Genomic DNA, 55,054 nt, shown 5'->3' with positions numbered 1-55,054 from the left:
CACGAACAGCCCGCGGTGCCGCTCGCTGCGGAGGAGACCTTCCGAGACCAGGTGCTGCATTGCTTCCCGGAGTGGCCCCCGTGACACCTGGAACCGCGCGGCCAGCTCGGTCTCGCCGAGCTGGGTCCCGGGCGGGAGGGCGCCGGTCATGATCGCGTCGCGCAGCTGGCGCGCGATGACCGCGGCCGTCGACTCGCGGCTGACCGGTTCGATCTCGGGCAGCATGCCCGGTGGCAGGGCCATGTCAGACAGCTCCGTCGGGCAGGTGCCGGAAGAGTGCACCGAGCGAGCGGACGAGCCGGTGCTGCCCGGTCAGCCGCAGCCCCTCCCAGACGGTGACCTGGTTGGCGGTCAGCACGGGTTTCCGGAGGGCGGCCTCGACGGCGTTGATCTCGCCGAGGGTGCGCATGGCGGTGTCCGGCACGAGCACCGCTTCCGCGTCCGGGTGGTCGTGGCTCACGGCGAGCTCGACGACGGCTTCCGGGCTCATCGCGCCGACTTCGGCGGCGGTGACGATGTCGGCACTGGCCATCGAGACGACCTCGATGCCGCCGGCGTTGAGGAACGCCACGAACAGCCGCGCGATGTCGTCGGGGTAGCTGGCGGCCACCGCGACCCGCTTGACGCCCAAGGCACGCGCAGCGTGCACGAACGCGAAGGAGGTGCTGGAGGCCGGGACGCCGGCAACGGCGGCGAGGCGGTCGGCCTGGTCGCGCGCGCCGTCCCAGCCGTAGACGAAGCTGCCGCTGGTGCACGCCCAGATGACCGCGGCGGGCTCGTGCTTGCCGAGGAGGGCGGCGCCGTCGGCGAGGCGGGCCTCGCTGCCGAGGTCCAGCAGCTCGGCGACCGCGTGCTTGTCGGTGCCGTAGATGTGCTCGACCGCCAGCCGGATGTCGCCCTCGTCGACGGCCGCGCCGCCGAGCAGCTGCTCGGCCAGCGGGTAGTCGTCTTCGGCCGCGTGGTCGGGGTAGATGAAACCGATGGTGGTCACGGAACCTCCGGAGGGGACGCAAATTGTCGACAATCCTAGAGGGGTGGTCAAGGAAAACCTTCACGACACGTCACGAAGCCACCTTCCGGGTCCGACGATGGGCAGGTTCATCCGGCGCAGGCACGCCCACATGGTCAGCTGGTTGGCGGTGAGCACCGGCTTGCCGAGGGCGGCTTCCAGCGGCTCGATCAGGTCGTAGGTCGGGAGGTTGGTGCAGCTGACGAAGATCGCTTCGGCATCGCCGTGGTCGGCGGCGAGGATGCGCTCGGCGATGGTCCGGTAGCTGACCTTCCAGATGCCGCCGCCCAGGCCGAGGTGGTCGCTGGACACGGTCTCGACGTCCAGTTCCGCGAGGAAGGCGTGCAGGGCCTGGGTGAGATCGGCGTCGTACGGCGTCAGCACCGAGACGCGGTGGAGGTCGAGCTGCTGCAGCACTTCGGCCAACGCGCCCGAGGTGGTGACGGCGTCCGGCGCGCCGGCGTCGCAGATCGCCTTGGTCAGCGAGCGCTCGTAGTCGACGCCGTTGACGAAGCTGCCCGACGTGCAGAGGTAGGCGACGACCTCCGGCTCCACGTGCAGCACGTCGCGCGTGGCGCCGGCCAGGTGGTGGCTGTCGCTGACGAGGCGGGCCATCTCCATGCTGACCGGCACCGGCTCGTACGGCGTGCGGGCGAGGTGGAGGGACACCTCCATCGGGACCCAGCGCCAGAGCTCGCGCTCCAGCGCGAGGTCGAAGGGGGCGATGACCCCGATGCCGCGTTGCGCCAGCGGGCCGTCGAACGCCAGGAAGTCGAAATCCAAGGCTCAGCCTCCGGAATACGTCTGTGCATGACAGTCCGGTGCTCCGGGGGTCGTTCCTCGGATTGTTGACAATCATACGAGTGACTTTTACCGTGTCAACGTGATCGCCTCGGAACACCGGGAAGCTCCCGTCCTGGCAGTGCTCTGCGGCGAGTCCCGCCCACCGGACATGCGTGCTGTCGAATCCGGGGCGGTCCTGCGTTACACGGACGCGGCGGGTCTTGCCGACGCGCTGTCCGGAGCGGATGCCCTCTTCGTCTACGACTTCCTCTCCACCGCGGTCCCGGGCGCGTGGCACGCGGCCGACCGGCTGCAGTGGCTGCACATCGCGAGCGCGGGTGTCGACCCCGTGCTGTTCCCCGGGCTGCGCGAGAGCGACGTCGTCCTCACCAACTCGCGGGGTGTTTTCGACGACGCCATCGCGGAGTACGTGCTGGGCGTCGTGCTCGCTTTCGCGAAGGACTTCGCGCGCTCGCACGACCTGCAGCGCGAGGGGCGCTGGCTGCACCGCGAGAGCGAGCGGATCGCCGGCCGAGAGGTGGTCGTCGTCGGCACCGGGCCGATCGGCCGGGCCATCGCGCGGCTGCTGCGCGCGGCCGGGATGCGGGTGACCGGCGCCGGGCGCCGGGCGCGCACCGGGGATCCGGACTTCGGCGTCGTGCACGAGTCCGCGCGGCTCGCCGAGTTCCTGCCGCACGCCGACTACGTCGTCGCGGTCGCGCCGCTGACCGAGCACACCAAGGGCATGTTCGACGCGCGCGCGTTCGCCGCGATGAAGCCGTCGGCGCGGTTCGTCAACGTCGGCCGGGGGGAGCTCGTGGTGACGTCCGACCTCGTCGCGGCCCTCGAGAACCGGACCGTCGCCGGTGCCGCGCTCGACGTGTTCGACACCGAGCCGCTCCCGCCGGAAAGCCCGCTGTGGACCATGCCGGACGTGCTGGTCTCGCCGCACATGTCCGGTGACTTCGTCGGCTGGCGGACCACGCTGGTCGAGGTGTTCACCGAAAACTTCCGCCGCTGGCGCGCTGGGGAGCCGCTGCGCAATGTCGTCGACAAGACGCTCGGCTACGTGCCGTCGGGGAACCAGGGAGCCGGATGAACGACAGGATGCTGACCGCCAGCGAGCTCGTGGCCGCCTACGCCACCGGTGAGCTGTCGCCGATCGAGGCGACGCAGAATGCGCTGCAGGCCATCGAAGCCCGCGACGGCGAGTGCAACGCGTACTGCCTCGTCGACGCCGACCGGGCGCTGGAGCAGGCGAAAGCGTCCGAGAGCCGCTGGCGTGACGGCAACCCGATCGGCTGGCTCGACGGGGTGCCCGCGTCGATCAAGGACATGTTCCTCACGCAAGGCTGGCCGACCGTCCGGGGCTCGAAGAGCATCGACCCGGACCAGCCGTGGGCCGTCGACAGCCCGGTCGCCGCGCGGATGCGCGAGGCCGGTCTGGTGCTGCTGGGCAAGACGACCACGCCGGAGATTGCGTGGAAGGGCGTCACCGACAGCCCGCTGCAGGGCATCACGCGCAACCCGGCCGATCCGTCGAAGACCGCCGGTGGGTCGAGCGGCGGAAGTGCCGCGGCCGTCGCGGCCGGGATGGGGGAGCTGTCGGTCGGTACCGACGGCGGTGGCTCGGTGCGGATTCCGGCTTCGTTCTGCGGGATCGTCGGGCTGAAGCCGACCCACGGCCGGATCCCGCTGTACCCGGCGAGCCCGTTCGGGCCGCTCTCGCACGCCGGCCCGATGGCGCGGTCGGTGGACGACACCGCGCTGCTGCTGGACGTGCTGTCCCTGCCCGACCACCGCGACCCGGCCGCGCTGGCGCCGCCCGTGGCGTCGTTCCGCGAGGCCGTCCGGCGGGACGTGCGCGGCCTCATCGCCGCGTTCTCGCCGACGCTCGGCTACGTCGACGTCGACCCGGAGGTGGCCGCGATCGTCGCGGACGCGGTCCGCGCGCTGGGCGACGCGGGGCTGCACGTCGAGGAGACCGATCCCGGGTTCGGCGATCCGAAACCGGCGTTCGACATCCTGTGGTCGTCGGGGGCGGCGAAGCTGCTGGACACGTTCCCGCCGGGGTCCGAGGAGCGCACCGACCCCGGCCTGCGCAAGGTCTGGGAGCTCGGCCGGAAGTGGTCGGCGAGCGACTACCTCGACGCGACCGCCGAGCGCGCCGCGCTGGGCATCCGGATGGGCGAGTTCCACACGCGCTACGACGTGCTGATCACGCCGACCGTCCCGATCGCGGCGTTCGAGGCCGGGCACGACGTGCCGCCGGGCAGCGGGCTGAGCGAATGGCCGGAGTGGACGCCGTTCACGTACCCGTTCAACATGACCCAGCAGCCGGCGATCAGCGTGCCGGCCGGGCGCACGTCGGCGGGGCTGCCGGTGGGCCTGCAGATCGTCGGTCCGCGGCATTCGGACGACCTCGTGCTGGCCGTGGCGAAGCTGCTGGAGGAAGTGCGGCCCTGGGCACCCGCCTGACCACACTTGAGGGTGAAACCCGGACCGGAGCGCGGCGGGCTGTGCCACTGTCGGCCGGGTGAACGCTCAAGGCTGGCAGTACGAACGAGCCATCCCGACGGTCGACGTCACCGGTGAGCCGATGCGCGTGATCGTCGGCCTGGTCGAGCAGGGCGACCGGCTGGCCGCCGCACTGCGGGTGGACGACGGCAGGGCGGCGCTGGTCCCGCTCGAGACCGGCGGCGAGCTGCTGAAGGCGCTGCGCGAGACGCTGGAGAGCTGGTGGCGCCTCGACGGCCATCTCGACCGGGCGCCGGAACCCCACTTGGGGCGGTGACGCAGTCAGCCGAGGCCGAGCGCACCGAGCTGCTGCCGCCCGGTGCCGGTGATGCGCAGGGCTCGGCCACGCGGCTGCCGGCGTACCCAGCCGGCGGCGAGGAGAGCCGTCAAGAGCGCGGCTCCCAGTGCGCCCGCGAGGTGGACGGTTCCGTGCGACCAGTCCAGGCACGCGCGCACCGCCGGCCCCGTGCCCGGCAGTTCGTCGATCCCCAGCGCTGCCAGGAGCGGGTGGTCGAAGGTGTGTACCACGCCGGTCTCTCCCGGTGACAGGGCGCCGACGACTCCGTCCTCGCGCAACACGACGGCCAAGTCGATGCCCAGTTGCCCGGCCACGTGGCCGTAGCACGCGCGGGCGCGCAGCAGCGGCCCCGCGGGCGGGTCGGGCTGGAACCGTTCCGGCAGGCGGGGCGGAGCGAGCGCTGCCAACGCCTCCACGAGCTGGGCCACCTCCGGGCCGGCGAGCCGGTGCAACCGGCGTCGGCCCGCGTCGGTCACCTCGATGAGGCCCGCGTCGCGCAAGCGGTGCAGGTGGGAACTCGCGGTGGACGGCGCGATGCCGGCGACCGCCGCCAAGGCCCGTGCGGTGTGCGCGTCGCCGTCCATCAGCTGCAGCAGCATCGCCGCTCGCGCCGGCTCGCCGATGGCCTGGGCGACCGTCGCGATGTCGGGCTCGCCGGGCACGGTGCGAGCCTATCCGTGGAAAGGTTCGCTCCGGATCGAACTGTTCTTGTGGCACCCTGCGGCCGTGACTGATCGCTACTTCGAGGACTACGTCCCGGGTGCCACCCACGACTGCGGGAGCGTCTCGGTCTCCGAGGCCGAAATCCTGGACTTCGCCCGGCGCTACGACCCGCAGGAGTTCCACCTCGACGCGGCCGCGGACGGTCCGTTCGGCGGGCTGATCGCCAGCGGCTGGCACACCGCGAGCCTCATGATGCGGCTCTACGCGGAGCACTACCTGTCGGCGGTGTCCAGCCTCGGCAGCCCGGGCGTCGACGAGCTGCGCTGGCCGCGCCCGGTGCGGCCGGGCGCGGTGCTGCGGCTGCGGGCCACCGTGCTCGAGGCTCGCCCCTCCCGCTCGAAGCCCGATCGGGGGCTGGTGCGCACGCGCGTCGAGTTCGCCGACGGCGACGACGTCGTGTTCAGCGCGAGCGTGCTGAACCTCATGCGGGTGCGCCCTGCCGCACCAGTCCGCGGATCTGCGGGTTGACCAGCACGATCGCCGTCGCACCGACGATCAGGGCCGCGCCACCGAGGAGCGTCGCCGACCGGCCGGCGTGCTCGGCCAGCGGACCGGCGGCGACCTGGCCGAGCGGCATCGCGAGGAACGAGCCGAGCATGTCGTAGGAGTAGACGCGGGCGAGCTTGTCCGGCGGGATGTTCTCCTGCAGCGACACGTCCCAGGCGACGGCGAACTGCTCGATCGCGACACCCGAGAGGAACATCGCGAACAGCAGCGGCAGCAGGTACGGCGTCTCGCCGAGAGCCAGCATCGGCAGGGCGTCGACCAGGATGAACGCGACGCCGATCGCGAGCATCCGCCGCGGCCGCCAGCGCGCGGCGACGATCCCGCCGAGCAACGCCCCCGCGGTCTGCGCGGCCAGCGCGAGTCCCCAGCCGGTGCGGCCGAACGTGTAGTCGGCGACCAGCGGGCCGACCACCAGCAGCGCTCCGGCGTTCACTGCGTTGACGATCGTGAACTGCAGTACCACTTGCCATACCCAGGACCGGGCGCGGAACTCTCGCCAGCCTTCGGCGAGTTCGCCGAACGGGCGGCGGCGGCCTGGCAGCCGTTCGCCGCGTGGCAGCCGGATCCGGCGGTACGCCAGCGCCGCGGCGAGGAACAGCAGCGCGTTCCCGCCGAGCGCCCAGCCGGAGCCGGCGAAGGCGACGAGGACGCCGGCGAGCCCGGCCCCGGCGATGCGGCCGACGTTCGACAGCAGCCGGACCAGCGCGTTCGCCGGGGCGAGCAGTGCTGCGGGCACGGTCAACGGCGTGAGCGAGGCGGCCGCGGGGAGGGAAATGGCCGAGACGGCGCCGTTGACCAGGCTGAGCCCGGCCAGCAGCGGAACGGACGCGAATCCCCCGAGGACGCTCGCGGCGATGGCGGCCTGCGTGAGGGCGGCGGCGGTTTCGGTGCCCTGCAGGATGACCGACCGCGGCAGCCGGTCGGCCAGCATCCCGCCGAACAGCACGAGCAGCACGTTGGCCAGGGAGCGGGCCCCGACGACGAGCCCGAGGTCCACGGCCGACCCGGTGAGATCGACGACGGCGAAGGCGAGCGCGAAGGGAGCGACGGCGTTGCCGAAGTCGGCCAAGGTCCGGCCGGTGACCAGGGAGCGGAACGGGGTTTCCCGCAGCGGGGCGAGCAGTGGCGTGGTCATGGGAGTGGCTCCGGTGGTCGGGTTTGGTGTTGCGCGGTGGCGGGAGTACGGCCGGGTGGGTGCGGCGCTCGGGAGGTGAGCGGGCGCGGCAACGTGCGGTACCGGGTAGCCCGCACGACGGAACGGTCCCGTCCCGTCGCGCCGCGGGCGCGCTCGCGGGCCCCCAGCGGCGAGCTCACCGGCGGTCCTCGGCTGTCAGCTCGAACAGCGCCACGCTCGCGCTGACCCGTATCGTCCCCGGCGTTCTCGGCGGCTGCGCTGCTGCGTGCAATTCCTCGCTCAGCGTCGTCGCCTGCTTCAGCGTTCGCGCCCAGAGCTCCGGGGCCACCCACAACTCCGCGTCCGTCAGGGAGGCCGGGCGGTCCCTGGCCCGCTCCGCTGCCCGGCGGAGGAGTTCGGTCGCGATCGCCTTCGTCAGCAGCTGCTCTTCGCCCGGCTTGCGGCTGGTCAAGCGCCGGCCGGAGTCCGGGTGGTGGCGGTAGCGCTTGGCGCGGCCGCCGCGGATCTGGATCTCCTCCGCTACCTGCAGCAGGCCCGCGTCGTGCAAGCGGCGGATGTGGTAGCTCGTGTTCGCCTGCGTTTCGCCGAGTTCGCGTGCTGCCTCGGCTGCGCTCATCGCCGTGCCCGTCAGCAGGGACAGGATGCGCAGGCGGAGCGGGTGGGCCAGGACCCGGAGGTGGTCGTGGGGCATACGCCGGAGTCTGCCACTACCGTCAAAGAGTTATTTGAGGGTTTCGTTGGGCGGGAAGATCGCTGCATTGGTCTGATGTCTGTGCTGTGCTGGACGCATGCGTATGACGATCTTGGGCCGCAGCGGCCTGGAAGTGTCGAAGATCGCTTTCGGGACCTGGCAGCTCGGCGGCGACTGGGGCACCTTCGACGAAGACACCGCCATCGCGGCCATCCGCCACGCGCGCGACCTCGGGGTGAACTTCTTCGACACCGCGCAGGCCTACGGCCGCGGCCGCTCCGAGGTGCTGCTCGGGCGCGCCCTGCGCCGCGAATCCGACGTCGTCATCGCCACCAAGGGTGGCATCAACCCGCGTGCCGCGCGGCCGCGCGACTCCCGCCGCGCGTGGCTGACGGAGGGGCTCGACTCCAGCCTGCGCAACCTGGGTGTCGAGCACGTCGACCTCTACCAGGTGCACTGGCCCGATCCGGACACGCCGTCCGCCGAGGTCGCCGGGCTCATGCAGGAGTTCGTCGATGCCGGCAAGGTCCGGCACGTCGGCGTCTCGAACTACGACGCCGCGCAGCTCGAAGCCTTCGACGCGACGCGCCCGGTCGAGACGCTGCAGCCGCCGTACCACCTGTTCCGGCGCGGCATCGAGACCGGCCCGCTGCCCTACGCCCGCGCGCACGACATCGGCGTCTTCGTCTACAGCCCGCTCGGCAGCGGGCTGCTCACCGGTGCCCTCACCCCGGACGCGACCTTCGAACCCACCGACTGGCGCTCGAAGTCGAGCGCCTTCCAGGGCGACAACCTGCGTCGCAACCTCGAGGTCGTCGACCGGCTCAAGGAGTTCGCCGCGCGCCGCGGTACCACCGTCGGCCAGCTGGCCATCGCCTGGGCGCTCGCGCGGCCAGGGGTGCACGCCGCCATCGTCGGGGCGCGGCGGGCCGAGCACATCGAGGCGAGTGTTGCCGCCGCCGACATCACACTGACGTCGGATGACTTGGCCGAAATCGACCGGATCACCGCCGACGCCGTCCAGGTGGCCGGTGCCGCGCCGGAGGGCATTGCCTAGAGCACGTACGTCGTGCCGTCCGGGGGCAGCAGCGCGCCCGCGGCCAGTACGGCAGCGTGCTCAGCCGATGTCGGGTCGAGGACCGGGTTGGTGTTGTTAACGTGGGTTAACGCCCAGTGCGGTCCCGGGCGCGCGGTGATGCGGGGCAGGCTCGCGGTGATCGGCAGGTGCCCCATCGCGAGCTGGTCCGGGCCGCCGACGCCGGCCATCTCGTCCGCGGCGTAGAACGTTCCGTCCAGGAGAACGAGGTCCGCGCCGGAAACCAGCGTGTCGAACCCGGGCGGCCAGCTCTGCAGGCAGGGCGCGTACACCAGCACGCCGCCGGTGGCCGGGTCCTCGATCCGGTAGGCGACCACCCAAGGGCCTTCCGGGCCGGCCGGAGCGTACTTCGGCCGCTTGTTGCTCACCGGCAGCACGTCGACGCGCAGCCCGGGGATGTTAACGGCGGATAACCACGTCCAGCCGCCGTAGCCGTCGACGATGCTGCGGAACGGAGACAGCGCGGACAGCGCCGCTTCCGGCGCCCACACCGGGAGCCCGCCTGCCTCGCGCAGCATCAGCAGGCCCAGTGCGTGATCGAGCTCGGCGTCGGTGAGCAGCACTCCGCGCAGCGGGATCTCGCGCGGTCCTGGCCCGGCGCGCAACGCCGGCGTCGCGAGGATCTGAGCGCGGATGTCCGGCGAGCAGTTGAGCAGGTACCAGCCGGCCCCGTCCGCGCTGATCGCGACGCAGTCCTGCGAGCGTGGCACCAGCCCGGACGTGCAGAGGCGGCACGCGCAGTTCCACTGCGGACACCCGCCGCCCGCCGCGGTGCCGAGCAGGATCACCTTCACCGGCGCATGACCAGGTCGGTGACCGGCGGCTGGGCCAGCACCAGGTCGACGACCCCGCGTTGCGGCGACCGCGAGCACACCGGGTCGGTGGCCGCGGCGTCGCCGGTCAGCAGGAACGCCTGGCAGCGGCAGCCGCCGAAGTCGAGGCCGCGGCGGTCGCACGTGCGGCACGGCTCGGACATCCACTCCTCGCCGCGGTAGGTGGTGAACGACGAGGACCGGTACCAGATCTCGGCGAGCGGGGTGTCGCGCACGTTGGAAAGGGAAAGCGTCGAGATCGCCGACGCCGCCGGGCACGGCAGCACGGTGCCGTCCGGCGCCACGGTCAGCTGCCGCGCACCCCAGCCGTACATGCACGGCTTCGGGTACGGCTCGTAGTAGTCGGCGACGACGTAGACGATCTCCATCGTGCCGCGCAGCCGCGCGACAGCCGCGCGCACCACCGGCTCGGCCGCGTCGAGTTGCGCGCGTGTGGGCATCAGCGCCGCGCGGTTGCGCAACGCCCAGCCGTAGTACTGGGTGTTCGCCAGCTCCAGCCGGTCCGCGCCCATCCGCTCGGCCAGCTCGATGATCCCGGCCAGCTGGTCGTGGTTGCGCCGGTGCAGCACCACGTTCAGCGAGAGCGGCAATCCCGACGCCTTCACCAGTTCAGCGGCTGAAATCTTTCGGTCATGCGCCTTTGCGCCGGCCAGCAGGTCGGCCCGCTCGCGGGTCGCGCCCTGCGCGGACAGCTGAACGTGGGCCAGGCCGCGCTCGACGAGGTCGTCCAGCCGGTCCGCCGTCAGGCCGAGCCCGGAGGTGACCAGGTTGACGTAGCAGCCGAGCGAGCTCGCGTGCGCGACCAGCTCGGGCAGGTCCGGCCGCAGCAACGGCTCGCCGCCCGACAGGTGCACCTGCAGTACACCCAGCTCGCGGGCCTGGGACAGCACCGACAGCCAGTCCGCAGTGGACAGTTCGGCGGCCCGGGCGGTCAGCTCGACCGGGTTGGAGCAATAAGGACAGTGCAGCGGGCAGCGGTGGGTCAGCTCGGCGAGCAGGCCGAGCGGCGGTGTCACGTCCATGCGACGACCCGCCGTTCGCCCAGCCGGGAGAGCACGGTGAGCACGTCCTGCGCGAGGACGCCGGAGTAGCGCTGCGAAAGCGCCGTCGTGATGTCGGTGACGGACCGGGCGCCGTCGCACAGTTCGAGCACCGCGGCCGCGGTCGCGTTCGGCACCAGGACACCTTCGGGGAACAGCAGCACGTGCGTCTCCCGGACGTGGTCGAAGGACAGCCGCACGCCGCGGCGCAGCTGCGGAACCGAATCGGCGGTGATCACGCGGCCGCCCGCTCGATCGCGTCGAGCATCGACCACAGCACGTCGCACTTGAAGGACAACGCGGCGATCGCGCGGTCCTGCTGTTCGCGCGTGACGCAGTGGCGGACCACGATGTCGAGGGTGTCCTTGCCTTCGCCGGCGACCTTGTCGATCCGGTTCGTGAAGTAGGCCAGGTCCTCGGGCGCGATCCAGGAGTAGTGCGCGAGCATGTCCGCGACGCGCCGCTGCATCAGGTGCCCGGCGAACATCTCGGTCAGTCCCGATGCGACGGCTTCCCACCACGGCTTGGTCCGCGCGAACGTCACGTAGGCGTCCACGGCGAACCGGACGCCGGGGACGACGTGCCGCTCGTCGAGGACTTCCGCCCGGTCCAGGCCGACGGCGGTGCAGAGCCGGAGCCAGCGTTCGATCCCGCCGGTTCCGGCGCCGGTGCCGTCGTGGTAGACGATGCGGTCGAGCCACTGGCGGCGGATCTCCGGCAGCGGGCAGTTGCTGATGATCGCCGCGTCCTTCTGCGGCAGCACGCACTGGTAGCACCAGCGGTTGGCCGCCCAGATCCGCAGCCCGCGTTCGTCGAGTTCGCCCGCGTGCAGCCGGCGGTGGAACGGGTGCGTTCCCCAGTACCGGCCGGAAAGACCGCGCAGCTCGGCGATGAATGCGCTTTCCGAGAGTGGCTCGACCGGCATCCTTCAGTCCGCCATGCGGGCCGCGTAGGCGGTGACCTCCATGGGAGTTTCGTATTCGACGAACTCGGGCGTCGTCCACTCTTCGGTCATGTCCTGCTCCTCTCGCCGGGTGATCGTCGCCACCCTAGGAGCGCGCGGAGCGGACTGACCAGCGAGTTCGGAAAGATTCCTTCCGATGGGGGAGCCGACGTGTCGGTGAGCGGGCTACTTTACCGCAGCTTCGAGTTCCACCAAGGCTGTGTCGAGGTGTGTCAGGATCCGCTGCAGGTGCGGAACGCTGCGGCGGCAGCCCGTCACGCCGAAGTCGAGGTTGTCGCCGTTGCTCGTCAGCGTGATGTTCACGGCCTGGCCGTCGAGCAGCACCGACGCGGGGTAGATGCCGTCGAGCTGGGCGCCGTTCCAGTACATCTGCTTGCGCGGGCCGGGCACGTTCGAGATCACCAGGTTGAACGGCGGCCGCGTGTTCTTGACGACGCCCGGGATCGGCGAAACGCCGAGCTGGGCCACGTTAACGGCCGATAACAGCAGCGTCTGCAGCGGCGTCAGCTCCGAGAACAACCGCTTGCCGTTGCGCATCGACTGGTGGATCGTGACGAGCCGCTTGCCGGCGTCCGGCAGGTCGGTGGCCAGGTTGCAGAGCAGCGCACCGATGTTGTTGCCTGCCGCTTCGCCGGGATCGTTCTGGCGGCGCAGCGACACCGGCACCATCGCGATCAGCGGTGCGTCCGGCAGCGAACGCTGCTCGATGAGGTAGTCCCGCAGCGCACCCGAGCACATCGCGAGCACGACGTCGTTGCGCGACACCCCGGCGGCCGTCGCCACCTTCCGGACCCGCTCCAGCGACCACGACTGCGCCGCGAAGCGACGTGCGCCGCCGATCGGCACGTTGAGCATCGTGCGCGGCGCTTGCCCGGGCAGCGTTAACGTGTGTTCACCGAACGCTTCGCGCGCGACCTTCATCGCCGCGGGCGCCAGGCTCGCGAGCTGGTTGGCCGTCTTGCTCGCGGTCTGCAGGAACGACCGGGGACGCTTCTCGCGGTCCGAGCCGGGCTTGCGCCGGCTGCCCCACCACGGCGGGCAGTCCAGGTCCGCGGGGTCGTCCGAGAGCGTGCCCTGCAGCTGGCGCAGCGCCGAGACGCCGTCCATCAGCGCGTGGTGGACCTTGGTGTAGACGGCGAAGCGGCCGTCGGCCAGCCCTTCGACGAGGTGCGTTTCCCAGAGCGGCCGGTGCCGGTCGAGCAGGGTGCTGTGCCAGCGGCCGGTCAGTTCCAGCAGTTCGCGGATGCGGCCCGGCTGCGGCAGCGCCGAGTGCCGGAAGTGGTAGTCGAGTTCGAGGTCGGCGTCGAGCCGCCAGGCCACGTGACCCATCGTGTTGACCGGCCGGGCCGGGCGGCGCCGGAACACCGAGCGCATGTTGTCCGATTCCAGCAGCGAAGTGCGGATGTCGCGGAGGTACTCCTCGCCGGCGCCGTCGGGCTTCTTGAACAGCTGCAGGCCGCCCACGTGCATCGGATGCTCGCGCGTTTCGACGAGGAGGAACATCGAGTCGGTCACGGGCATCATCGCCATGGGACATCACCTTCCGCGCTCGGCACGCCGACTCTACGCGCTCGGCGGCCGCGGGTGGATCACGTTCTACTCTGGCGAGTATGACCACCCGCGGCACCGGGGAAACGTCGTTGCCACCGATGGCCGAATGCGTCGTGATCGGTGGCGGCGTCATCGGCGTCAGCTGCGCGTTCCGGCTCGCCGAAGCCGGTGTCGACGTGCTGCTGCTGGAACGCGGCGGGCTGGGCGGCGGCTCGACGGCGAAGGCCGCGGGCGGCATCCGGTCGTCGTTCACCACGCGCGTCAACGTCGAGCTGGGACTGCGCGGGCTCGCCGCGTACAGCGCTTTCTCACGCGACTTCGGCGTCGAGATCGACTTTCGGCGCGATGGCTACCTGTACGTGCTGACCGACCCGGCGGACGTGCCCGCAATCGGACATTGCGCGGAGCTGCAACGCGAGTACGGCGTCCGCAGCCACCTGCTCGATCCCGGGGAAGCGCAGGCTCTGCTGCCCCTGATAGGACGGGACGGGATCGTCGCGGCGTTGTGGTCGCCGGACGACGCGAAGGCGACGCCGGACGCTGTTGTCCAGGGCTACGCGCGTGCGGCGCGAGCGTGCGGTGCGACGCTGCGCACCGGCGTCGAGGTCACCGGGATCGAGCGCGACGGCGACACGCTGACCGGTGTCGTCACGACGGCGGGGTACGTGCGGACCGGCGCGGTGGTGTGCGCAGCGGGCGCGTGGTCGGGGCGGATCGGCGAGCTCGCCGGCCTCGACCTGCCGGTGCGGCCCTACCGGCGGCAGGTCGTGTTCACCGGCCCGGTGCCCGGGCTGCCGGAAGCGGTTCCGCTGACCATCGAGCTGCCGTCGGCGTTCTACTTCCACCGCGAGGGACCGGGCCTGGCGATGTCGTTCAGCGAGGACGACGGCTTCTCCGGCTTCGACACCGGGTACGAGCCGGGCGAGTGGCTGCCCCGCCTGGCCGAGCTGGCCGGCCGCCGGATCCCAGCCGTGCTCGACGCTGGCGTCCGCACCGCCTGGGCCGGGCTGTACGAAATGACGCCGGACCGCAACCAGATCCTCGGGCAAAGCGTCCTGCTGTCGCGGTTCTTCTACGCGACCGGTTTCTCGGGCCACGGCTTCCAGATGGCCCCGGCCGCCGGGGAGCTGATCCGGGACCTTTACCTGGGGCGCGAACCGGCGGTGGACATCACCGAGCTGGACGTCCGGCGGTTCGACAGCGCCGATACCGCACCGGTGGAACACCACATCGTCTAGGGCCGATTGCCAGATCGTTCAACGATCTGGCAGTATCCGAGCCGTGGCTGTGAGTGGTGCTCGGGAGCTGGTGGACGCGCTGGAAGCGCTCGGAACGGAGATCGTCTTCGGCCTGCCGGGGGTGCACAACCTGCCACTGTGGGAGGCACTCGGTGAAACCCGCATCAAGCTCGTCGGCGTCCGCCACGAACAGACCGCCGGGTACGCCGCCGACGGCTACGCCCGCGCCACCGGCAAGCTCGGCGTCGCGCTGGTCACCACCGGCCCGGGCGCGGCGAACACGCTCGGCGCGGTCGGCGAGGCCATGGCGTCCGCGGCCCCGGTGCTGGTGATCGCCACCGACATCCCCTCGACGCTGCGGCGGCCCGGCGTCGTCCGCGGCGTGCTGCACGAGACCTCGGACCAGCAGGCGATGTTCGCGCCGGTGACCAAGGGCGGCTTCACCGTGCGGGCGCCCGACCAGATCGGCACCACCGTCCACCGCGCCGCCCGGCTTGCGCAGCTGCCGCAGAGCGGCCCGGTCTACCTCGGCGTGCCGACCGACTACCTGCGCGAGAGCGTGCCGCACCGCCGCCCGCCCGCGCCGCACCGCAAGCCCGACGTCGACGTCCCCGACCTCGCGCGCGCCGAGGCGATGCTGTCCGACGCGCAGCACCCGCTGATCTGGGCCGGCGGCGGCGCGCTGCGCTCGGGTGCGGGCGACGCGATCGGCGCGCTCGCGGAGAAGCTCGCCGCGCCGGTGATCACCACGTTCGCCGCCCGCGGGCTGCTCCCGCTCGACCACCCGTGCCTGGCGCCGAACCCGGTGCACACGCCGGAGGTCGGGGAGCTCTGGGACGAAGCCGACGTCGTGCTCGCCATCGGCACCGACTTCGACGGCCTGATGACGCAGAACTGGCGGATGCCGAAACCGCCGAAGCTCATCGCGGTCAACGTCGACGCCGACGACGCCGCCAAGAACTACCGCCCCGACCTCACGCTCGTCGGGGACGCGCGCTCGATCGTCGACCGGTTGCTGCCGAAGCAGCGTCCCGGCCTCGACGACATCACGCTCCGGCTGGCCGGCATCGGCCGCCGGGTGCGGCAGCGGATCCGGGACGAAGAGCCGCAGGCCTACGACTTCCTGTCCACTTTGGACGAGGTGCTGCCGACGGACGCGGTGCTGGTGTCCGACATGTGCGTCGCCGGGTACTGGGTCGGCGGCTTCCACCGGGTGCGGGCGCCGCGCAAGCTCGCCTACCCGATGGGCTGGGGCACCCTGGGCTACGGCTTCCCGGCGTCGCTCGGCGCGGCCGCGGCCGGCACCGGGCGCGCCATCTGCATCACCGGGGACGGCGGTTTCCTCTACGGCTGCGGCGATCTGGCGACGCTCGCGCAGGAACAGCTGCCGGTCACGGTCGTCCTGGTCGACGACGGCGGCTACGGGATGCTGCGCTACGACCAGGACCGCGAGGGCCTGCCGCACCGCGGGGTCGACTGGGACAGCCCGGACTTCGTCGGCCTGGCCCGGTCCTTCGGGGTGCACGCCGACCGCGTCTCCGGGTTCGGGCGGGCCTTCCGGCGGCTGCTCGGCGAGTTCGTCGAGTCGGACGAGCCGAACGTGCTGGTCGTCAAGGCCAAGCTCAAGCCGCCGCTGAACACCTCGCCGCGGTGGTACCGGACATGAGGATCGGCGTCGACATCGGCGGCACGTTCACCGACCTCTGCGCGGTGGACGAGGCCGGCATCGTCGCCGTCGGCAAGGTCCTGACCACGCACGACGCGCCTGCGCTGGCGGTGGTCGAGGGACTGGCCACGCTGTTGGCGGACGCCGGGATCGCGGCTTCCGACGTGACGCAGGTGGTCCACGGGACCACCCTGGTGACCAACGCGCTGATCGAGCGCACGGGCTCGCGGACGGCGCTGCTCGCCACCGCGGGCTTCCGCGACGTCCTGGAGCTGCGCCGCGAGCACCGGTACGAGCTGTACGACCTGCACCTGGAACTGCCGGCGCCGCTGGTGCCGCGGCACCTGCGGTTCGACGTCCCGGAGCGCGTCCTCGCCGACGGGTCCGTGCACACCGCGCTCGACGAGCAGTACGTGCGGAAGCTCGGCCGCGAACTGGCGGACCGCGGGATCGAAGCGGTCGCCGTCTGCTTTCTGCACGCCTTCACGAACCCCGCGCACGAGCGGCGTGTCGCGGAGCTGCTCGCCGAGGTCGCGCCTGGCCTGCGCGTTGCGTTGTCGTCCGATGTCGTCCCGGAGATCCGCGAGTACGAGCGCGCGTCGACGACGTTAGTGAACGTTTACGTACAGGACCTCACCGAGCGCTACCTGCACGATCTCGAGCGCCGGCTGCGTGAACTCGGGATCGCGCAGGCGCCGCGCATCATGCTGTCGAACGGCGGCGTGGCCACCGTCGAGACCGCGGCGCGGTACCCGATCCGCATCCTGGAGTCCGGCCCGGCGGGCGGGGCGCTGGCGGCGGCGGTGCTGGGCCCGCCCGATCTGCTGGCCTTCGACATGGGCGGCACGACGGCGAAGCTGTGCCTGATCGCGGGCGGCGCCCCGCTGGTCACGCACCAGTTCGAGGTCGACCGCAAGTACCGGCTGCTGCCCGGCTCGGGACTGCCGGTGCAGGTACCGGTCACCGACCTCATCGAGATCGGCGTCGGGGGCGGCTCCATCGCCCGCATCGACGCGCTGGGGCTGCTGACCGTCGGGCCCGACTCGGCCGGGTCCGAGCCCGGCCCGGTCTGCTACGGCCGCGGCGGCACCGAGCCCACGGTCACCGACGCCGACCTCGTGCTCGGCTACCTCGACCCGGGCTACTTCCTCGGCGGCGGCATGCGCCTGGACGCCGAAGCCGCCCGCTCGGTGCTGGCGGAAAAGATCGCGCGCCCGCTCGGGGTGAGCGTCGAAGAGGCCGCCTGGGGCATCCACACCAGCGTCAACGAGAACATGGCCAACGCCGCCCGGGTGCACGCCGTCGAGCGCGGGCACGATCCGGCGAAGCTGCCGATGTACACCTTCGGCGGCGCGGGTCCGGTGCACGGCGCCGGCGTTGCGCGGGCGCTCGGCGCGCCGTCCGTCGTCGCGCCGCCGGCCGCCGGTGTGCTCAGCGCCGCGGGCTTCCTGACTGCGCCGCTGGCGTTCGACTTCGTCCGTTCGGCGCGCGCGGCCGTGCACGACCTGGAGTGGGCGCAGGTCGACGCGCTGTTCGCCGAGATGGAGGCCGAGGGGGAGACTCTGCTGGCCAAGTCCGGGGTGGCGGAGGTGACGCACCGGCGAATCGCCGAAATGCGCTACACCGGCCAGGGCTACGAGATCCGCGTTCCGGTCCGCGGCGGCAGCTGGCCCCGGTCGCTGATCGAGGAGTTCACCCGCACCTACCGCGCGCTCTACCGGCGCACCGGGCCGGAGGTCGGCGTCGAGGTGCTGAACTGGCGGGTCGTGTCGAGCGGGCCCGCGCCGGACGTCACGCTGCGGCTGACCGCGGAGGCGTCCGGCGGTGACGCGCGGAAGGGCACCCGCAAGGCCTACTTCCCGTCGACTGGTGGATTTGTCGACACGGACGTGTTCGACCGGTACCGGCTCGCGCCGGGGACCCGGGTCGGCGGACCGGCCATCGTGGAGGAACGCGAGTCCACCGTCGTGGTCCCGCCCGGTGCGCACTGTGCGGTCCGGGACGACGGGGCGTTGGAGGTGACCGGGTGAGTGCCGACCCCATCCTCGCCGGCCTGTTCGGCAACCGGCTGCACTCGATCCTCGCCGAACAGCAGAACGCGCTGGTCAACACGGCCTTCTCCGCCGTCGTGCGGGAATCGCTCGACCTGGCGTGCGCGGTGTTCGACTCCCGGGGCGAGATGATCGGCCAGTCCGTCGGCGGCACGCCGGGGCACATCAACGCGATGGCCACCGGCATGCACCACTTCGTCGCGGCGTACCCGCCGGAGACGCTCGAACCCGGGGACGTGCTGCTCACCAACGATCCGTGGCAGACCGCCGGGCAGATCAACGACATCACGGTGGCGACACCGGTGTTCCGGGGCGGCCGGCTGGTCGCGTGGTTCGCGTCGTGCTGCCACGCGCCCGACATCGGTGGCCGGCTCGTCTCCGCCGAGGCCCACGAAGTCTTCGAAGAGGGGCTGCGGCTGCCTATCCTCAAGTTCCTGCGTGCCGGCGAGGTCAACGCCGATCTCGAACGGCTGATCCGGGCGAACGTCCGGACGCCGGAAGAGACCATCGGCGACCTGTACGCGCAGGTCACCGGCAACGAGGTCGGCGCGGCGAGCCTGCTGCGCCTGCTGGACGAGCTCGGCCTCGAAACGCTGGACGACGTCGCCGCCGAGATCATGGACCGCTCGGAGCAGGCGCTGCGGGACGCGCTGCGGGCTCTCCCCGATGGCACGTACACCAACGAAATCGCCACCGACGGCTTCGACGACGAAGAGATCGTGCTGCGCGTCGCGGCCACTGTGGACGGTGACGAGATCCACCTCGACTTCGCGGGCTCGTCGCCGCAGAGCCGTCGCGGGATCAACGTCGTGCTGAACTACACGCGGGCGTACGCGTCCTTCGCGGTCAAGGCGGCGATCTCGCCGGAAGTGCCGCACAACGCCGGGTCGTTCCGGCCCGTGCACGTCACCGCGCCCGAAGGTTCGGTGCTCAACTGCCTGCCGCCGGCGCCCGTCGCCTCCCGGCACCTGATCGGGCACTTCCTGCCGTCGCTGCTGATCGGCGCGTTGCCCGGGACGGCGATCGCGCCGAGCGCCGACGCGCTGTGGATGACCATCTGGCGCGGCCCCGGGTTCATGCTGAACGTCTTCCAGACCGGCGGCACGGGCGCGCGCCGGGGCAAGGACGGCCTCAGCACGACCGGGTTCCCGAGCGGCCTGCGGTCGACGCCGACCGAGGTGATCGAAACGACGGCGCCGCTGGTCCAGCACTCGCGGGAACTGCGCGTCGATTCCGGCGGCCCCGGACGGTGGCGCGGCGGCCTCGGCCAGGTGACGACGATGGCCGTCCGCGGCGATTTCCCCTGGAGTGTCAACGGGAACGTCGACCGCGTGCGCGCTGCGGCGTCCGGAGTGGACGGCGGGCACCCCGGTGCGGTCGGCCGTTTCGGCTTGCACGGCGGCGGGGACCTACCCGCGAAGAGCCGGGTGACGCCGCCCGCGGGGTCCGTTGTGGACGTCACGCTGCCGGGCGGCGGCGGTTATGGGCCGCCGTTCGAACGGCCCGTGGCGGCGGTGCTCGCCGACGTCGTCGAGGGTTACGTCTCCCGGGAAGCGGCGCGCGAGGTGTACGGCGTCGAGGTGGTGTATCTGGGGCAGCCGGACGCGCTCGTCCGGCTGCCCGAGGACTACACAGTGGACGAAGAGCAGACAGCACGACTGAGAGCGGGGAAGTGACATGGGTCGGTTGGCCGGCAAGGTGGCGGTCGTCTTCGGCGGCGCGCGGGGGATCGGCCTCGCCACGGTGAAGGAGTTCCTCGCCGAAGGGGCGACGGTCCACGCTTCCGACATCCGCGAACCGGCGGAAGTGGTCGAGGGCTACCGGCATTCCCTGGTGGACGCCACGGACGAAGACGCCGTGGCGGCGTTCGTCGACGGGGTCGTCGCCGAGGCCGGCCGCATCGACGTGCTGTTCAACAACGTCGGCATCCACCTCGGCAAGTCTCTTGTGGACACGACACTGGCGGACTTCGACCACATCTTCGCGCTGAACGTGCGGGCCGCCTTCCTCGGCACCCGCGCGGTGCTGCCGCACATGATCGAGCAGCAGGCGGGCAGCATCATCACGACGTCGTCGAACGGCGGCGTGATGGGCCGCCCCGGCGACCCGGTGTACAACGCCACGAAACACGCGCTGGTCGGGCTGACGAAGTCCATCGCCGTCGCGCACGCGCACCAGGGCATCCGGGCCAACACGGTGAACCCGGGCGCGATCGACACCGACATGCTGCGCAGCACCCTGAACTCGCCGGAGGAGTTCGAGACCAAGCAGCACCAGCTGGTCGCGAGCACGCCCGCCGCGCGCGTCGGCGAGGCGTGGGAGGTCGCGAAGGCGGTGGTGTTCCTGGCGAGCGACGAGTCGCGGTTCGTCAACGGCGTTGTGCTGCCGATCGACGGCGCGAAGGCCGCGGGTGCGATGCCGGGCAACCGCTACAGCCTCGATTTCGAACTCGGCGTCAGGTAGCGCCGTGACCGTCGATGCGTCGGGGCTGGAGAGCGCGCGGCACCTGCTCGAACGCAGTGGCACCGCCGAGCGGGTCGCGGCGATCCTGCGCCAGCACATCACCGACGGCGTCTTCGCGCCCGGCGAACGGCTGTCCGAGCCGGTGATCAGCGCGGCGCTCGGCGTCTCGCGCAACACGCTGCGCGAGTCGTTCCAGCTGCTCGCCCACGAACGGCTGGCCGTGCACGAGCTCAACCGCGGGGTGTTCGTGCGCGAACTGACCACAGAGGACATCGCGGACCTCTACGTCGTGCGTCGCGCCACCGAATGCGGTGCCCTGCGTCGCGCCGCCGAGCTGTCCACTGTGGATCTTTCCGGGGTCGAGCAGGCACTCCGGGACGGCGAGGCGGCGGCGGAGGCCGAAGACTGGCCGTCGGTCGGCACCGCCAGCATCCACTTCCACCAGGCCCTCGCGGACCTGGCCGGCAGCGAGCGCCTCTCCGCGACGATGCGCCAGGTGCTCGCCGAAACGCGGTTGTTCTTCGTGCTCAACGAAAACACGCGGGAGTTCTACGAACCGTTCCTCGGCTGCCACGACGAGATCCTGCGAGACCTGCGAGGCGGCCGGTTCGACGCCGCGGAAGCCGTTCTCGACCGCTACCTGCGTGACGCCGAAGCCCGGCTGCTCGAGCTCAGCGCCCGGGGAACGGCGCCGTGACCACGTCCGACGAGGAGCCGACGATGACCCCTGCCGCCGACGGATTCCGGCCCCTGGACGGGATCAAGGTCGTCGACCTCTCCCGCATCCTCGCCGGCCCGTACTGCACGCAGTACCTGGGCGAGATGGGGGCCGACGTGATCAAGGTGGAGCCGCCGGGGCACGGCGACGACACCCGCGGCTGGGGACCGCCGTTCGTCGGCGGCGAGGCCGTCTACTACCTGGCCGCCAACCGGAACAAGCGCGGGATCGTGCTCGACCTCAAGAGCGACCGCGGGCGGGACGCGCTGCGGCGGCTGGTCACCGGCGCCGACGTGCTCGTCGAGAACTTCCGGCCCGGGACGCTCGAGAAGTGGGGCATCGGGTACGTCGAGCTGGCGGAGCTGAACCCGCGGCTGATCCACGTGTCGATCACCGGGTTCGGGCAGACCGGCCCCTACCGCGACCGCGCCGGGTACGACCTGGTCGCGCAGGCCCTCGGCGGCGTGATGTCGCTGACCGGCGAGCCCGGCGGCGCGCCGGCGAAGGCCGGGCTGCCGGTGGCGGACCTGAACGCCGGGACGTGGGCGATCATCGGCGTGCTGATGGCGTTGCAGGCCCGGCACACGACCGGCCGCGGGCAGTACCTCGACGTGTCCCTTTTGGACAGTCAGCTGGCCTGGCACGTCTACGCCGCGGGCGCGACCTTCTACGACGCGCCGCGGCCGCGCCGGATGGGCTCGGCGCACCCGAGCATCGTCCCGTACCAGGGCTACCACGTCGCCGACGGCTGGCTGGTCATCGCGGTCGGCAGCGAAAAGCTGTGGCACGCGTTCTGCGGGGTGCTCGGCCTCGACATCGCCGCCGACCCGCGGTTCGCGTCGAACGCGCTTCGCGCCGCGCACCGCGACGAGCTCAACAGCCTGCTCGAACCGGTGCTGCTGACCCGCACGTCGGCGGAGTGGATGAAGGCGTTCGACGCGGCGGGCGTGCCGGCGGCGCCGGTGAACGAGATCGACGACGTCTACGCGGACCCGTGGGCGGCGGCGCGCGAGCAGGTGGTGCGGCTGCCGCACCCGGCGGTCGGGACGTACCTGGGCACGGGCTTCCCGGTGAAGGCGTCGGACACCCCGGCGCGGCCGACGTCGGCGCCGCCGACGCTGGGCCAGCACACCGCGGAGGTCCTCGCGGAGCTGGGCTACACGCCGGAGGAGATCGCCGGGTTCCTGGACTGACCGGCCAGTCCGGTGCGGCGAACTGTGCACGATGGAGTGTTCGCGCCCGGCGCCGCGCCCTGGTAGGGATGGGGGCAGGACTGAGGAGGACCGATGGCAGCACAGCACGCCCTGTGGCACCCGTTCGCCGACATGGGTGCGGTCGACGGCGACCGGATGGTGATCACCCGCGGCGAGGGCTCGTACGTCTGGGACGACGCGGGCCGCCGGTACTTCGACGCGACCGCGTCGCTCTGGTACGCGAACTTCGGCCACGGCCGCCCGGAGATCACCGAAGCCGTCGCCAAGCAGCTGCAGACGCTCGACTCGTACAACCTGTTCGGCTACAACGCGAACCAGCCGGCGATCGAGCTGGCGGACCGCGTCGCCGCGCTGGCGCCGGAACCGGGGTCGAAGGTGTTCTTCGGGTCGGGCGGCGGCGACGTGATCGACACGGCGGTGAAGCTCGCGCGGGCGTACTTCGCGCACACCGGGCGGCCGGAGAAGGTGCACGTGATCGGCCGCGCCCAGGGCTACCACGGCACGCACGGTTTCGGCACGGCGGTCGGCGGCATCCCGGCGAACGCGGCGAACGTCGGCCCGCAGCCGCCGGACTTCTCGCACGTCCCGTACGACGACGCGGCGGCGCTGGAGGCGGAGATCGAGCGCGTCGGGCCCGCGCGGGTCGCGGCGTTCTTCTGCGAGCCGGTGATCGGCGCCGGCGGCGTGCTGCTGCCGCCGGCGGGGTACCTCGAGGAGGTGGCGGCGACCTGCCGCCGGCACGAGGTGCTGTTCGTGGCGGACTGCGTGATCGCGGCGTGGGGCCGGCTGGGCACGTGGTTCGGCATCGACCGCTGGCCGGTGCGCCCGGACATGATCACGACGGCGAAGGGCATCACGGGCGGAACGATCCCGCTGGGCGCGCTGGTCGTGGCCCCGCGGGTGGCCGAGCCGTTCTTCACGGGAGCACCGGGAGCGCCGATCTTCCGCCACGGCGCCACGTACGCGGGCCACCCGGTGGCGTGCGCGGCCGGCTTGGCGACGCTGGACATCTACGAGCGCGACGGCCTGATCCCCCGCGGCCGCGAGCTGGAGAAACCCCTGGCCGACGCGGTGTCGGGGGTGAGCGGGCACGAGCTGGTGGCCGAGGTCCGGGCCGGCCTGGGCTTCCTGGCGGCCGTCGAGCTGACGGCGGAAGTCATGGACGCGGACCCTGGAGCACCGGTCAAGCTGCAGCGGGCCTGCCGGGACGAGGGCGTGATCGTGCGGAACCTGGGCCGGGGAGTGGCGGTGTCCCCGCCGCTGGTGGCGGCGGAGCCGGAGCTGGACCTGCTGGCAGCGGCCCTGCCGAAGGCCTTGGACCGCCTGGCCGCGCAGATGTGAGGCCGCGAATGACTCATTCGGGACCTCCGACGTCCCGAATGAGTCATTCGCGACGCTTGTGCCGGCGGCGGCCCCCCAGCCCGCCGCCGACCGGTCCCGGAGGACCCCGGGGTCAGGAGATGCAGAACTCGTTGCCCTCCGGGTCCGCCATCGTCACCCAGCTGTGCGGCCCCTGGCGTCCCCGCCACAGGTACGTCGCCCCGCGGGACTTCAGCTTCTCCAGCGCTGCCTCGACGTTGTCCGCGCCCACCCACACGTCCAGGTGGACCCGGTTCTTGACCGTCTTCGCCTCCGGGACCTCCTGGAAGAGGATCCGGCGCGGTGGCCCCTCCGGTGGCGAGTCCGGGTGGCGGATCCCCGCTCCCGTCTTCCACACCAGTGCCCCGCGGTAGGTCCGGGTTTCCTCCTCCTTCGCGTACCCCTTCGCGATCATCTCGCGGACGAAGTCCTCGTCCGTCGGTTCCACGGTCCAGCCGAGCGTCTCGGCCCACCAGTCGGCGAGCACGTGCGGGTCGGCCGAATCCACCACTACCTGGAAGTCATGCGCCATACCGGCACGTTAACGACCGAGTCCGACATTTTCCGCAGCATCGGGTCCTCGGGCACGACCGTGAAGCGCCACTTGTCCACGCCGCCGCCCATGATTTCGGCGTACCGGCGGGCGCCGTCGGCGTTGGCGAACCGCACCTGCTGGCCGTTCGTCAAATGGGTGATCTTGACCGCCACGACAACCTCCCGAAGTTTGTGGGCCGGCCCGCGGAGCTTCCCCCTCCGGGACCGGCAGGCACAGTAGAACACATGTTCGACCACCCGCGCCAGTCTCTCCCCCAAGTAGGGGAGCAAAGAACAAAACCGCAGGTCAGAGCGGTCGGATCAGCGCGACACGCGGCCAGGCGTCCAGGCCGCGGGCCGCCTCGGCGCGGCGGATCGAGCGCAGCCCGGGGCCGGTTTCCGTCTCCGGGACGACCCGGAACCCCAGCCGCTCGTAGTACGGCGCGTTCCACGGCACCGCCGCGAACGTCGTCAGCGTCAACGCCGTCAGCCCGCGCGAGGCCGCCCATTCCGCGAGCGTCTCTATCAGGGCGCGGCCGAGCCCGCGCCGAGCGTGGGACGGCCGGACCGAGACCTGCTCGATGTGCGCGCACCCGTCGACGACGTCCGCGAGCAGGTAGGCCACCGGCCGGTCGGCGGCGTCGGTGCTCACCCACGCGCGGCCGGCCGACTGGTACACCGCCAGCTCCGCCACCGAGCCCGGGTCGTCGTCGGCGATCGCGGCCATGCCGATGGCGCGGAACAGCTCGCCCGCTTCGCGTTCGACGTCGATCAACGCGGGCAGGTCGTCGGGGCGCGCGAGCCGGATCACCCGGGCAGTTGTACGCGCCCGCGCCGGTTTCTCACAGCGAATAAGACGAGATCGCCCGCTGGATGCGGATCGCGTACTCCTGCAGGGCGGTGATCGCCGTGTGCCGGGCCTCCTCGGTGATCCGGGCGGCCGGGCCGGCCAGGCTCAGCACCGTCGGCCGCCTGCCGATCGTCGGCACCGGCACCGAACACGCCCAGACGCCTTCGTCGAGTTCGCCGGAGCTGACCGCGTACCGGTTCTCCAGCGCCCACTTCAGCTCGTCACGCACCGCCGGGCCGCGCTGCTCGACGATCGACGCCCACCGCCGGTCGCGTTCGATCTCGGGCAGCAGCGCGAGCAGCATCTTGCCGGACGCGCCGACGCCGAGCGGCAGCGAATGCCCCGGTTCGAAGGTGAACCGCATGGCGCGGTCGCACTCGACGCGGTCCGCGCACACGGCGGAGTCGCCGAACTGCTGGAACAGCATCACCGTCTCGCCGAGTTCCCGTGCCGCCTCTTCCATCGACGGCCGCGCCAGCTGCACCATGTCGTTGGCCAGCTGCGCGGCTCGCGCCAGCGGCATCACCTGGCTGGTCAGGTGGTAGTGCCCGGCCCGGCCCTCCTCGAGCAGCTGGAGCTCCTTGAGCAGGGCCACGTAGCGGTAGGTCGTGGCCACCGGGCTGCCGATGGTCGCCGCGAGCTCCGCGACGCTCGCTTCCCAGCGGCGCTCCGAAAAGGCCAGCAGCAACTGGAGGACCTTGCGGGAACTGCTGGCACCGGGCGTGCGGCGCGGGGAAGTGGTGGCGGAACCGTCGACGCTGCTGACGGCAGGCGGCATCGTGACCTCTCGGTGAGACAAAAACGTCCTTCGCTATCACACGCGGTGAATAAATTAGCACGTTGTGTGAAACGAAGGCCAGGTATTGCCGGCGGCGAAGCCGGGAAAAGGCCCGCCGCCGGCTCACCCGCATCACATCGTGAGGAACTCGCCCGGTTTCGTCACCACCGGTGACTCCACGTAGAGCCCGCGGTACTCGTCCTGGATCCCGGAGTTGTGCACCTGCAGCGCCAGCGGGCCCACCCGCCCGGCGGTCTTGTCGGTGAACCGCAGCACTTCGACGCCCTTGCAGGTGATCGCCGTGCCGGTCAGCGGGCAGCACGCCATCCGCGCCACGCCGGTGGCCGCGTCACCGATCAGCTCGCACTGCGCCCACTTCTTGATGTCGATGGTCGTGTGCGGCAGCTGCTGGAACAGTTTCCCGCCGCCGTCGTTGTGCCCCGGCCGGTAGTCCCAGTGCCCGCCGTTCGGCGGCTGGAACTGGATGGCGCTCAGCGCGTCGCGGATCGGGTCGGTGGTGCCCCAGATCAGCACGGTCGGTTTGTGGTTGCCCTTGACCTGCCGGACATTGAATATCCACCGAAACGTGCCGACCTGCTGTTTGTTGTAGTACAACCAGCCGCGCGCGGTGCCGTTGCCGTGGATGACACCGTTCTTCGCCGACCACAGGCCGGCTTTCGACGACGTCCACGTGCTCAGGTCCGTGCCGTCGAACATGGAGACCAGATTCGGGTCGCCATAGGGGTTGTCCGCGGCGGAAGCCGCCGGTGCCAGCGCCGAAGCCACGATGAACCCCGCGGCCAGCACGCCGAAGAGCTTGCGAAACATTCTGCCGTCCTCTCGTGAACGCGAACTGCGGTCGAGGGTTTCGGACGGCGGAATGCACGCTACGAGCCGCGGCGGTGAACCGTCAACCGCGGTCCCGGTCACCGGTGAGGAACGGGGTCAGCAGGCCGGGCACGGCCCGGTCGGCGAGCGCCAGCCCGTCGGCCTCGCCGACGTCGAGCACCCGGTACTTGCCCTTGCCCGCGGCGACCGGCGCGATCAGCGTCACGAGCCCGGCCCGGCGCTGGAAGTACGAGCGCTCGACGACGATCCCGGTCAGCCCGTCGCAGCGGACCGCCGCCGTGCCGCGGTCCAGCGAACCCGACCGCGTCACCAGGTACCGGCCGGCGAGGGCGTGCCCGAGGCCGCGGTAGCGGTCCCAGCCGACGAGCGCGGCGAAGGGCACCAGCACGAGCGCGACCTGCCACGGCCAGTCCGGCAGCGCGCCGAGCCACGCCAGGCCGTACAGCGCCGCGGCGAGCAGCAGCACGCCGAGGACGGCCCGCGAGAGCCGCCGGTACAGCGCGCGGCGCGGGTGCCGCACCAGCGGCGCCGCGGCCGGGTCGGTGCCGAGCACCTGCGCGACGACTTCGTGCGCGCGCGCCAGCGGGGCTGGCGGCAGCAGGAGGCTGCCGCCCTTGTCCGCGCTCTTGCCCTCCCGCAGGCCGGCGGCGACGGCGACGCAGCGGGCGCCGCCGGCCAGCCGCAGCGGCAGCGGCTCCCGGATTTCCGCGCCGCGCAGGCGGTCCTCCTCGATCGACACCGACCGCGTGGTGATCAGCCCGCGCCGGACGTGCAGCGTGCCCGCCGGTTCGCGGGTGAGCCGGAAGTTCCAGAACGACAGCACGTACCCGCCGACCGACAGCAGCGAGACGAGCACCAGCAGGCCGACGGCGGCGAGCACCACGCTCACCCACGCCGGTGTCTCGGCGAAGTGCCCGACGACCGCCTGGACCAGCGAAAACTGGATCGGGTCGAAGTGCAGTTCGTGCGCGAAGTGGTAGACCGTGCCGACGGCCGCGCCGACCACGGCCAGCCCCGACAACGTGAACGGCGCGTACCGCAGCCACCGCTTGTCGACCGCGGCGATCAGCTGCTCCGGCGGCGCGGCGGCGGATTCCCCGGCGGCGGCCTCGGCCTTGCGGTGCAGCAGGAGCGTCCGCAGCCGCTGGGCCTCGGCGATGGTGACGGCGTCGAGGACGAGCTCGTCCTTGCCCGGCCCCTTGCCGTGCGAGTGCCGCCCGGTGCCGATCCGCGCGGCGGCCAGCGAGAACAGCCGGTGCTTCGGCTCGGAGGTGACGTCGACCGTCCGGATCCGGTCGCGGGGAACGGCCCGGTGCTTGCGCTGCAGCAGCCCGGTGCGCCACTCGACCTGCGACTCGGTGATCCGGTAGCGCGAGGTCAGCACGTGCGAGACACCGGTGAACACGGCGATCGCGGTGAACACGAGGCCGATCCACTGCCACGGCTCGCCGTGGCCGAACAGCAGCGCGCCCAGCAGCACCGGGAGCGACTTCACCAGGTCGAGCACCGGCCGGATGAGCAGCATGCGCCGGTCGAGGTGGTGCCACGGCGCGTCCTGCGTGCCTTCCGCGGGCGGAGTGATCACTTCGGTGCTCACGTCGCATCGCCCCGGACGGCCTGCGTCGTCTTCGTCAGCTCGTCGGCCAGCGCGAGCGCGCGGTCGTGCGCCAGGCCCGAGATCCGCAGCGGGCCCGCCGCGGACGCCGTCGTCACGGTGATCTTCGCCAGCCCGAACAGCTGCTCGAAGGGGTCGCGCTCGATGTCGACGGTCTGGATCCGCGACACCGGCGCGATCCGCCACTCCTGCTTCAGCCAGCCGGACTGCGTGTAGACGGCCTCGCCGGTGACCTCCCAGCGGTGCACGCGGTAGCGCCACTGCGGCATCACGATCAGGTGCAGCGGGCCGAGCACGCAGGAGAGCACCAGCGTCACGGTCAGGAACGACGGCGCGTCGTCGCTGGTCACCACGATGAGCGTCTGCACGCCGATCAGGATGATCCACAGGATCGAGGCGGTGACCGTCCAGTAGCCGATGGCCCGGCGGCTGACCCGGTGCGCCGGCGGCCGCAGCTGCAACGCCGTGCTCGTGGTGTGTTCGCTCACGCCCCAAGCGTGCCCGATCGGGGCCTTGCGCGCCCACGACACATGTCACGATGCCGATCCGAACCGGCTTCGAACGCGTGCCGTTACGATCGGCGACACCGTCGGCGGAATGGAATCCCACTCGGGGTGTGTTGTGCTTGACGGATTGGTGTAGCGGAGAGCAGGAGGACCCGGTGGGACTCGATCCCGACGACCTGTACGAGGTGGACTCGGACGTCCCCGACCTGACCGGCGCGGTGCTGCTGCACCACTTCGAGGGGTTCATGGACGCGGGCTCGGCGGGCCGTCTGCTGGCCGAGCACCTGCTGGGCGGGGAGCACCGGGTGGTCGCCCGCTTCGACGTCGACCGGCTCATCGACTACCGCTCGCGGCGGCCGACGATGACCTACGCCGTCGACCACTGGGAGGACTACGACGCGCCCGAGCTGGTGGTGCACCTGCTGCACGACACCGACGGCACGCCGTTCCTGATGCTGTCCGGCCCGGAGCCGGACCACGACTGGGAGCGGTTCTGCGCGGCGGTCCGCAACCTGGTCGAGCGCTGGGGCGTCCGGCTGACCGCCGGGTTCCACGGCATCCCGATGGGGGCGCCGCACACGCGCCCGCTCGGCGTCACCGCGCACGCCACCCGCAAGGACCTGATCGGCGACAACCAGCCGCTGCCGAACCGGCTGCAGGTGCCGGGCAGCCTCGCCGCGCTGCTGGAGTACCGGCTCGGCGAGTGGGGCCACGACGCCATGGGCTTCGCCGCGCACGTGCCGCACTACCTCGCGCAGTCGACGTACCCGGCCGCGTCGCTGATCGTGCTCGACGCGCTGAGCCGCTCGACCGGCCTGAGCCTGGCCGAGGGGGAGCTGCGCGCGGCCGCGGAGCTGGCCGACGCCGAGATCAACCGGCAGGTCGCGGAGTCCGACGAGGTCGCCGACGTCGTCCGCGCGCTGGAGCGCCAGTACGACACGTTCATCGAGGCGTCCGAGCGGGGCAGCCTGCTCGCGGAGTCCGTCGAGCACATGCCGACGGCCGAGGAGCTCGGCTCGCAGTTCGAGCGCTTCCTCGCGGAGCAGAACGGCGGCGACGGCCCCGAACGGTGAGCGCGCGCTACGACGAGATCGGCGTCGGCTACGCACTCGGGAGGCGGACCGATCCGCGCTGGCTCGCGGCGGTCCTCGACGCTCTCGGCGACACTGCTTCGGTGCTCGACGTCGGGTCCGGGACGGGCTCGTACGAGCCGCCCGATCGGCGGGTCGTCGCGGTGGAGCCGTCCGCGGAGATGATCCGGCAGCGGGCGCCCGGCGCTGCCCCGGTCGTGCGCGCGGTCGCGGAGGCGCTGCCGTTCGCGCCATCGGTGTTCGAGGCCGCGCTCGCGGTGCTGACCGTGCACCACTGGGGTGACTGGCGCCGCGGTCTCGGCGAGCTGCGCCGGGTTTCCCGTCGTCAAGTCGTGCTGGCCTACGACACCGCGTTGCACAACGACTTCTGGTTCGTGCGGGAGTACGTGCCGGAGGTCGCCGAGCTGGAACGGTCCCGTCCGTCGGCGCCGGAGATCGCGGAGTTCCTCGGCGCGTCCGCGGTGCACGTGCTGCCGGTGCCGTGGGACTTCACCGACGGCGTCTTCCCGGCGTACTGGCGGCGGCCGGCGGCCTACCTCGACCCGGCGGTGCGCCGGTCGTGCTCGGCGCTCGCGCAGACACCGGCGGCGGCGGTGGACCGCGGCATCGCCCGCCTGCGCGCGGACCTGGAATCCGGCCGCTGGCACGACGAGCACGCCGGGCTGCTGGAGCTGCCGGAGTGGGACGCCGGATTCCGGCTGATCGTGGCGAACGCGGACTGCTAGCCGTGGCAGCCCTCTTCGTTGAGCGGCCCGATCGAGGGCAGGAGCAGCCCGCACAGGTAGCCGTCGATGAACCGGCCGCTCCCGGCGATGTTCGTGCCGAGCCGGACCAGCGGCGCCAGGCCCCGGATGCCGGCGGCGAGGGCGTCCTGGTTGCGCTGCAGCATCGACGTCAGCCGGTCGAGCTGGGTGAGCACCGGGCCGATCTGCGCTTCGTTGTCACTGATCAGGCCGGACAGTTCGGTGGCGAGCTGCCGCGAGCCGTCGAGGAGCGTGCTGATCGCGGTCTCGCGGTTGCCGACCTCGCCGAGCAGCTGGTTCCCGTCGGCCAGCAGCTGCCGCACGGCGGCGTCGCGGTCGACGAGCGTTTGCGAGACGACGCGGGTGTTGCCCAGCAGCGCGGCCAGCTGGCTGTCACGCGACGCGAGTGAGTCCGACAGCCGCGACAGCCCGGTGAGCGCGGCGCGGACACTCTGCGGTGTGTCCGCCAGCGTCGCCGACAGCGTGTCGAAGCTCTTCGCCAGCTGCGCGGTGTCGATGTGGTCCACTGTGGACGAAAGACGGCCGAACGCCGCCAGGATGTCGTAGGGCACGGCGGTGCGGGACCGCGGGATCGGCGTCCCCGGGTCGAGCGTGCCGGCGCCCTGCGGGTCGAGGGCGAGGTACTGCTGGCCCAGCACGGTCTTCAGCCGGATCGACGCACCCGTCGCGTCACCCAGCCACGCACCTTTGACCCGGAACGAAACGAGCACGTGGTCGCCGCGCAGCTGCACGTCCGACACGTGGCCGACTTCGACGCCGGCGATCCGGACGTCGTTGCCGTCGGCGAGCCCGGCCGCCTCGCTGAACTCCGCCGAATACGTCGTGCCGTCCCCGATCACCGGCAGGGACCGCGCGTTCAGCGCGGTGACCACGCCCAGGGTGAGCACGGCCAGCCCGGCGAGCGCCGTCTTGATCGGGGTCTCGGCGGCCCGGCGTGGTGACATGGCGTCGAGGGTGACGCGGGTCACGCCGGGCCGCCAGCCGGATCCCCCGATGAGACGAAGATCGGCGCCTCACGCGGCGGTCAGCGCGGGGTACTCGCGGTACTCGAGCGCGTTCGCCGCCCGGTCGGTCATCCAGGTGAAGATGCTGCCGAAGACGCGCGTGCTCAGCATCCGGTAGGCGCGGTTGCGGCTGCGGATCTTCGCGGCCGTGCGCGGCGCGAGGAAGTTGCCGGAGCCCTTGCCGTTCTTCTGCCCGACCGTGGCGGGCTTGCGCAGCCGCTGCTCGTACTTCGCGAACGCCGTCACGTGGTCGCCGCCGGCCGCCGTGAGTTCCCCGGCCAGCACCTGCGCGCCCATCATCGCCAGCCCGGTGCCGGACCCGCCGGGCCCGGCGCACCAGGCGGCGTCGCCGAGCAGCACGACCCGGCCGCGCGACCACCGATCGAGGTGGATCTGGCTGATCGAGTCGACGTACAGGTCGTCGGCCGCCGGGAGCGCGTCGAGCAGCTTCGGCGTCTCCCACCCGGTGCCGGCGAACAGCTGCGCGAGCAGCGCGCGCTGCTCGCCGGGCGTGCGGCGGTGGAACTCGATGTCGTCGGCGGCGAAGACCAGGTTGACGTGCAGCTTGCCCGGCAGCCGGTGGCTGCCCACGCTGAGGCCGCGGCCGGGCTCGTTGTACATCACGCTGGTGTAGTCGAGCCCGAGGTGGTTGGGCGCGGTGAAGCCGGCGATGCCGAAGCCCAGGTCGCGCCGGAAGTCCCGCTCCGGCCCGAACGCGGCGGCCCGCACCCCGGAGTGCACGCCGTCGGCCCCGACGACCAGGTCGAACTTCCGCGACGGCCCGCGCGAGAAGGTGACTTCGACGCCGTCGGCGGTCTCGGTGAGGCTCGTGACGCGGTCGCCGAAGACGTATTCGGTGTGGGCCGCGGTGTGCTCGTGGAGGATCCGCGCGAGATCGCCGCGCAGGATTTCGACTTCCCCGCTCCAGGCGGCGCCGGGCACGGTCAGCGCGGGACGGCCGTCGAGGCCGAGCACGGTCTGGTCGCCCATCGCGGTCTCGTACCGGCGGACTTCGTCGAGGACGCCCATCGCGGCCAGCAGCTTCACCTGTTCACCGCGGAAGTCGACGGCCTGGCCGCCGGGCCGCGGCGCGGGCGCGGACTCGACGACGGTCACGCGGTAGCCACCGCGGTGCAGCCAGTGGGCCGCGGACGGGCCGGCGATGCCGGCCCCGGAGACGAGCACGGTCTTGTCGGTCATCGGGAGTTCCTCTCGGGTCGGTGGTGACGATCCCGAGACTGCGCACGGCCGCTGACGGTCCTCGCACCATCCGCTGACGGTTCGGCCGGTGCGGGGCGGTTGCAGTCGCTAACATGGCGCGGTGGACCGCTCCGCCGAAGGCCGGATCCAGGGGGACGGCGAGGAAATCGTCGAAGCTCGCATCCTGGCGGCCGCCGCGCAGCTCATCGCCGAAGAGGGCTTCGGCCGGATGAAGATCGGCGGCGTCTGCGCCCGCTCCGGCTACGCGCGGTCCGTGGTCTTCCAGCACTTCGGCGACAAGGACGGGCTCGGACGGCGGCTCGTCGAGCACGCCGTCGAGGAGTTCACGAACGTCTACAGCGAGGCCGTCGCGGCCCGGACCGGGGCGGCCACCGCGACGCCGATGGACATGCTGCGCGCGCTGCTCGACATCATCTTCGAGCTGATCCGCACGATGCCCACGCTCAACCAGGCGTTCCTCGTCCTCTGGGGCGACGCCGCGGCCGAGTACTCGGGCCTGCGCGGCGCGCTGACCGAGGCCGACCGCCGGTTCCGGTTCGCCATCGCGCAGACCGTGGCCAGCGGGGTCGCGGACGGGTCCATCACCGGCGTCCGCGACCCCGACTCCTACGCCTCGGCGCTGCTCGCCCAGCTGCGCGGGATCTCGATGCAGGCCCTCATCGACCCCGACGGCGTCGACCTGCGTGGCCTGCGCGCCGAGCTGGAACGCGGCGTCGACCGGCTGTCCGCCGGCTTCCGCGGCTCGCTCTAAAGGGCGTAGACGATGCTCCGCAGCACGATCACGCCGACGAAGACCAGCGTGAAGGCGAGGTCGAGCGAGATCCCGCCGATCCGCACCGGCCGCACGACCCGCCGGACCGGCCCGATCACCGGCTCGGTCGCGGCGTGGGCCAGGCCACGGGCGCGCCGCGCCCACGGCGGCGTGTCGGTCACCATCCCGACCCAGTCCAGCACCATCCGCGCGACGAGCACGAGCAGGTACAGGCTGAGCAGGAAGCCCAGCAGCGTCCCTAGTGCACCCATGGTCCCTCCGTTCTCCTACCCGGGAGAACGCACGGGCGGCGCGCGGAGTGCCAGTTCTGTCCGGTTCACAGCATTTCACCAGGTTGACGGCGTGGACCTCACCCGAACGTGACCACGAGCCGGCCGTCGGCGGCGAAGGACCACTTCATCGTCCCGGCGTAGGCCGGGCACCGGGACCCGTTCTTGCCGGTCCAGAACTGGTCGGAGCCGTCGACGCTGCCCACGGTCTTGTCGTTCGACCCGCCACCGGCGAAGCGGCACGACGTGTCGTTGCGGAACACCGAGGTCCCGGTGTCGAAGGAGAAGTTGCGTTCGGCGTTGTCGATGCCGACGTTGTCGGAAACGGTGATGGTCCCGGGGTTGCTGTTGTAGGTGAACCCGTGGTGGCCGTTGCGGTAGGCGATGTCGCGCCGGACGACGTGGTCGACCGCGATCTTGTCGCCGCCGAGCTTGTAGCCGTTGCGATCGCCGTTCTTGTTGACGGTGCCGTTGCTGAGGGTGCCGTTGGCGTAGGCGAGGGAGTCTTCGACGGTCACCGGGCCGATCGGGCCGGTGTCGGTCTTGGTGTAGAGGTCCCAGCCGTCGTCGATGTTGTGGTGGGAGACGTCGTAGCGGAAGACGTTGCCGGGGCCGGCGGTGAGTTTCGCGGCGAAGCCGTCGGCGTCTTCGCCGTCGGAGTCGGCGTTGTCGTGCGATTCGGAGCTGACGACGAGGTTGTTCGACGGCCACTGGTCCTTCGGGGTGCTCGACGCGATGCGCGAGATCTGCAGCCCGGAGTCGCGGTTGAAGCGGGTCACGACGCGTTCGACGACGTTGTTGCTGCCGCCGACGAAGATCCCGTTGTCCCCGGCGCGTTCGACGACGATGCCGGTGACCCGCCAGTACGACCCGTTCAGCGCGAGCCCGCGGTTGGCCGGGTCTTCCTTCATGGCGGAGAAGTTCAGCACGGGGGTTTCGCCGGGGTAGGCCGACAGCGTCTTGCGGGCGCCGGACGTGCCGCTGTTGGCGGGGGCGATGGTGACCGTCTGGGTGTAGGAATAGGTGCCGCCGCGCAGGGAAATGGTGCCACCGGCGGTGATCCGGCCGAGTGCCGCGGGCAGGGTGGTGGGATCGGCCTGCGTCCCGGCGGCGGAGTCCTTGCCGCCGGGTGCGACGTAGAGGGTGGCGGCGGCGGCCGTGGCCGGCGGAGCCAGCGCGGCCGCGGTGACCAGTGCGGCGGCTGCGGTAAGCGCTTTCTTTATGCTGGCGGACGAAGTCATGCGCGCCTCCTTGCGGGCAGGAATCGACACCGAATCCGAGAGCGCTCCCAGCGTTGGCGGGGAACGGGATCTTCGGTGAGGCGACGGTAGCACCGGGGGTGCCGGGCGCGAGTGGGCCAAGCGGGTCGTCTGCACTGAAAACGCTTTCAGAGCGGTGGCGCCGGCCGCCGGACCTGGCTGGGACTGTCGTCATGGTCGCCGAGGGCCGGAAGCTGGTTGTCTACCCTACCCCCCTAGGGTATAAAGGTGGCATGAGCGAGCAGACCTACACCGTGACCGGCATGACCTGCGACCACTGCGTGCGTTCGGTCACCGAGGAGATCGGCGGGATCGACGGCGTCACCGGCGTCGTCGTGGACCTGCCGACCGGGAAGGTGACCGTGCGCAGCGGCACGGCCCTCGATGTCGCGGACGTGCGCGGCGCCGTCGAGGAAGCCGGCTACGAGCTGACCGCCTGAGCGGGGACACGGACATGAACACAGCAGCGAAGCTCTCCGCCTACGGTGCGGCGCTCGCCTTGGTCGCCGGCGGCGCCTGGGCGGGCGGCACCGCGGTCGGTCCCTTCTCCGGCGCGGCTGGAGTGCCCGGCGGCGAGGACGCCGGGCACGGGGACACCCACAGCGGCACCGTCGCGGAGGCCGAGCACCCCGAGCCCGGTGGGCTCGCGTCGGCCAGGGGCGGCTACACCCTCACGCCCACCAGTGCGACGCTCACTCCCGGGACGAACACGCCCTTCACCTTCCGCATCACCGGTCCGGACGGGCACGCGGTGACCGGGTTCGACGTCGAGCACGAGAAGCGGCTGCACCTCGTCGTCGTCCGGCGGGACACCGCCGAGTTCCAGCACGTGCACCCCGACCTCGCGGCCGACGGCACGTGGAGCGTGCCGCTGTCCATCAGGGACGCGGGCAGTTATCGCGCCTTCGCCGACTTCAAGCCGACCGGCGCCGCGGCGACGACGCTGGGCGTGGACCTCGTGGCGCCGGGCGACTTCCGGCCGGTGGACCACGCACCGTCGAGGACGTCCACTGTGGACGGATATCGGGTCCGGCTCGACGGCGACCTGGTGCCCGGCAGCACGTCGAAGGTCACCGTCACGGTCACGAAGGACGGCGAACCCGTCACCGGCCTGCAGCCCTACCTCGGCGCGTACGGTCACCTCGTGGCCCTCCGCGGCGGTGACCTCGCCTACCTGCACGTCCACCCGGACGGCGAACCCGGCGACGGCCGGACCCCCGCGGGCCCCGCGGTGACGTTCCACGCCGAAGTCCCCTCGGCGGGCACCTACCGGCTGTTCCTGGACTTCCGGCACGCCGGGAAGGTCCGCACGGCCGAGTTCACCGTCGACACACGAGAAGGAGCCGGGGCATGAGCACCGATGTGGCAACCGGCGAGGTCGAGCTGGCCATCACCGGGATGACGTGCGCGTCGTGCGCGATGCGGATCGAGCGGAAGCTCAACAAGCTCGACGGCGTGACCGCCACGGTCAACTACGCCACCGAGAAGGCGAAGGTCGTCTACTCCGGCGACGTCGAGCCGCAGCGGCTGGTGGAGCAGGTCGAGGCCGCGGGCTACGGCGCCACGCTGCCCACCCCGAAGCCAGAGACACCCGAGGGCGAAGACCCGGCCCGGGCGTTGCTGCAGCGGCTGGTCGTGTCGGCGCTGCTGTCGCTGCCCGTCGTGCTGCTGGCGATGGTGCCGGCCCTGCAGTTCACCTACTGGCAGTGGATTTCGCTGACGCTCGCCGCGCCGGTCCTGGTGTGGGGTGCGTGGCCGTTCCACCGCGCCGCCTGGGCGAACCTGCGCCACGGTGCGGCGACGATGGACACGCTGATCTCGCTCGGCACGTTGGCCGCGTTCCTCTGGTCGCTGTACGCGCTGCTCTGGGGCAGTGCGGGCGTCCCGGGGATGAAGCACCCGTTCGAGCTGACCATCGAGCGGATGGCCGGCGACGGCAACATCTACCTCGAGGTCGCGGCGGGCGTGACGACGTTCATCCTGGCCGGCCGCTACTTCGAGGCCCGCTCCAAGCGCCGCGCCGGCGCCGCCCTGCGGGCGCTGCTCGAGCTGGGCGCGAAGGACGTCGCCGTCCTGCGGGACGGCCGCGAGGAGCGCATTCCCGTCGACCGGCTGCAGGTGGGGGACCGGTTCGTGGTGCGGCCCGGCGAGAAGATCGCCACCGACGGCGTGATCGAGGACGGCAGCTCGGCGGTCGACGCGAGCATGCTCACCGGCGAAAGCGTGCCGGTGGAGGCCGGTCCCGGTGACTCCGTGGCCGGCGCGACCGTCAACGCGGGCGGCCGCCTGGTCGTGCGGGCGACGCGGATCGGGGCCGACACGCAGCTGGCGCAGATGGCGAAGCTGGTCGAGGCCGCGCAGACCGGGAAAGCCCAGGTCCAGCGGCTGGCCGACCGCGTGTCGGCGGTCTTCGTCCCGATCGTGATCGCCCTGGCCGTGGGCACGCTGGCCTTCTGGCTCGGTGCGGGCGGCTCGGCGTCGGCGGCCTTCACCGCCGCGGTGGCCGTGCTGATCATCGCCTGCCCGTGCGCGCTCGGGCTGGCGACGCCGACCGCGCTGCTGGTCGGCACCGGCCGTGGCGCGCAGCTGGGCATCCTGATCAAGGGGCCGGAGGTGCTGGAGTCGACGCGGCGGGTGGACACCGTGGTGCTGGACAAGACCGGCACCGTCACCACCGGCCGGATGGCGCTGGCCGGCGTCCACCCCGCCGACGGCGTCGAGGCGGACGACGTGCTGCGGCTGGCCGGTGCCCTGGAGAACGCTTCCGAGCACCCGATCGCCCAAGCGATCGCCCGCGGCGCGCGGGATCAGGTCGGCGACCTGCCCGAAGTCGGGGACTTCACGAACGTGGAGGGGCTCGGCGTCCAGGGTGTCGTCGACGGTGCGGCCGTGATCGTCGGGCGGACCACGCTGCTGGAACAGTGGAGTCTGCCGCTGCCCGACGCGCTGGCTTCCGCGAAGGCCGAAGCCGAGCAGCTCGGCCGGACGGCGGTCGCGGTCGGCTGGGACGGACGGGCCCGCGCGGTCCTGGTCGTCGCCGACACGGTGAAGCCGACCTCGGCCGAGGCGGTCGCGAAGCTGACGGGGCTCGGCCTGACCCCGGTGCTGCTGACCGGGGACAACGAGGCCGTCGCGAAGGCGGTGGCCGCCGAGGTCGGGATCGGGCGGGTGATCGCCGAAGTCCTGCCGAAGGACAAGGTCGACGTCGTCCGGCGGCTCCAGGACGAGGGCAAGGTCGTGGCCATGGTCGGGGACGGCGTCAACGACGCCGCCGCACTGGCCCAGGCCGACCTCGGCCTGGCCATGGGCACCGGGACCGACGTGGCGATCGAAGCCGCGGACCTGACGCTGGTGCGCGGCGACCTGCGGGCGGCCGTGGACGCGATCCGGCTGTCGCGGCGGACGCTGCGGACGATCAAGGGCAACCTGTTCTGGGCGTTCGCCTACAACGTCGCCGCCCTGCCGCTGGCCGCGGCGGGCCTGCTGAACCCGATGATCGCGGGGGCGGCGATGGCGTTCAGCTCGGTGTTCGTGGTCAGCAACAGCCTCCGCCTGCGCGGGTTCCGCGCGGCGAGCTGACCGGCCTCACGGGCACCAGACGAGGCTGGTCCCGGCCACCAGGGCGACGGCGACCGCGGCCGGCGCGACCAGCGCGGCGAACCCGCCCGCGACGGCCGCCGCCCGGGTCACCAGCCGCGGGCCGGTGCGGGCGGTGAGCCGCTGCAGCCGGATCGCGGTGTCACCACCCGCCATGGCCAAGGACCGCCGGGGCCCTTCGACCGCCCGGATCGCCAGGAGCGCGGACCGCAGGGGCCCGGCGCCGCACTGCGCCGCCGCCGCCCGGTCGGCCGCCAGTTCGACCAGCAGCCGGACCGCGCCGGGCAGCTCCCGCAGCAGCGGGACGAACCCCAGCGTGCGGCCCAGGACGTCCGCCACCGCGGTGAGCAGGTGGTGCCGGCCGCGGACGTGGGCCCGCTCGTGCGCCAGGACCGCGTGCAGCTCCCGAGCCGACAGCCGGTCCTTCAACCCCGTGCTGGCGACGATCAGCGCCCGGCGGCCGCCGAGGCTGTAGGCGACCGGCTCGTCCCGCGGCACCCAGAGGGTCGGCAGCGGCCCGTCGCCGCCCGCGCCGGACAGCTGGAGCGCGACCAGGTGGCGGCGGTGCAGGACGGCGTGACGCCGTCGGCGTCCGGCCGAGACCAGCGCGAGCCGGGTGGCCGCGGCCAGCACGACGGCGGCCGCCGCGCCCCCGGCGATCGGGTCGAGCGCGGGCAGCTCGCCGTGACCGACCGCGGCCCAGCAGTCGTGCAGCACGGCCAGGACGGCGGCCGCCGGGCCGTGTCCGGGCAGGACCAGCAGCAGGACGCCGGCCATGGTTCCGACGACGAGCCCGGCCGCGGTCAGCAACCACCAGGCGAGCGCGGTGCCCGGGCCGACCAGAGCGGAGAGCCTGCTCAGCGGCCGCGGCGACCACCAGCCGACCACCAGCACCCCGAGCAGCAGCGCCGCCGCGGTGATCACCGCTTGCGCGGCTTCCGGCGCAGCGCCTTGCGGAGGAATTCCGACTCTTCCTCCGACGCCGAACGCACGAAGTGCAGCAGCACCGACTCCCGGTCGCCGCCGGTGTCGAGCAGCTCCCGCAGCGTGTGCGCGGTGGCTTCCTCGCGGGACGTGCTCGCGGTGTAGTGGTAGGCGCGGTTCGCCATCTCGCGGACGACCCAGCCCTTGCGGTGCAGGTTGTCCAGCACCGTCATCACGGTGGTGTAGGCCAGGTCGCGGTGCCGGTTGAGCTCGTCGAGCACCTCGCGGACCCGCATCGGTTCCGTCGCGCTCCAGAGCACGTCCATGACCGACGCCTCGAGCTCGCCCAGCTTCAGCATGGCACCTCCGCGCCGCAGGATACCCAGTGCCGGCCGAGGAGTTGCCGGCACGCGGTGACGGCCGCCCCGGATTCGCCCGGGGCAGCCGTCACGACGATCAGCTCTGCGAAAGCAGGCCCTGCATCTCGGTGATCTCGGCTTGCTGGGCATCGATGATCTTCCGGGCCAGCGCCTTGGCGTCGGCGTTGCTGCCCTTGGTGAGCTCGGTCTTGGCCATCTCGACCGCGCCCTGGTGGTGCTCGATCATCATGCCGAGCCACATCTTGTCGAACTCGGCGCCCTTGGCCTGGCCGAGCTTCTGCGTGTCGGCGCCGGACATCATGCCCGGCATCGATCCGTGGCCCATCCCGGCGCCCCAGGTGGTCAGCCAGCCCTGCATCTGCCGGATCTCCGGGTCCTGGGCCTTCTCGATCCGGCTCGCCAGGTCGATGACCTTGGGGTTGGTGCTGCGGGACGGCACCAGCTTCGCCATGTCGAGCGCCTGGCTGTGGTGCGGAACCATCTGCTGGGCGAACGCGACGTCGTCGGCGTTGTGGCCGGCCGCCTCCTGGCCCGGCGACGGGGCAGGCGAGCTGGAGCTCATCCCCGGCATGGACGGCTGATCGCTGCTGCTGCACGAGCTCAGCACGAGCGCGGACGCGACGGCGACGGCGCCGGCGAGCAGGTTTTTGGGCATGGCAAATCCTTCTCTGTGGGTTGCTGCTGGAAGACCGCGGGGAACGCGGCCGGTCAGGTCCGCAGAACGCAGAGAGAAGTGAGGATCGCGCGGCCACGTCTGTCGGGTGGCCGTCCGGGGTGCGGGGAGCCGCGGGGACTCGCCGGTGCGGCGACCGCCGACGGTCGAGACCAGGCCAATGCCGTGAGCGCAAGGAAAAGGGCCACTACGGCGGAGATGATGGCCAGGCAGAGGTGAAGGAGGTTGTGGACGCCGTCCGGCATGCCGGGGTGCTGCTCGCCGGAGTCCGCCGTCAGCTCGGCCTGCGCCGTCTGCATGACCGGCATCGCGGCGGAGCCCTGGTGGTTCATGGCCGCGCTGACGTGGTGCATGGCGACAACGCAGAGCGCGAGCGCGCACAGCAGGAGAACCCGCTGTGCCTTGCCGAGCCGGGGCGTCGCCATACCTCTACGGTACTCAACCCGCGTCGGTCACGAAAACCAGTCTACGGTCCGGCTTAGTACGAACTGAATTAGTAGTTGCCGGGCCGGACCGGGCGGCGTCGCCCGGTCCGGCCCGGAGGTCAGGCCGTCGGCCGGGTCGCCCCGGCGTACTGGCTCTGCAGCGGCGAAATCTTGACGACGTCGCCGCTGGTCGGCGCGTGCACCATCTTGCCGTCGCCGATGTACATGCCGATGTGCGAGACCGGCGAGTAGTAGGCGACGAGGTCCCCGGGCTGCAGCTGGCTGCGCGGCACCGGGGTGCCGAACTGGGCCTGCGCCGCGGAGTTGCGGGGCAGGGTGATGCCGGCCTTGCCGTAGGCCCACAGCAGCAAGCCGGAGCAGTCGAACGAATCGGGACCGGTGGCGCCCCAGACGTACGGCTTGCCGAGCCTGCTCAGTGCCGCGTCCACCGCGATCTGCGCGGCCGCGGTCGGAGCCTTGACGTCGGGCGCCTTGCCGCCGGTGTCGCGCTGAGCTGCTTTGTCCGCCGCGCTCAGGGTCTTGTCGGCGGCCTTGATCTGCTCGATCTGGTCGTTGAGCGTCTTCTGCTTGGCCTCGATGTCCTGGGTCAGCTTCGCCGCGGTGTCCCGCGCGTCCTGCGCCCGTTTCGCGGCGTCGGCGGCCTTGTTGGCGGCATCGGTGGCCTGCCGGATGGTGCCGGTGAGGTTGTCCAGCGACGCGTTCTTGCCCGAGGCCAGCACTTCCAGGGCCGAGGACCGGTCGAGGAAGTCCTGAGTGGACGTGCCGGACAGCAGGGCGGAAAGCTTGTTGAGCTGGACGCCGCTGGTGAAGGACGCCCCGGCGAACTTGTCGACCTCGGCTTGGTACCTCTTCTGGTTTTCACTCGCCGCGGCGGCCTGGTCCTTCGCCGCGTTGACGTCGCTGGTGGCCTTGTCGAGGTCGGCCTGCTTGGCCTTGAGGTCTTCCTGGGCTTTGAGCAGGTCTTCGTTGAGCTTTTCGGCCTGGGCCGCGAGGTCGCGGTACTTGGCCAGTGCGTCCGACCCGGAGGGCGGAGCTTGCAGGAAGGGGACTGGGGCGGCGGTGGCCGTCGGCTGGGCGACGGTGACCACGAGGATCACCGAAGTCGCGGCCAGGACACCTGAAACCACGCGCCTGAGGGAATGCGACTGCACGGTCGCGCGGGTCTCCTTTGCTCGTCGTCCGCCGGTCGGCACGCAGGACGCCGAGCCGGGAGCGCTTCGTCCCCGGCGCGCAGCAGGGCGTGCTTGTCCGCACCTGGTGAGCTGTGCCGTGTGCTTCCGGTTCCCGGCTTCCCGAAAAAGCCTTACCCGGCGGTGATGTCGCGTCGCTGCCCGCTCGGCAGCTGCTGCCGCGAGATCACGGACAGGCTACGAAAACTCGCCGCCCGCGTCTACCTTCCAGCGGAAGAAAGATCCACCGCGACGGCGTCTTCCCTGGCGCCGCAAGCGATATCTGCTGCTACCCGGCATAGTAGGCGGTCCTCGGCGAACGGTGCCGGCTCAGCGAACGAGATCGGGTGCACAGCCGAAACAGAAAAAGGGAGAGACGTCGGTTCCGACATCTCTCCCGTTCACATCCCTGAAGTGCCCTCGGCAGGATTCGAACCTGCGACACCTGCCTCCGGAGGGCAGTGCTCTATCCCCTGAGCTACGAGGGCCCATCGCTGGGCGACTCGACAAGCTTAGCGCATGCCCCGAGACCCCCGTTCCGCAGGTGGGCCGATGAACGATTGCGCTGGTCAGGGGCATGAAGTTGATCGATTCGGGCCGACGTCGCTAGCGTGGGAGGCCCACCTGAAGGAGCCGAGATGGCCGAGCCGTTCCGGGTACCGCTCGACGAGGGCGATGTCGCCGACCTGCGGGAGCGGTTGCGGCGGACCCGGTGGCCCGAGGCCGAGACCGTCGGGGACTGGTCGCAGGGTGTTCCGCTCGCCTACGTGCGCGAACTCTGCCGCGACTGGGGTGAGGAGTACGACTTCGGGTTCGCCGGGCGGCTCAACGCGTTCCCGCAGTTCCGGGCCACCGTCGACGGGGTCGGGCTGCACTTCCTGCACGTCCGGTCGCCGGTGCCCGGTGCGCTGCCGCTCGTGCTCACGCACGGGTGGCCCGGGTCCGTGCTCGAGTTCCTCGACGTCATCGGGCCGCTCACCGACCCCGCGCGCCACGGCGGCGACCCCGCCGACGCCTTCCACGTCGTCGTGCCGTCGCTGCCCGGGTTCGGGTGGAGCGACAAGCCCGCGCTGAAGATCGCGCGGGTGGCCGAGCTGTGGGACAAGCTGATGACGTCGCTCGGCTACGACCGCTACGGCGCCCAGGGCGGCGACTGGGGCGCCGCCGTCACGAACGCCCTCGCGCGGTCCGGGCGGGTGGCCGGGGTGCACGTCAACTTCGCGCCGGTGCGGATGGACACCGCCGACCCCACGCCCGGCGAGCGCCGGGCCCTCGCCGATCTCGAGGAGTTCCGGCGGACCGGCAGCGGCTACTCCGCCCAGCAGGGCACCCGGCCGCAGACGCTCGGCTACGGCCTCACCGATTCGCCGGCCGGGCAGGCCGCGTGGATCGCCGAGAAGTTCTGGGCCTGGACCGACCACAAGGGGCACCCGGAGGACGCCGTCGACCGGCGGCGCATCCTGGACGCCGTCTCCGTCTACTGGTTCACCGCGACCGCGGCCTCGTCCGCGCGGATGTACTGGGAGAACAACGACCGCGATCTGTCCACAGTGGATGTTCCGGCCGGGGTTTCGGTGTTCCCCAAGGAGATCGTCCGGCCGTCGCGGCGGCAGGCCGAACAGCGCTACACCGACCTGCGGTGGTTCGAGGAGCTGCCCGTCGGCGGGCACTTCGCCGCGCTCGAACAACCCGAGTTGTTCGTCGGGCAGGTCCGCGGGTTCTTCCGGCTCGTGCGTTAGGCGAGCCAGCCGCCGGTCAGCCGCTGAACGGCCGAGCCGTCCAGGTCGGCGAACTTGACCGCGGCGAACTCCTCGGCCTGCTTCGACGTCTGGATCCGGAAGGGGGGCGCGTCCGCCGTCATCGCGTCCAGGATCACCGCGGCGACCTCGTCGGCGGTCTGCGCGCTCCGGAACGACTGCGTGACGTTGGCGATGTACTTTTCGAGGGAGCCGGCGTACGGGCCGGCCTCGGCGAAGAGCCGCTCGTCGACGCCGACGTTGGTGACGAACTCCGTCGCGACCGCGCCCGGCTCGACGACGCACACCGTGACGCCCTGCGCCGCGGCGACCGGCGCCAGTGACTCCATCAGTCCTTCGACGGCGAACTTCGCCGCGCAGTACGCCTCGTTGAAGGGCTGGCCGACCACGCCGCCGACGCTGGTCACCGTGATCAGGCGGCCGCCGCTCGCGCGCAGCGCCGGCAGCGCGGCCTTCGTCGCCTCGGCGACGCCGAAGAAGTTGACCTCCATGGTGTCGCGCAGCGCCGAGAGCGGCTCCTGCTCGAGCGTGCCGAGGTGGCCGGCGCCGGCGTTGTTGACCAGGACGTCCAGGCGGCCGTAGTCGGCGAGGACGCCTTCGAACGCCGCGCCGACGGACTGCGCGTCGGTGACGTCGAGCGGGCGGACGTCCAGCTCCGCGCCGGCGTCGTCCGCGGCATTGCGCAGCCGGTCGGCGCGGGCGATGTCGCGGAGGGTGGCGACCGTGCGGAAGCCGCGCCGGGCGGCCTGCACCGCGGTGGCGAGACCGATTCCGGTGGAGGTGCCGGTGATGAGGGCGACGCGGTCGTTGCTGGTCATGGCTACCTGCTTCAGGTGGATGATGATTAATGTAGTGAACTAAAATCACTATAGACATGGATGGTTCAGGTAGTCAACTATCCCGCTATCATCAGGGGATGAGCGCTGACCCGATCACCGACGACGTCGTCGCCCTGCTCGCGCGGATCGTCGACCGGTTCACCGAGTCCTACGATGCCGCGGCGTCGTCGCAGGGTCTGACGACGGTGCAGGCCAAGGTGCTCGCCGCGCTCCGGGAGCCGCTGCCGATGCACCGGATCGCGGAGAAGCTGAAGTCCGAGCGGTCGAACGTGACCGGGATCATCGACCGCCTCGAAGCGCGGGGCCTGGTGGAGCGGCGCCCGGACGAGCGCGACCGGCGCATCAAGAACATCGTCGCCACACCGGCGGGCGCGGTACTGGCCCGCAACTTCCGGCGCGCGCTCGGCTTCGCCGCGGAACCGCTGGCCGCGCTTGCTCCGGAGGAGCGTGTCCGATTGCGCGAGCTGCTGCAGCGGATGGTCGACGGCGAAGCGTGACAAATCCGCCGGGTGGGAAACCCCGCCTGGTGGATTGGTGGGCATGCTCCAGTCGCGGTAGTTTTCGGGTGGGTGAACTTAGGCTGCCCTCTGTTGCATATATGCGCATTCGACTATATGTTTGGCCCGACGGCGAACCGGGAACGGAGGCGGAATGGGGCACGGACACGGCCACGGGCACGCGATCGAGCCGGCGAGTGCGTCGGGCCGGTACGTGCGGAGCCTGACCATCGCCCTCGGCGTCGGCGCCGGCTTCATGGTGCTCGAGTTCGTCGTCGGCTTCGCGACCGGCTCTCTGGCTCTGATCTCCGACGCGGCACACATGTTCACCGACGTCCTCGGGGTCGGCATGGCGCTGGCCGCGATCGTCCTGGCCCGGCGCTCCGGCCCGACGGTCAGCCGCACCTTCGGCCTCTACCGCGCGGAGGTGCTGGCCGCGCTCGGCAACGCGATCCTGCTGTTCGGCGTCGCGGGGTACGTCCTCGTCGAGGCGATCGGCCGGATCAGCGACCCGCCGTCGGTGCCCGGCCTCCCGGTGCTGCTGGCCGCGACCGCGGGCCTGCTGGCCAACATCGTGTCGTTCGCGGTGCTGCGTTCGGGAGCGAAGGAGAGCCTCAACGTCCGCGGTGCGTACCTCGAGGTCCTGGCCGACCTGATCGGCTCGGTCGGCGTGCTGGTCAGCGGCGCGGTGACGCTCCTGACGGGCTGGCGCTACGCCGACCCGATCATCGGGGTGGCGATCGGGCTGTTCGTGCTGCCCCGAACGTGGATACTGGCCCGGCGCGCGCTGCGCATCCTCTTCCAGCACGCGCCCCAGGGCGTCGACGTCGGCGCGATCAACGCGGAGCTGTCCGCGCTCCCGGGCGTGGCGGACGTGCACGACCTGCACGTCTGGACGCTGACGTCGGGCATGGAGGTCGCTTCGGCGCACTTGACGCTGGCGCCGCCCGCGAAGCAGTCGGACGTGCTGACGGAGGCACAGAACCTGCTGTCGTCGCGGTACGCGATCGAGCACGCGACGCTGCAGGTCGAGGCGCCCCAGTGCGCGCGCCGCTGCCAGGAACTGTCCTGGTGAAGCGAGCCGGGACCCGCTAGGCGGGCAGCGGCTGGGCGCCCCGGCTCGAGAGCATCAGCTTCATCTGGTCCATCTCCGCACCCTGCGACGTCATGATGCTGGTCACCAGCGCCTTCAGTGCCGGCAGGGAAGAGTGCGACGCCGCGTACTGGGCCATCGCCGTGCCGCCCTGGTGGTGGCGGAGCATCAGCTGGAGGAAGAACACGTCCAGCTCCTTGCCCGACAGCGAACGCAGCTTGGCCAGCTGCGCGTCGGTGGCCATGCCCGGCATCAGCGCGCTGCCCGCGGGGTTGACCGAGACCGGGGCCATCGACATCCCCGGCATGTCACCGTGGCCGGCCATCGGCTCGGTCATCCATTGCATCGGGGCGCCGATCGCCTGCTCGGGCTGGTCCCACAGCATGAGCCAGCCCTTCATGCGGCCGACCTGCTCCAGCTGCGTGCGCTCGATGTCGAACGCCAGCTGGCGGATCTCCGGGTCCGTCGAGTGGTCACGGGCCCAGCCGGCCATCGTCACGGCCTGGAGGTGGTGCGTCGACATGTCCTGCGCGAAGCCGACCTCGACGGACCCGGCGGCCGGGGTGGCCGCCGGGCTGTCGTCGACGGCGCGGGTGAGGAACATGCCCGCCGTCGCGCCGATCAGCAGGACCGCGAGCAGGGTCCCGCCGATGATCACCCACCGTGACCAGATGGGCTGCTCGACGGGCTCTTCGGACGTCACTTGGTCGGCGTCGCCGAGGGCGCCGGGGCACCGGTCGAAGGCGCGCCCGAGGGCTGGTTCATGCCGCCCTGCTCCTGCTGCGCGCCCGCGGTGCCCTTGTAGTCCATCGGCTTGGCGTCGGGGCCGGGCTTCGACGGGTCGAACGCCGGCGGGTTGTCCGGGTCGAACTGGCCGGGGCCGAGGGCGTCACAGGACGCGCCGACCTCGGGGTAGACCCCGTTCGGGTTGGTGCGCAGGGCCGCGATGAACTCGTCGATCCGGGCGTCGTTGGCGTCGTCCAGCTTCAGCTGGTGGCCCCACGACTGCAGCGAGATCGGCTTGTCGAGGCCCGGGTAGGGCGACATCATCGTGAACGGCTTGCCCTTGACGCGGACGCTGAGCAGGTTCAGCGCGTCGCCGGTGACCTGCTGCGGGTTGTAGGCGATCCACACGGCGCCGTGCTCGAGCGCGTGCACCATGTTCTCGGTGCGCACCGCGTTCGGGTAGACGACGCCGGTGCACGCCGCCCAGTAGCCGTCGTGCGGGCCGCCGAACGGCGGCGTCTTGTCGTAGGCGACGCGCTCGGTCGGGAGCACGTGGACGCTGCCGGTGTAGGTCGCGGTCACGACGCCGGGGATGCGCTTCGAGGGGTCGGGGTCCGACGTGGTCGGCGCGAAGGACGCGGCGGCGGCCTCGCGGTCTTCCTGCTCACGCTTCGGCGCGGACTGGACCATGTAGTAGATGATCACCGAAGCGGCCAGCGCCACGACGGCGACGACGGCGACGATCGTCCCCCACGGCGTCCCCTTCTTGCTCACCACGGAACCGCGGGCCGCCTTCACCGCCGACCCCTTTTTCCGAGTTGTCCCGTTCGCCATGGCTCCCGCGTTCTCCCTCTGGTGGCTGCGGACGGATTCCCGCCGGGGCCAGTGTAGAGACCCGCCGTCTGATCACCGTTAACACCTCACGTGGATGCCCGTCGTGACGTGACCGAGACCGATGCAAGCGCCGGACCAGGGCACACCTAGAATTCGGCAAGTGACTCCCGCCGCTCTCGCCGACCTGGTCCGCAGCTCCGCCGTGCAGGTACTGACCGCACGCGGCATCGACGACACCGTGCTGCCGGAGCAGGTGACCATCGAACGCCCGCGCAACCCCGACCACGGCGACTACGCGACGAACCTGGCGCTGCAGGTGGCCAAGAAGGCCGGGCTGAAGCCGCGCGAGTTCGCCGAAGCGCTCGCCGAGGCCGTCTCGGCGGACGACGGCGTCGCCTCGGCCGAGGTCGCCGGCCCCGGCTTCCTCAACTTCCGGCTCGCCGCCGCCGCGCAGGGCGACATCGTGCGCCAGGTGCTCGACGCCGGCGCCGCGTACGGCCGCGGTGACGCGCTGGCCGGCACCCGGATCAACCTCGAGTTCGTCTCGGCGAACCCGACCGGCCCGATCCACCTGGGCGGCACCCGCTGGGCCGCGGTCGGCGACGCGCTGGGCCGCGTGCTGGCCGCGCAGGGCGCCGATGTCACCCGCGAGTACTACTTCAACGACGCCGGCGCCCAGATCGACCGGTTCGTCCGGTCGCTGATCGCCGCCGCGAAGGGCGAGCCCGCGCCGGAGGACGGCTACGCGGGCGGCTACATCAACGACATCGCCGCCAACGTCCTCAAGCAGGAGCCGAGCGCGCTCTCGCTGCCGGAGGCCGAGCGGCACGAGACGTTCCGCCGGATCGGCATCGAGCTGATGTTCGGCGAGATCAAGCAGAGCCTGCACGAGTTCGGCACCGACTTCGACGTCTACTTCCACGAGAACTCGCTGCACGAGTCGGGCGCGGTCGACGCCGCCGTGCAGGAGCTGAAGGACTCCGGGAACCTCTACTTCGAAGACGGCGCCTGGTGGCTGAAGTCCAAGGAGTACGGCGACGACAAGGACCGCGTCGTCATCAAGCAGGACGGCAACCCGGCCTACATCGCCGGCGACCTGGCCTACTTCAAGGACAAGCGCAACCGCGGCTTCGACCTGTGCATCTACATGCTCGGCGCGGACCACCACGGCTACATCGCCCGGCTCAAGGCGGCGGCCGCGGCGTTCGGCGACGACCCGGGCACGGTCGAGGTGCTGATCGGCCAGATGGTCAACCTGGTCAGCGACGGCAAGCCGGTCCGGATGTCCAAGCGCGCCGGCACCGTGATCACCATGGAGGACCTGGTCGAGGCCGTCGGCGTCGACCCGGCCCGCTACGAGCTGATCCGGTACTCGGTGGACTCCACTTTGGACGTCGACCTGGACCTGCTGCGCAAGCACTCCAACGACAACCCCGTCTACTACGTCCAGTACGCGCACGCGCGGCTGGCTTCCTTGCAGCGCAACGCCGCCGATCTCGGCCTGAAGTCCTCTTCGGACGTCGACTTCGGACTGCTCACGCTGCCCGCCGAGGGCGACCTGATCCGCACCATCGGCGAATTCCCGGAAACCGTGCGCCGCGCCGCCGAAATGCGGGAGCCGCACCGGATCGCGCGCTACCTCGAAGAACTCGCGGGCGCCTACCACAAGTTCTACACCGTGGGCCGCGTGCTGCCCATGGGCGACGAAGAGGCGACCCCTCTCACGTACGCCCGGCTCGCGCTGTGCGAAGCCGCCCGCCAGGTCCTGGCGAACGGCCTCGCCCTCCTCGGTGTCTCCGCTCCGGAACGGATGTAAGAAATGGCGCACCCCGCGGGCCCCAGGCACGCCGACGTCTACCCCCACGCCGACACCTCCGGGCTGCAGCCGTCCGGGGTCGAAGAGCTCGACAAGCTGCCCGCGAAGGTGTGGCCCCGCAACACCTTCCGCGCCGCCGACGGCGTCGTCCGGATCGCCGGCGTCGACGTCCGCGAGCTGGCCGAGCAGCACGGCACGCCGCTGTTCGTCGTCGACGAAGCCGACTTCAAGTCGCGCTGCGCCGACTACGCCGAGGCGTTCGACGACCCGTCGCTCGTGCACTACGCGTCCAAGGCGTTTCTCTCCATCGAGATCGCCCGCTGGGTGGCCGAGCAGGGGCTGAGCCTGGACGTCTGCAGCGGCGGCGAGCTCGCCGTGGCCCAGCGCGCGGCCTTCCCGGCCGAGCGGATCACCTTCCACGGCAACAACAAGTCGCCCGCGGAGCTGGAAGCCGCGGTCGTCGCCGGGGTCGGCACGGTCGTGCTCGACAGCTACTTCGAGATCGCTCGGCTGGCCGACATCGCGGCCCGCCACGACGTCGTGCAGCCGGTGCTGATCCGGGTCACGGTCGGCGTCGAGGCGCACACCCACGAGTTCATCGCCACCGCGCACGAGGACCAGAAGTTCGGCTTCTCCCTCGCGAGCGGTGACGCCGCCGAGGCCGTGCGCCGGGTGCTCAACGCGCGCTCGCTCAAGCTCGTCGGCCTGCACAGCCACATCGGCTCGCAGATCTTCGACGCCGACGGCTTCGAGGTCGCCGCCCGCCGCGTCGTCGGGCTGCTCGCCGACCTGGCCAAGGAGCACGGCCCCGAGCTGCTCGACCAGCTGAGCCTGGTCGACCTCGGCGGCGGCTTCGGCATCGCCTACACCGAGAAGGACAACCCGCCGCCGCCGGCGCAGATGATCACGCAGATCCGCGAGATCGTCCGCAAGGAGTGCGCGTACGCGGGCCTGCCGGTGCCGCGGATCGCCGGCGAGCCGGGCCGCGCGATCGCCGGTCCCGGCACGATCACGCTCTACGAGGTCGGCACCATCAAGGATGTCTCGCTCGGCGACGAGTCCGCGCGCCGGTACGTCAGCGTCGACGGCGGGATGAGCGACAACATCCGGACCGCGCTCTACGACGCCGTGTACGACGTCCGGGTCGTTTCCCGCTCCGCGGGCGACGACGGGCAGCCGGTCAAGGCCGTGCTGTCCCGGGTCGTGGGAAAACACTGTGAGTCCGGCGACATCGTCGTACGAGACTGCTGGCTGCCCGACACGCTGGCTCCCGGCGACCTGCTGGCGGTCGCGGCGACCGGCGCGTACTGCTATTCGATGGCGAGCACGTACAACCGGATGCCCCGCCCGGCCGTGGTCGCCGTGCGCAACGGCAGCTCGCGGCTGCTGCTGCGGCGGGAAACGACCGACGACATGCTGCGCCTGGAGGTCTGAGCACCAGTGTCTGCCCCAGAGGAACGCCCGGCCATCAGGGTCGCGCTGCTCGGCTGCGGAACCGTCGGCGGCGAGGTCGCCCGGCTGCTCACCGAGCAGGCGGGGGAGCTGGCCGCCCGCGCGGGCGCGCCGGTCGAGCTGGCCGGCATCGCCGTCCGCCGCCCGGACAAGCACCCCGAGCTGCCGCCGGAGCTGCTGACCGCGGACGCCGAGAAGCTGGTGACCAGCGACGACGTCGACGTCGTCGTCGAGCTGGTCGGCGGCATCGAGCCGGTGCGCGGCTGGCTGCTCGCCGCGCTGAAGGCCGGGAAGTCGGTCGTCACGGCGAACAAGGCGCTGCTGGCCGAGCACTCCGCGGACCTGTTCGAAGCCGCCGATGCCGCGGGCGCCGACCTGTACTTCGAAGCCGCGGTGGCGGGCGCCATCCCGCTGCTGCGCCCGCTGCGCGAATCCCTCGCCGGCGACCGCATCACGCGGGTGATGGGCATCGTCAACGGCACCACGAACTACATCCTGTCGGCGATGGACTCCACCGGCGCCGGCTACGCCGAGACGCTCGACGAGGCCAGCCGCCTGGGGTACGCCGAGGCCGACCCGACCGCCGACGTCGACGGTTACGACGCCGCGTCGAAGGCCGCGATCCTCGCTTCCCTCGCCTTCCACACCCGCGTGACGGCGTCGGACGTGCACCGTGAGGGCATCGCCGACGTCACGGCCGCAGATCTTGCTGCGGCGCGGATGCTCGGCCGCACGGTGAAGCTGCTGGCCATCTGCGAGCGGGTCACCGACGACGACGGCGTCGAGTCGGTGTCCGCCCGGGTGCACCCGGTGATGATCCCGCGCAGCCACCAGCTGGCCGGTGTCGGCGGCGCGTTCAACGCCGTCTACGTCGAGGCCGACGCGGCGGGCGAGCTGATGTTCTACGGCCAGGGCGCGGGCGGCGCGCCCACGGCGAGCGCGGTGCTCGGCGACCTCGTCGCGGTGGCCCGCAACCGGGTCGCCGGCGGCCGCGGCCCGCGCGAATCCGCGCACGCCGCCCTGCCGGTGCGGCCGATGGGCCAGACGCCGACCCGGTACCACGTCAGCCTGTCCGTGGCCGACCGCGCCGGCGTGCTCGCCCAGGTGGCGCAGGCGTTCGCCGACCACGGTGTCAGCATCGCGGCGGTGCGCCAGAGCGACGTCGGCGACCGGGCGAGCCTGGTCGTGGTGACGCACCAGGCGCCCGACGCGGCGTTGCAGTCCACTGTGGACCAGATCGGCCGGCTCGACGTCGTCCACGAAGTTGTCAGCGTGATGCGGGTGGAAGGCGAAGACCAGTGATCAGGCACCCCTGGCCCGGGCTCATCGAGGCGTACTCCGACCGCGTGCCGGTCCCGGACGGCGCGCAGGTCGTCACGCTCGGCGAGGGCAACACGCCGCTGCTGCCTGCGCGGCACCTGTCGGAACTGACCGGCTGCGACGTGCACCTCAAGGTCGAGGGCGCGAACCCGACCGGCTCGTTCAAGGACCGCGGGATGACCGTGGCCATCACGCACGCGCTCGCCAGCGGCCTCAAGGCGGTGATCTGCGCGTCGACCGGCAACACCTCCGCCTCGGCCGCCGCCTACGCCGCCCGGGCCGGCCTCACCTGCGCGGTGCTGGTGCCCCAAGGCAAGATCGCCATGGGCAAGCTCGCCCAGGCCGTGCTGCACGGCGCCCGGATCCTGCAGGTCGACGGCAACTTCGACGACTGCCTGGAGCTGGCCCGCAAGACCGCCGCCGACTACCCGGTCACGCTGGTCAACTCGGTCAACCCGGTCCGCATCGCCGGCCAGAAGACCGCGGCCTTCGAGATCTGCGACGTCCTCGGCGAGGCGCCGGACATCCACTGCCTGCCGGTCGGCAACGCCGGCAACATCACCGCCTACTGGGCGGGCTATTCGGAGTACGCCGCCGACGGTGTGGTGAAGAACACCCCGCGGATGTTCGGCTTCCAGGCCGCCGGCGCGGCGCCGCTCGTGCTGGGCGAGCCGGTGGCCGACCCGGACACGATCGCCACGGCGATCCGGATCGGCAGCCCGGCGTCGTGGACCGCCGCGGTGAAGGCGAAGGACGAGTCCGACGGGCTGTTCGACGCCGTCACGGACGAGAAGATCCTCGAGGCGTACCGGCTGCTGGCCGCGCGCGAGGGCGTGTTCGTCGAGCCGGCGTCGGCGACCAGCGTGGCGGGCCTGCTCGCGACGGCCGCCGACGGACGGCTCCCGCGCGGGTCCCGCGTGGTCTGCACGGTGACCGGGCACGGCCTCAAGGACCCGCAGACGGCCCTGGCGGGCAACGTCGAGGTGGAACCCCTCGCCGTCGACCCCTCGGCCGTCGCGGCGGCGCTGGACCTGCGGTGAGCACCGGGTTCCGGATCACCGTCCCGGCGTCGACGGCGAACCTCGGGCCCGGCTTCGACGCCTTCGGCCTGGCGCTGAGCCTCCACGACGTCGTCGAGGTGCGGGTCACCGACACCGGGCTCAAGGTCGAGGTCATCGACGCCGGCGCGGGCGGGGTCGAGGACGTCCCCACCGACGAGACCCACCTGGTCGTGCGGGCGATCCGGCGGACCTGCGCGCACCTCGGGGTCGAGGCGCCCGGCCTGCACCTGCGCTGCGCCAACGCGATCCCGCACGCCCGCGGCCTCGGCTCGTCCGCGGCCGCCGTGGTGTCCGGCGTGGCCGCCGGGTACGCACTGGCGGGCCGGGAGCTCGACGCCTTCGACGCGCTGCAGCTCGCGGCCGGCTTCGAGGGCCACGCCGACAACGCCGCCGCCAGCCTCTTCGGCGGCCTGGTCCTGGCCTGGTGCGACGGCGGGGAGTTCCACGCCGAACGGCTCACGCCGCACGCGTCGATCCGGCCCGTCGTGGCCGTGCCCTCGGTGCGCTCGGCCACCGCGACCACCCGCGGCCTGCTGCCGGCGACGGTGCCGCACGCGGACGCCGCGCACAGCGCCGGCCGGGCGGCCCTCGCCGTCCACGCGCTGACAGCGAAGCCGGAGCTGCTGCTCCCGGCCACCGAGGACCGGCTGCACCAGCACTACCGCGCCCCCGCGTACCCGGCGAGCACGGAGCTGGTGGCGACGCTCCGTGCACACGGCGTGGCCGCCGCCGTCTCCGGGGCCGGCCCGACGGTGCTGGCGCTGACCACGACGGGAATACTTCCGCCCGAGGTCGGCGTTACGGGTTTCGACGTCTTCGAGCTGCCCGTGGATCTCGCCGGTGTGCAGGTTGCGGCTCAGTAAAGGCTGGGTCACGTGCCTGCCGCCACGCCCGCCACGCGGGGGGTGGTTGTTGCACCCGGCACCGCCGCGGTCTACCCTCGGGGGCGTTCGATCACCGTGCGTTTCCGCACCCGATGCCGGTCCCGGGGAATCCCCGGATCCGCATCCTTCGTCGATCCGCCGAATCCGCACCGCCTGGCAAGCGGGGTAACGCGGAACGACTTGGGCGGGTTTCCGGTTTCGGCGGTGCCGAATTCCGT

The 55,054-nt window shown here is 71.8% G+C and carries 58 protein-coding genes and 1 tRNA gene (1 of these 59 running past the window's edge); 27 read left to right on the top strand and 32 right to left on the bottom strand.

Translation table 11 applies throughout. The features are described 5' to 3' along the window. The 3 genes in view from OO60_RS11125 to OO60_RS11115 are tightly spaced (at most 60 nt apart) and all read right to left on the bottom strand, a layout consistent with a single transcriptional unit that may run on beyond the window. Nucleotides 1–243 carry the 5' end (the start) of a GntR family transcriptional regulator gene (locus OO60_RS11125; RefSeq protein ID WP_003079608.1) on the bottom strand. 477 nt of this gene lie to the left of the window's left edge, so the window shows 243 of its 720 coding nt (coding positions 1–243); it begins with the start codon at nucleotides 241–243; the stop codon falls past the left edge of the window. Between the two features lies 1 nt (nucleotide 244). After that, nucleotides 245–991 carry a maleate cis-trans isomerase family protein gene (locus OO60_RS11120; protein WP_003079611.1) on the bottom strand — a complete coding sequence of 249 codons (747 nt, stop codon included), beginning with the start codon at nucleotides 989–991 and terminating at the stop codon, nucleotides 245–247. Between the two features lie 60 nt (nucleotides 992–1,051). Continuing rightward, a complete protein-coding gene (locus OO60_RS11115; protein ID WP_003079613.1) occupies nucleotides 1,052–1,792 on the bottom strand; it encodes a maleate cis-trans isomerase family protein in 741 nt (246 codons plus the stop codon). A 100-nt stretch (nucleotides 1,793–1,892) separates the two neighbouring features. Between OO60_RS11115 and OO60_RS11110 the strand changes: the two genes are divergently transcribed. Genes OO60_RS11110 through OO60_RS11100 form a run of 3 tightly spaced genes read left to right on the top strand, consistent with a single transcriptional unit; the run spans nucleotide 1,893 to nucleotide 4,586 of the window. Then, on the top strand, nucleotides 1,893–2,891 hold the full coding sequence (locus OO60_RS11110; RefSeq protein WP_033261288.1) for a D-2-hydroxyacid dehydrogenase: 999 nt from the start codon (nucleotides 1,893–1,895) through the stop codon (nucleotides 2,889–2,891). Beyond that, entirely contained in the window at nucleotides 2,888–4,270 is a 1,383-nt protein-coding gene (locus tag OO60_RS11105; RefSeq protein ID WP_003079617.1) for an amidase, read from the top strand. Before OO60_RS11110 ends, OO60_RS11105 begins: the two co-directional genes overlap by 4 nt. A gap of 58 nt (nucleotides 4,271–4,328) precedes the next feature. Next, nucleotides 4,329–4,586 (top strand): hypothetical protein, encoded by a 258-nt coding sequence (locus tag OO60_RS11100; protein ID WP_003079619.1) that lies wholly within the window; start codon nucleotides 4,329–4,331, stop codon nucleotides 4,584–4,586. A gap of 5 nt (nucleotides 4,587–4,591) precedes the next feature. Here the strand turns inward: OO60_RS11100 and OO60_RS11095 are convergent, their stop codons facing one another. Continuing rightward, the gene (locus OO60_RS11095; RefSeq protein ID WP_033261287.1) at nucleotides 4,592–5,269 is read right to left on the bottom strand and encodes an ArsR/SmtB family transcription factor; all 678 of its coding nucleotides are present in this window, start codon (nucleotides 5,267–5,269) and stop codon (nucleotides 4,592–4,594) included. 64 nt (nucleotides 5,270–5,333) lie between these two features. Here OO60_RS11095 and OO60_RS11090 point away from each other — a divergent pair, with 64 nt between their 5' ends. Then, nucleotides 5,334–5,798, top strand: a complete 465-nt coding sequence (locus OO60_RS11090) for a MaoC family dehydratase (protein ID WP_240490678.1) — start codon at nucleotides 5,334–5,336, stop codon at nucleotides 5,796–5,798. On the opposite strand, the gene OO60_RS11085 is transcribed toward OO60_RS11090, so the two are convergent. Continuing rightward, a complete protein-coding gene (locus tag OO60_RS11085) occupies nucleotides 5,752–6,972 on the bottom strand; it encodes an MFS transporter (protein WP_003079626.1) in 1,221 nt (406 codons plus the stop codon). The two genes, OO60_RS11090 and OO60_RS11085, sit on opposite strands and share 47 nt — an antisense overlap. Nucleotides 6,973–7,147: 175 nt before the next feature. Continuing rightward, nucleotides 7,148–7,663, bottom strand: a complete 516-nt coding sequence (locus tag OO60_RS11080; protein WP_003079628.1) for an ArsR/SmtB family transcription factor — start codon at nucleotides 7,661–7,663, stop codon at nucleotides 7,148–7,150. 103 nt (nucleotides 7,664–7,766) lie between these two features. Here OO60_RS11080 and OO60_RS11075 point away from each other — a divergent pair, with 103 nt between their 5' ends. Then, on the top strand, nucleotides 7,767–8,720 hold the full coding sequence (locus OO60_RS11075; RefSeq protein WP_003079629.1) for an aldo/keto reductase: 954 nt from the start codon (nucleotides 7,767–7,769) through the stop codon (nucleotides 8,718–8,720). On the opposite strand, the gene pqqB is transcribed toward OO60_RS11075, so the two are convergent. The 6 genes from pqqB to OO60_RS11045 form a co-directional block, all read right to left on the bottom strand. Beyond that, nucleotides 8,717–9,553, bottom strand: coding sequence for a pyrroloquinoline quinone biosynthesis protein PqqB (gene pqqB / locus OO60_RS11070; RefSeq protein ID WP_003079631.1), 837 nt, complete (start codon nucleotides 9,551–9,553; stop codon nucleotides 8,717–8,719). The genes OO60_RS11075 and pqqB overlap by 4 nt on opposite strands. Next, entirely contained in the window at nucleotides 9,550–10,614 is a 1,065-nt protein-coding gene (gene pqqE, locus OO60_RS11065) for a pyrroloquinoline quinone biosynthesis protein PqqE (RefSeq protein WP_003079635.1), read from the bottom strand. Before pqqE ends, pqqB begins: the two co-directional genes overlap by 4 nt. Beyond that, nucleotides 10,605–10,871, bottom strand: a complete 267-nt coding sequence (gene pqqD / locus OO60_RS11060) for a pyrroloquinoline quinone biosynthesis peptide chaperone PqqD (protein ID WP_003079638.1) — start codon at nucleotides 10,869–10,871, stop codon at nucleotides 10,605–10,607. Before pqqD ends, pqqE begins: the two co-directional genes overlap by 10 nt. Continuing rightward, on the bottom strand, nucleotides 10,868–11,557 hold the full coding sequence (pqqC, locus tag OO60_RS11055; RefSeq protein ID WP_003079641.1) for a pyrroloquinoline-quinone synthase PqqC: 690 nt from the start codon (nucleotides 11,555–11,557) through the stop codon (nucleotides 10,868–10,870). The genes pqqD and pqqC overlap by 4 nt, the downstream gene beginning before the upstream one ends. 3 nt (nucleotides 11,558–11,560) lie before the next feature. Continuing rightward, a complete protein-coding gene (pqqA, locus tag OO60_RS11050) occupies nucleotides 11,561–11,680 on the bottom strand; it encodes a pyrroloquinoline quinone precursor peptide PqqA (RefSeq protein ID WP_420835558.1) in 120 nt (39 codons plus the stop codon). 81 nt (nucleotides 11,681–11,761) lie between these two features. After that, nucleotides 11,762–13,126 (bottom strand): WS/DGAT/MGAT family O-acyltransferase, encoded by a 1,365-nt coding sequence (locus OO60_RS11045; protein ID WP_003079644.1) that lies wholly within the window; start codon nucleotides 13,124–13,126, stop codon nucleotides 11,762–11,764. Nucleotides 13,127–13,206: 80 nt separating this feature from the next. On the opposite strand from OO60_RS11045, the gene OO60_RS11040 reads away from it, so the two are divergent. The 8 genes from OO60_RS11040 (at nucleotide 13,207) to OO60_RS11005 (ending at nucleotide 23,838) form a co-directional block, all read left to right on the top strand. Then, entirely contained in the window at nucleotides 13,207–14,385 is a 1,179-nt protein-coding gene (locus OO60_RS11040; protein WP_033261285.1) for an NAD(P)/FAD-dependent oxidoreductase, read from the top strand. Between the two features lie 70 nt (nucleotides 14,386–14,455). Beyond that, the gene (locus OO60_RS11035; RefSeq protein WP_003079649.1) at nucleotides 14,456–16,051 is read left to right on the top strand and encodes a thiamine pyrophosphate-binding protein; all 1,596 of its coding nucleotides are present in this window, start codon (nucleotides 14,456–14,458) and stop codon (nucleotides 16,049–16,051) included. Further along, the gene (locus tag OO60_RS11030; RefSeq protein WP_033261284.1) at nucleotides 16,048–18,081 is read left to right on the top strand and encodes a hydantoinase/oxoprolinase family protein; all 2,034 of its coding nucleotides are present in this window, start codon (nucleotides 16,048–16,050) and stop codon (nucleotides 18,079–18,081) included. The genes OO60_RS11035 and OO60_RS11030 overlap by 4 nt, the downstream gene beginning before the upstream one ends. After that, nucleotides 18,078–19,778, top strand: a complete 1,701-nt coding sequence (locus tag OO60_RS11025; protein WP_004561816.1) for a hydantoinase B/oxoprolinase family protein — start codon at nucleotides 18,078–18,080, stop codon at nucleotides 19,776–19,778. The genes OO60_RS11030 and OO60_RS11025 overlap by 4 nt, the downstream gene beginning before the upstream one ends. 1 nt (nucleotide 19,779) lies before the next feature. After that, complete coding sequence (locus OO60_RS11020) at nucleotides 19,780–20,565, top strand: SDR family NAD(P)-dependent oxidoreductase (RefSeq protein WP_004561815.1); 786 nt, start codon at nucleotides 19,780–19,782, stop codon at nucleotides 20,563–20,565. Between the two features lie 4 nt (nucleotides 20,566–20,569). Next, on the top strand, nucleotides 20,570–21,262 hold the full coding sequence (locus OO60_RS11015) for a GntR family transcriptional regulator (protein WP_004561814.1): 693 nt from the start codon (nucleotides 20,570–20,572) through the stop codon (nucleotides 21,260–21,262). Nucleotides 21,263–21,285: 23 nt separating this feature from the next. Beyond that, on the top strand, nucleotides 21,286–22,476 hold the full coding sequence (locus OO60_RS11010) for a CaiB/BaiF CoA transferase family protein (protein ID WP_033261344.1): 1,191 nt from the start codon (nucleotides 21,286–21,288) through the stop codon (nucleotides 22,474–22,476). A 93-nt stretch (nucleotides 22,477–22,569) separates the two neighbouring features. Further along, nucleotides 22,570–23,838, top strand: a complete 1,269-nt coding sequence (locus OO60_RS11005; RefSeq protein ID WP_004561812.1) for an aminotransferase family protein — start codon at nucleotides 22,570–22,572, stop codon at nucleotides 23,836–23,838. A gap of 112 nt (nucleotides 23,839–23,950) precedes the next feature. On the opposite strand, the gene OO60_RS11000 is transcribed toward OO60_RS11005, so the two are convergent. The 7 genes from OO60_RS11000 to OO60_RS10970 form a co-directional block, all read right to left on the bottom strand. After that, nucleotides 23,951–24,367, bottom strand: a complete 417-nt coding sequence (locus OO60_RS11000) for a VOC family protein (protein WP_004561811.1) — start codon at nucleotides 24,365–24,367, stop codon at nucleotides 23,951–23,953. Next, nucleotides 24,367–24,564, bottom strand: a complete 198-nt coding sequence (locus OO60_RS10995; RefSeq protein ID WP_004561810.1) for a hypothetical protein — start codon at nucleotides 24,562–24,564, stop codon at nucleotides 24,367–24,369. The genes OO60_RS11000 and OO60_RS10995 overlap by 1 nt, the downstream gene beginning before the upstream one ends. Before the next feature lie 133 nt (nucleotides 24,565–24,697). Beyond that, a complete protein-coding gene (locus tag OO60_RS10990) occupies nucleotides 24,698–25,201 on the bottom strand; it encodes a GNAT family N-acetyltransferase (RefSeq protein WP_004561809.1) in 504 nt (167 codons plus the stop codon). 31 nt (nucleotides 25,202–25,232) lie between these two features. Further along, nucleotides 25,233–26,018, bottom strand: coding sequence for an IclR family transcriptional regulator (locus OO60_RS10985; protein WP_033261283.1), 786 nt, complete (start codon nucleotides 26,016–26,018; stop codon nucleotides 25,233–25,235). 132 nt (nucleotides 26,019–26,150) lie between these two features. Continuing rightward, nucleotides 26,151–26,846, bottom strand: coding sequence for a 3-keto-alpha-glucoside-1,2-lyase-like domain-containing protein (locus OO60_RS10980; protein WP_004561808.1), 696 nt, complete (start codon nucleotides 26,844–26,846; stop codon nucleotides 26,151–26,153). An 82-nt stretch (nucleotides 26,847–26,928) separates the two neighbouring features. Further along, nucleotides 26,929–28,464 carry a PH domain-containing protein gene (locus OO60_RS10975; RefSeq protein ID WP_033261282.1) on the bottom strand — a complete coding sequence of 512 codons (1,536 nt, stop codon included), beginning with the start codon at nucleotides 28,462–28,464 and terminating at the stop codon, nucleotides 26,929–26,931. Continuing rightward, a complete protein-coding gene (locus OO60_RS10970) occupies nucleotides 28,461–28,970 on the bottom strand; it encodes a PH domain-containing protein (protein ID WP_081656019.1) in 510 nt (169 codons plus the stop codon). The genes OO60_RS10975 and OO60_RS10970 overlap by 4 nt, the downstream gene beginning before the upstream one ends. 173 nt (nucleotides 28,971–29,143) lie before the next feature. Here OO60_RS10970 and OO60_RS10965 point away from each other — a divergent pair, with 173 nt between their 5' ends. Then, entirely contained in the window at nucleotides 29,144–30,061 is a 918-nt protein-coding gene (locus OO60_RS10965; RefSeq protein ID WP_004559135.1) for a proteasome assembly chaperone family protein, read from the top strand. Beyond that, complete coding sequence (locus OO60_RS10960; RefSeq protein ID WP_004559134.1) at nucleotides 30,058–30,804, top strand: class I SAM-dependent methyltransferase; 747 nt, start codon at nucleotides 30,058–30,060, stop codon at nucleotides 30,802–30,804. Before OO60_RS10965 ends, OO60_RS10960 begins: the two co-directional genes overlap by 4 nt. Here the strand turns inward: OO60_RS10960 and OO60_RS10955 are convergent. Continuing rightward, nucleotides 30,801–31,787 carry an MCE family protein gene (locus tag OO60_RS10955; protein ID WP_033261343.1) on the bottom strand — a complete coding sequence of 329 codons (987 nt, stop codon included), beginning with the start codon at nucleotides 31,785–31,787 and terminating at the stop codon, nucleotides 30,801–30,803. The two genes, OO60_RS10960 and OO60_RS10955, sit on opposite strands and share 4 nt — an antisense overlap. A gap of 69 nt (nucleotides 31,788–31,856) precedes the next feature. Next, nucleotides 31,857–33,047, bottom strand: coding sequence for an FAD-dependent monooxygenase (locus tag OO60_RS10950; protein WP_004559132.1), 1,191 nt, complete (start codon nucleotides 33,045–33,047; stop codon nucleotides 31,857–31,859). A 121-nt stretch (nucleotides 33,048–33,168) separates the two neighbouring features. Between OO60_RS10950 and OO60_RS10945 the strand changes: the two genes are divergently transcribed. Next, nucleotides 33,169–33,819, top strand: coding sequence for a TetR family transcriptional regulator C-terminal domain-containing protein (locus OO60_RS10945; protein WP_004559131.1), 651 nt, complete (start codon nucleotides 33,169–33,171; stop codon nucleotides 33,817–33,819). Here the strand turns inward: OO60_RS10945 and OO60_RS10940 are convergent. Together OO60_RS10940 and OO60_RS10935 are read right to left on the bottom strand one after the other, a co-directional pair. Beyond that, nucleotides 33,816–34,091 carry a YggT family protein gene (locus OO60_RS10940; RefSeq protein ID WP_004559130.1) on the bottom strand — a complete coding sequence of 92 codons (276 nt, stop codon included), beginning with the start codon at nucleotides 34,089–34,091 and terminating at the stop codon, nucleotides 33,816–33,818. The genes OO60_RS10945 and OO60_RS10940 overlap by 4 nt on opposite strands. A gap of 98 nt (nucleotides 34,092–34,189) precedes the next feature. Beyond that, nucleotides 34,190–35,350: a right-handed parallel beta-helix repeat-containing protein gene (locus OO60_RS10935; protein WP_004559129.1), complete on the bottom strand. Its 1,161-nt coding sequence runs from the start codon at nucleotides 35,348–35,350 to the stop codon at nucleotides 34,190–34,192. Between the two features lie 251 nt (nucleotides 35,351–35,601). Between OO60_RS10935 and OO60_RS10930 the strand changes: the two genes are divergently transcribed. Genes OO60_RS10930 through OO60_RS10920 form a run of 3 tightly spaced genes read left to right on the top strand, consistent with a single transcriptional unit; the run spans nucleotide 35,602 to nucleotide 38,947 of the window. Then, nucleotides 35,602–35,808 (top strand): heavy-metal-associated domain-containing protein, encoded by a 207-nt coding sequence (locus OO60_RS10930; RefSeq protein ID WP_004559128.1) that lies wholly within the window; start codon nucleotides 35,602–35,604, stop codon nucleotides 35,806–35,808. Between the two features lie 14 nt (nucleotides 35,809–35,822). Beyond that, a complete protein-coding gene (locus OO60_RS10925) occupies nucleotides 35,823–36,722 on the top strand; it encodes a hypothetical protein (protein ID WP_004559127.1) in 900 nt (299 codons plus the stop codon). Next, nucleotides 36,719–38,947, top strand: a complete 2,229-nt coding sequence (locus OO60_RS10920; RefSeq protein WP_004559126.1) for a heavy metal translocating P-type ATPase — start codon at nucleotides 36,719–36,721, stop codon at nucleotides 38,945–38,947. Before OO60_RS10925 ends, OO60_RS10920 begins: the two co-directional genes overlap by 4 nt. Nucleotides 38,948–38,953: 6 nt before the next feature. On the opposite strand, the gene OO60_RS10915 is transcribed toward OO60_RS10920, so the two are convergent. The 6 genes from OO60_RS10915 to OO60_RS10890 form a co-directional block, all read right to left on the bottom strand. Beyond that, entirely contained in the window at nucleotides 38,954–39,889 is a 936-nt protein-coding gene (locus OO60_RS10915; protein WP_033261281.1) for a M56 family metallopeptidase, read from the bottom strand. Then, on the bottom strand, nucleotides 39,886–40,248 hold the full coding sequence (locus OO60_RS10910) for a BlaI/MecI/CopY family transcriptional regulator (protein ID WP_033261280.1): 363 nt from the start codon (nucleotides 40,246–40,248) through the stop codon (nucleotides 39,886–39,888). The genes OO60_RS10915 and OO60_RS10910 overlap by 4 nt, the downstream gene beginning before the upstream one ends. Before the next feature lie 97 nt (nucleotides 40,249–40,345). Next, nucleotides 40,346–40,924: a DUF305 domain-containing protein gene (locus OO60_RS10905; protein ID WP_033261279.1), complete on the bottom strand. Its 579-nt coding sequence runs from the start codon at nucleotides 40,922–40,924 to the stop codon at nucleotides 40,346–40,348. Between the two features lie 53 nt (nucleotides 40,925–40,977). Continuing rightward, the gene (locus OO60_RS10900; protein WP_003085259.1) at nucleotides 40,978–41,367 is read right to left on the bottom strand and encodes a DUF6153 family protein; all 390 of its coding nucleotides are present in this window, start codon (nucleotides 41,365–41,367) and stop codon (nucleotides 40,978–40,980) included. Between the two features lie 119 nt (nucleotides 41,368–41,486). After that, nucleotides 41,487–42,539 carry a C40 family peptidase gene (locus tag OO60_RS10895; protein ID WP_051767670.1) on the bottom strand — a complete coding sequence of 351 codons (1,053 nt, stop codon included), beginning with the start codon at nucleotides 42,537–42,539 and terminating at the stop codon, nucleotides 41,487–41,489. A gap of 433 nt (nucleotides 42,540–42,972) precedes the next feature. After that, nucleotides 42,973–43,045: transfer RNA gene (locus OO60_RS10890), tRNA-Arg, on the bottom strand. Nucleotides 43,046–43,195: 150 nt separating this feature from the next. Between OO60_RS10890 and OO60_RS10885 the strand changes: the two genes are divergently transcribed. Beyond that, a complete protein-coding gene (locus tag OO60_RS10885; protein ID WP_003085263.1) occupies nucleotides 43,196–44,296 on the top strand; it encodes an epoxide hydrolase family protein in 1,101 nt (366 codons plus the stop codon). Here the strand turns inward: OO60_RS10885 and OO60_RS10880 are convergent. Then, complete coding sequence (locus OO60_RS10880) at nucleotides 44,293–45,132, bottom strand: SDR family oxidoreductase (RefSeq protein WP_003085265.1); 840 nt, start codon at nucleotides 45,130–45,132, stop codon at nucleotides 44,293–44,295. The genes OO60_RS10885 and OO60_RS10880 overlap by 4 nt on opposite strands. Nucleotides 45,133–45,230: 98 nt before the next feature. Here OO60_RS10880 and OO60_RS10875 point away from each other — a divergent pair, with 98 nt between their 5' ends. Both OO60_RS10875 and OO60_RS10870 read left to right on the top strand, forming a co-directional pair. After that, nucleotides 45,231–45,650 carry a MarR family winged helix-turn-helix transcriptional regulator gene (locus tag OO60_RS10875; RefSeq protein ID WP_003085266.1) on the top strand — a complete coding sequence of 140 codons (420 nt, stop codon included), beginning with the start codon at nucleotides 45,231–45,233 and terminating at the stop codon, nucleotides 45,648–45,650. 154 nt (nucleotides 45,651–45,804) lie between these two features. Next, the gene (locus OO60_RS10870; RefSeq protein ID WP_003085268.1) at nucleotides 45,805–46,725 is read left to right on the top strand and encodes a cation diffusion facilitator family transporter; all 921 of its coding nucleotides are present in this window, start codon (nucleotides 45,805–45,807) and stop codon (nucleotides 46,723–46,725) included. A 16-nt stretch (nucleotides 46,726–46,741) separates the two neighbouring features. Here the strand turns inward: OO60_RS10870 and OO60_RS10865 are convergent, their stop codons facing one another. Then, on the bottom strand, nucleotides 46,742–47,446 hold the full coding sequence (locus tag OO60_RS10865) for a DUF305 domain-containing protein (RefSeq protein ID WP_003085270.1): 705 nt from the start codon (nucleotides 47,444–47,446) through the stop codon (nucleotides 46,742–46,744). Next, nucleotides 47,443–48,267 (bottom strand): thioredoxin-like domain-containing protein, encoded by an 825-nt coding sequence (locus OO60_RS10860; protein ID WP_003085273.1) that lies wholly within the window; start codon nucleotides 48,265–48,267, stop codon nucleotides 47,443–47,445. The genes OO60_RS10865 and OO60_RS10860 overlap by 4 nt, the downstream gene beginning before the upstream one ends. Nucleotides 48,268–48,463: 196 nt before the next feature. On the opposite strand from OO60_RS10860, the gene argS reads away from it, so the two are divergent. The 5 genes from argS to thrB are packed head-to-tail and all read left to right on the top strand — an operon-like array spanning nucleotide 48,464 to nucleotide 54,815. Then, entirely contained in the window at nucleotides 48,464–50,119 is a 1,656-nt protein-coding gene (gene argS / locus OO60_RS10855) for an arginine--tRNA ligase (protein WP_003085277.1), read from the top strand. Between the two features lie 3 nt (nucleotides 50,120–50,122). Beyond that, on the top strand, nucleotides 50,123–51,553 hold the full coding sequence (gene lysA / locus OO60_RS10850) for a diaminopimelate decarboxylase (RefSeq protein ID WP_003085280.1): 1,431 nt from the start codon (nucleotides 50,123–50,125) through the stop codon (nucleotides 51,551–51,553). A 6-nt stretch (nucleotides 51,554–51,559) separates the two neighbouring features. Further along, the gene (locus OO60_RS10845; RefSeq protein WP_003085282.1) at nucleotides 51,560–52,873 is read left to right on the top strand and encodes a homoserine dehydrogenase; all 1,314 of its coding nucleotides are present in this window, start codon (nucleotides 51,560–51,562) and stop codon (nucleotides 52,871–52,873) included. After that, nucleotides 52,870–53,931 carry a threonine synthase gene (gene thrC / locus OO60_RS10840; RefSeq protein WP_003085283.1) on the top strand — a complete coding sequence of 354 codons (1,062 nt, stop codon included), beginning with the start codon at nucleotides 52,870–52,872 and terminating at the stop codon, nucleotides 53,929–53,931. Before OO60_RS10845 ends, thrC begins: the two co-directional genes overlap by 4 nt. Continuing rightward, nucleotides 53,928–54,815, top strand: a complete 888-nt coding sequence (thrB, locus tag OO60_RS10835; protein WP_033261278.1) for a homoserine kinase — start codon at nucleotides 53,928–53,930, stop codon at nucleotides 54,813–54,815. The genes thrC and thrB overlap by 4 nt, the downstream gene beginning before the upstream one ends. Nucleotides 54,816–55,054: the final 239 nt, after the last annotated feature.

This window comes from Amycolatopsis vancoresmycina (assembly GCF_000716785.1).
Taxonomy (GTDB): Bacteria; Actinomycetota; Actinomycetes; order Mycobacteriales; family Pseudonocardiaceae; genus Amycolatopsis; species Amycolatopsis vancoresmycina.
This window is presented reverse-complemented; position numbering and strand designations above follow the sequence as displayed.

Excerpts from the sequence above, each read along its gene's own strand:
- pqqC (WP_003079641.1), bottom strand. The coding sequence starts at position 11,557 with ATGCCGGTCGAGCCACTCTCGGAAAGCGCATTCATCGCCGAGCTGCGC.
- OO60_RS10925 (WP_004559127.1), top strand. The coding sequence starts at position 35,823 with ATGAACACAGCAGCGAAGCTCTCCGCCTACGGTGCGGCGCTCGCCTTG.
- OO60_RS11040 (WP_033261285.1), top strand. The coding sequence starts at position 13,207 with ATGACCACCCGCGGCACCGGGGAAACGTCGTTGCCACCGATGGCCGAA.
- OO60_RS10955 (WP_033261343.1), bottom strand. The coding sequence starts at position 31,787 with ATGTCACCACGCCGGGCCGCCGAGACCCCGATCAAGACGGCGCTCGCC.
- OO60_RS10940 (WP_004559130.1), bottom strand. The coding sequence starts at position 34,091 with ATGGGTGCACTAGGGACGCTGCTGGGCTTCCTGCTCAGCCTGTACCTG.
- pqqE (WP_003079635.1), bottom strand. The coding sequence starts at position 10,614 with ATGGACGTGACACCGCCGCTCGGCCTGCTCGCCGAGCTGACCCACCGC.
- OO60_RS11045 (WP_003079644.1), bottom strand. The coding sequence starts at position 13,126 with ATGGCGATGATGCCCGTGACCGACTCGATGTTCCTCCTCGTCGAAACG.
- OO60_RS11010 (WP_033261344.1), top strand. The coding sequence starts at position 21,286 with ATGACCCCTGCCGCCGACGGATTCCGGCCCCTGGACGGGATCAAGGTC.
- OO60_RS10935 (WP_004559129.1), bottom strand. The coding sequence starts at position 35,350 with ATGACTTCGTCCGCCAGCATAAAGAAAGCGCTTACCGCAGCCGCCGCA.
- OO60_RS10950 (WP_004559132.1), bottom strand. The coding sequence starts at position 33,047 with ATGACCGACAAGACCGTGCTCGTCTCCGGGGCCGGCATCGCCGGCCCG.
- OO60_RS10920 (WP_004559126.1), top strand. The coding sequence starts at position 36,719 with ATGAGCACCGATGTGGCAACCGGCGAGGTCGAGCTGGCCATCACCGGG.
- OO60_RS11105 (WP_003079617.1), top strand. The coding sequence starts at position 2,888 with ATGAACGACAGGATGCTGACCGCCAGCGAGCTCGTGGCCGCCTACGCC.
- OO60_RS10985 (WP_033261283.1), bottom strand. The coding sequence starts at position 26,018 with ATGCCGCCTGCCGTCAGCAGCGTCGACGGTTCCGCCACCACTTCCCCG.
- OO60_RS10900 (WP_003085259.1), bottom strand. The coding sequence starts at position 41,367 with ATGGCGACGCCCCGGCTCGGCAAGGCACAGCGGGTTCTCCTGCTGTGC.
- OO60_RS10980 (WP_004561808.1), bottom strand. The coding sequence starts at position 26,846 with ATGTTTCGCAAGCTCTTCGGCGTGCTGGCCGCGGGGTTCATCGTGGCT.
- OO60_RS11020 (WP_004561815.1), top strand. The coding sequence starts at position 19,780 with ATGGGTCGGTTGGCCGGCAAGGTGGCGGTCGTCTTCGGCGGCGCGCGG.
- OO60_RS10880 (WP_003085265.1), bottom strand. The coding sequence starts at position 45,132 with ATGACCAGCAACGACCGCGTCGCCCTCATCACCGGCACCTCCACCGGA.
- OO60_RS10930 (WP_004559128.1), top strand. The coding sequence starts at position 35,602 with ATGAGCGAGCAGACCTACACCGTGACCGGCATGACCTGCGACCACTGC.
- OO60_RS11005 (WP_004561812.1), top strand. The coding sequence starts at position 22,570 with ATGGCAGCACAGCACGCCCTGTGGCACCCGTTCGCCGACATGGGTGCG.
- OO60_RS11080 (WP_003079628.1), bottom strand. The coding sequence starts at position 7,663 with ATGCCCCACGACCACCTCCGGGTCCTGGCCCACCCGCTCCGCCTGCGC.
- OO60_RS11075 (WP_003079629.1), top strand. The coding sequence starts at position 7,767 with ATGACGATCTTGGGCCGCAGCGGCCTGGAAGTGTCGAAGATCGCTTTC.
- OO60_RS11030 (WP_033261284.1), top strand. The coding sequence starts at position 16,048 with ATGAGGATCGGCGTCGACATCGGCGGCACGTTCACCGACCTCTGCGCG.
- OO60_RS10910 (WP_033261280.1), bottom strand. The coding sequence starts at position 40,248 with ATGCTGAAGCTGGGCGAGCTCGAGGCGTCGGTCATGGACGTGCTCTGG.
- OO60_RS11085 (WP_003079626.1), bottom strand. The coding sequence starts at position 6,972 with ATGACCACGCCACTGCTCGCCCCGCTGCGGGAAACCCCGTTCCGCTCC.
- OO60_RS10905 (WP_033261279.1), bottom strand. The coding sequence starts at position 40,924 with ATGCCCAAAAACCTGCTCGCCGGCGCCGTCGCCGTCGCGTCCGCGCTC.
- OO60_RS10875 (WP_003085266.1), top strand. The coding sequence starts at position 45,231 with ATGAGCGCTGACCCGATCACCGACGACGTCGTCGCCCTGCTCGCGCGG.
- OO60_RS10885 (WP_003085263.1), top strand. The coding sequence starts at position 43,196 with ATGGCCGAGCCGTTCCGGGTACCGCTCGACGAGGGCGATGTCGCCGAC.
- lysA (WP_003085280.1), top strand. The coding sequence starts at position 50,123 with ATGGCGCACCCCGCGGGCCCCAGGCACGCCGACGTCTACCCCCACGCC.
- OO60_RS10870 (WP_003085268.1), top strand. The coding sequence starts at position 45,805 with ATGGGGCACGGACACGGCCACGGGCACGCGATCGAGCCGGCGAGTGCG.